The sequence below is a fragment of the Variovorax sp. Soil_C_17 genome (assembly GCF_057657265.1).
The window spans coordinates 219,750-275,199 of sequence record NZ_JBDGIT010000004.1 but is presented as its reverse complement, the minus strand read 5'-3'; the positions used below and the strand labels follow the sequence as shown (position 1 = coordinate 275,199).

The window sequence follows — 55,450 nt, the reverse complement described above, 5'->3', positions numbered from 1 at the left end:
TGCCCGAAGGCTTCGCCTACCGCTCTTACGGCTGGACCGGCGACCAGATGAACGACGGCCAACCGTGCCCGAGCAACCACGACGGCATGGCGGTGGTCGCCTCCTACGGCCGCGGCAGCAGTGTCGACGTGGTGCTGGTGCGCAACCACGAGCGCGGCCAGTCGGCAGCCCCGATCCGGGCGCCGGCCATGTACGACACTGCCGCCAGCAGCGTGAATGGCCGGTTTGCCGGCGGCGGAACCACCAACCTGCGCTTCAAGGGCCGCCAGTGGGTCGGCATGGAGGCAAGCTTGGGCGGCACCCTCACCAACTGCGCCGGCGGTCCGACGCCCTGGGGCACCTGGCTCACCTGCGAAGAGACCGGCAGCAACCTCGAGCCGCAAGGCGGCAAGAAGCACGGCTACGTGTTCGAGGTGCGGGTCAACGCAGCCGAGACCACGGGCAAGCCGATCGTCGCCATGGGCCGCTTCAGCCACGAGGCCGTCGCCGTCGATCCGAAGACGCGCTTCGCCTACCTCACCGAAGACAGCCGCAACAAGTCGGGCTTTTATCGTTTCATCCCCAACGATCCGAGCGGCCGCCCGGGCAGCTACGAAGCGGGCGGCAAGCTGCAGATGGCCAAGGTGGTCGGCCGGGCCAACGCCGACCTCAATGTCGCCTCGACCGGCGACACGCACAGGCTCGAATGGGTGGACATCGCCGATCCCGATGCGAACCCGGTCTCGACGGTGCTCCCGGGCTTTGCGGGCACCACAACGGTGGCCGGCCCGTTTGCGCAGGGCTGGGCGCAAGGCGGCCTGCGCATGGCACGCGGTGAAGGCATCTGGTATCACGACGGCAAGCTCTTCATCGTCGATACCGCCACCGGCGTCAATGCCGCGGGGGAGGGCGGCAACGGTGAAGGCGCGGTGTGGGAGTACGACCTCGCCACCGGCATACTCAAGGCGGTCTTCGTGTCGCTCCATGCGCTGGCCGCCAACAATCCGGACAACATCACGATCAGCCCGCGCGGCGGGGTGCTGCTTTGCGAGGACGGCGGCGGCGTCGACGACCAAGGTCAGGGCCGCATCGAGCGCATGGTTGGCCTGACCTCGGACGGCGGAAGCTTCGTGTTCGCGCGCCACAACGTGAATCTCGGCGCGGACCAGATCACTGCGGCCGGCAAGATGGTTGCGCCGGGCGACTACCGCAACAGCGAGTTCTGCGGCGCCTGCTTCGATCCGGCCGGCAAGGTGCTGTTCGTGAACGTGCAGCAACCCGGCATCACCTTCGCGATCTGGGGACCTTGGGCACGCGGGCCGCTTTGATGTCGCCAGGCGCAATGACGCCTGCGCCGGCCCTCACCGCTTCCGCCGCGCGATCTCCCCAGCCTGGGCCCCGATCAAGGCCGCGCGTTCCTGCATCTGCTTCACCACGCCAGGCACCCGCTCGTCCGGCAAGCGCTCGGTGATGGTGGCCATCGCCAGTCCGGCCACCGTGCGACCGTCCGGCAGGCGCACCGGCACCGCGATGGCGCGGGAACCCGGCACCACGCCCGCCGGCGCATACGCATAACCCAGCGCACGCGTGCCGGCAGCTCGCTCCAGCAGCTCCGCCGGATCGACGTGAAGCGCGTGCAGCCGCCGCGCATTGCGCCGAACGATCTCGGCAGCCTCCGCTTCCGGCAGCGACGCCAGCAGTACCAGGCCGCTGACGCCGACGCCCAGCGGCCGGCGCGCACCGATCTCGATCGACAGCACCTTCACCGGAAAGCTCCCGGGGCGCCGGTCGATGCAGACCGAGTCGGCACCATGGCGGATCGTGATGAAGGTGGTGTCGCCCAGGGACTCGGCGAGGTAGCGCAGGTGCGGCTCGGCGATGGCGCGGATCGGGAAGCGTGCCGAGCGCGCCAGCCCCAGCAGCGAGACATCCCCGCCAATGAGGTAGCGGCGCGTCGCCGGGTCCTGCTCGACCGCGCCTTCCTCGACCAGCACCCGCAGCAGGCGATGCACGGTCGGACGGTTGAGGCCCGTATGGCTCACCACGTCGGTCAGGCGAACGCCGCGCTCCTGACCGGTCGCGACCACGCGCAACACGGCCAGCGCCCGGCGCACGCTCTGCGCGCCGGCGGTGGCGGCCACGTCATCGGCTTGCGTCATCTCCATTCATCACCGACTTGGGCGTCTGCTGCATGCCGCGCAGAGTGACGATTTCGCCCAGCGTCGCATAGTTCGGCCCGCCGATGCGGCAGACCGGATCGAGCGCCTTCGTGTCGACCTTGCCGTCATGCACCAGGCCCTCGCGGAAGTGGAACATCATGACCTCGCCCACCATGAACTCCGCGCCGGTGTTGCCGAATTCGATCACGCGCTCGAGCCTGCACTCCATGCTGACCGGCGCGTCGGCGAGCCGGGGCACGCGCACGGTGTTGCAGGGCAGGGTGCGCAGGCCGAGCAGCTCGGTCTCGCTCACGTCGGGCGCATGCTCGGCGCTGCTCTCGTGGATCGCGACCATCTGTGAAGCGTCGCCGATGTTGACGACGAACTCCTTCAGCGCATGGATGTTGGCGCCGGTGTCCTTGCGCCGGCCCGCCTTGCGGCCCACGTTCACGCCCAGCAGCGGCGGCTTGTTCGACACGAAGGTGAAGCAGGAGAAGGGCGCCAGGTTGATCACGCCGCGCTCGGACAGCGAGGTGATCCAGGCGATGGGGCGTGGCACGACGATGCCGCTCATCAGTCGGTAGGTGGCTTCGGGCGACAGCGCGCCGGCTTCGATGAACATGGCGGGGCCTCTCGGGTTGGGACTGAGGCGATTGTCGGCAGTGGCGCGGATACGCGCTTCTGCGATCTTCACATAACGTCCACCATGTGGAACAAAGCGCAGCTATTGCATTGCAGCATCGTGCTTGCGCTTCCTACAGTAGAGGCAAGCCGAAACGGGGTCCTCACCCGCGATCCCACGGCGCTTTCGGAGACATCATCTTGAGACTAGCAACCGCTTTCCTCGCCGCCAGTGCCGCGCTGACCCTGCTGCCCGCCGTGGCCCAGAGCACCTGGCCCGACAAACCCGTCAAGCTCGTGCTGCCCTATCCGCCCGGCGGCAACGTCGATGGTGCCGCACGCATCATCAGCGAACAGCTGCAGGCCGTTCTCAAGCAGCCTTTCGTCGTCGAGAACCGCCCCGGCGCGGGCGGCATGATCGCCGGCGAGGCCGTCGCCAAGGCGCAGCCCGACGGCTACACCTTCTTCATGGGGGCGAACGGCCCCATCCTGTTCTCCCCGACGATCTTCAAGCGCAACGCCTACGACTGGAAGAAGGACTTCGCGCCGGTCAGCTCCGTGTCGTTCACGCCCCTGGTGCTGCAGGTGCATCCGTCCACGCCCTACAAGACCGTGGCCGAGCTGGTGGCCGCAGGCAAGAAGCCGGGCAATGCACTGACGATGGCTTCCCCCGGCGCCGGCACCACGAACCACCTGCTCAGCGAGTACCTGCAGCGCGAGAGCGGCGCGCGCTGGACCACGGTGCACTACAAGGGCAATGCCCCGGCCACGACCGACCTGCTGGGCGGCCAAGTGCAGTTCAACTTCGACCAGGTGTCGGTGGCCGGCCCCTTCATTCAGCAGGGCCGCACGCGCGCACTGGCTGTGAGTTCGCCCCAGCGCCTGCCGCAGCTGCCCGACGTGCCGACCTTGCAGGAAGCCGGCTTCAAGGACTTCAGCACCGAGACCTTCACGGGCATCCTGGCGCCGCGCGACACGCCGAAGGAGATCGTGGTTCGGCTGTCGGATGCGCTGCAGACGATCCTTGCGGACAAGGCAGTGCAAGCGCGCTTCCAGGCCCTGGGCTCCGAAGCCCGCGGCAGCACGCCGGATCAGTTCACGGCGTTCCTCGCCAAGGAGGACGCCCGGTGGATGCCCATCATCAAGCAAGCCAACATCACCGCGGAATGAGCAGCCACGCCCACTCGCCGCTCGGCCGCGCCGCGCCGGCCGCGCGCACCAGCATCTACGTCGAGGGCTTCTCCCACAGGAACCCCATCCCCGCGGCATGCCGCGTCGGGCCGCTGCTGGAGAGCGGCAGCATCCAGGGCAACGACCCGGCGACCGGCAAGCCCGCCGCGACCGTCGAGGAACAGTGCCGCTTCATGCTCGACAACGTGCGTCGCATCGTCGAGGCCGCGGGCGGCAGCACCGCGGACATCGTCAAGCTCACGGTCTGGATGAAGGATCGCAGCCAACGCCCCGCGCTCAACGTGCCCTGGCTCGAGATGTTTCCCGATTCCGCCTCGCGGCCGGCGCGCCACGCGATCGTCGCGCCGGAGCTCGACATGGGGAAGCTGATCGAGTGCAGCTTCACTGCCTGGATCGCCTGAACGTCCGACCGCCTAACAAGATATGCCCGACTACCTCCCTTTCGATCCGCATCCGCGCGCGCCGGTGCCCCTGCCGCCGCCGCTCGCCTGCGACAGCCAGTTCCATGTCTTCGGCGCGCGCGAGCGATACCCGGTGCGCCCCGGCGCGGCCTATGAAATGCCCACGGCCACATGGCAGGTCGCCCAGGCCCTGCATGCCACCTTGGGCATCGAGCGCGGCGTGATCGTCCAGGCCACCACCTACGGCGCCGACCACACGGTGGTGCTCGATGCGCTGGAAGGCCTGAACGGCCGTGGACCGCGCCGCTACCTGGCTTGCGCCAACGCCGCGGTGCTGGTCGAGCGCGACGACGCCTACCTGCAGAAGCTGCACGACGCCGGCGTGCGCGGCGCGCGCTTCACCCGCGGCGGCCTCGGCATCCGCCTGAGCGCGGACGAGCAGGCGCGCGCCTTCGCCCGGATCAAGGAGCTGGGCTGGTACGTCAAGGTGCAGCCCGAGGCGAACGGCATTGCGGAGCAGCTCGCCGCCTTCGAAGCCCTCGACGTGCCGGTGCTGCTGGACCACATGGGCCGCGCCGATCCTTCGCGGGGCGAGGCCGATCCCAGCCTCGCGCGCATGCTGGAGCTGTTCGAGCGTGGCAACTTCTGGGTGATGCTGTCCTTGTCCGAGAAGCTCTCGAAGACCGGTGCGCCCTGGAACGACGTGGTGCCGCTCGCGCAACGGCTGATCGAGGCCGCGCCCGAGCGCTGCGTATGGGGCAGCGACTGGCCGCATCCCGTGTCGGTCAAGCAGCCGCCGAACGAGGGAGAGCTGCTCGAACTGCTCTACCGCTTCGCGCCCGACCCCGCCACGCTGCACAAGATCCTCGTCGACAACCCCGCCCGCTTCTTCGGATTCCAGACCCCATGAAACTCATCAGCTATCTGCACGACGGCGCCCCGCACTGGGGCTGCGTCACCGGCGACGGCGTCGTCGACCTGGGCCGGCGCCTGCCCGGCATCGCCTCGGTGGCCGCACTGCTCGAAGGAGGCGAGGCGGCGATGGCGCAGGCGCGCGCTGCGGCCGAAGGCGCGGCGCCGGACCATGCGCTGGCCGATGTCGAGGTCGCGCTGCCCATCGCCCGGCCGCGCCGCATCTTCTGCATCGGCGTGAACTACGCCAACCGAAACGCCGAGTACAAGGACGGCAGCGAGCTGCCCAAATACCCCAGCCTCTTCATGCGCGTGTCCGAGTCCTTCGTCGGCCACGGGCAGCCGCTGCTGCAACCGCTCGAATCGAAGCAGCTCGACTACGAGGGCGAGATCGCCATCGTCATCGGCCGCCGCGCACGTCGCGTGTCGGGCGACGCGGCCCTGGCCTGCATCGCGGGCCTGACCTGCATGAACGAAGGAACGATCCGCGACTGGGTCCACCATGCCAAGTTCAACGTGACGCAGGGCAAGAACTTCAACGCCTCCGGCGCCATCGGCCCCTGGATCGCCACGGCCGACGAGTTCCCGCAGGGCTACGGCGGGCTGCGCGTGCAGACGCGCGTCAACGGCGAGACGCGGCAGGACGACACGACCGCGAGCCTGATGTTCGACTTCGCCTACCTGATCCGTTACCTGTCGACCTTCACCACCCTGCAGCCGGGCGACATCATCGCGACGGGCACGCCGACCGGCGCCGGCATCCGCTTCGAGCCGCCGCGCTTCCTGCAGCCGGGCGACGTCGTGGAAATCGAGGTCGAGGGCGTAGGCGTGCTGCGCAACGTGGTGCAGGCCGAGGAGGCCCTCTCATGACGCTGGCCGACGCAGCCCTCGCGCAGGCCGCGCAACGCCTGGAGGACGCAGAGCGCACCCGCGTGGCCTGCCGCCAGTTCTCGCTGGACCACCCCGACATGACGATCGCGGATGCCTATGCGATCCAGCACGCCTGGATGCAGCTGAAGATTCGCAACGGCCGCACGGTGAAGGGGCACAAGATCGGGCTCACCTCCAAGGCCATGCAGCGCGCCGTGAACATCGCAGAGCCCGACTACGGCACCTTGCTCGACGACATGTTCCATCGCGATGGCGCGGTCATTCCGTCCGAGCGCTTCCTGCAACTGAAGATCGAGGCCGAGCTTGCCTTCGTGCTCGCCAAGCCGCTGTCGGGCCCGGACTGCACGCTGTTCGACGTGCTCGACGCCACCGCGTACGTGACGCCGGCGCTGGAGATCCTCGACGCGCGCATCCAGCGCGTGGACCCGCAGACGAAGCGCACGCGCACCGTGCTCGACACCATTTCCGACAACGCCGCGAACGCAGCGCTGGTGCTCGGCGGACGCCCGTTCAAGCCGGCGATCGTCGACGCGGATATCCGGCGCATCGGCGCCATCGTGAGCCGCAACGGGGAGGTCGAGGAGACCGGCCTGGCGGCGGGCGTGCTCAATCATCCGGGCTACGGCGTGGCCTGGCTGGCCAACCGGCTGCACCGTTTCGGCATTTCGCTGGAGGCCGGACAGGTCGTGTTGGCCGGGTCTTTCATCCGGCCCATCGATGTGGCCAAGGGCGACACGGTGGTGGCCGACTACGGCGAGTTCGGCACCGTGTCCTGTCACTTCGGATGATGCCCGAAGCATGCGGTCAAAGGTCCGGACAAGCCGATGGCCGGTTTTGAGGCCGGCCGCCGGAACGTCCCCGCGGTCGCCTTGCGCACCTTGAGGCTGACCAGCGCTTCGGCCTGCTTCACCGCAGCCGCAATCTGGTCGACAACGGGAACCGGGATGCGATCTTTCACCTTGTCGGCCAGCCCCGCAAGCGGCGCCCCGGCGAGGATGACCACATCGGCCTCGTCCTCGGTGACCGCCTGGTTCGCCAAGTCGACCAGCAGCTGTTCCTTCTCGTCCTGCACATCGGACACGGAGTTGAACCGGCCGTCGAGCATGCGGATGCCGGCGAGCCGGCCGGTGAGGCCGTGCGACTCGACGCACTCCTGATACCAGGGCCCCAGCGCCTGGGCGAAGGTCACGATGGCGAAGCGCCTGCCGAGCATGCAGGCAGTGAGCATCGCGGCCTCCGCCATGCCGACCACCGGAATGTCGAACAGCTCGCGCGCGCCGAACAAGCCCGGGTCGCCGAAGGCCGCGATGATGGCCGCATCGAATGCTCCGTGCTGCTCGGCCAGCATCTCGAGTGCGACGGCACCGCCGATCTGGGCCTCGGCGCGGGTGGCGATGTAGGGGAAGCCGCGCGGTGCCGTCAATGCGACGAGTTCGGTGCCGGCTGCGGCGGCCGGACGGGCGGCGGCCATCAGGCGGTCGGTGATGCCTTGGCTGGTATTCGGGTTGAGGACGAGGATTCGCATGATTCAGTTCCCTGCGGTTGCGAGCGCGGCTTCGATGGCTGTCGCGGCTTCGAGGAGTTGACGATCGTTGCCGCGTGCCGCAATGACTTGCATGCCGACCGGCAGGGCGTCGCGTCCCCGGCCGCAAGGGACCGAGATCGCGGCCGCCATCGCATGGTTGACGAAAGGCGTGAAGACGGCATGGCCGCGCGGCTCGACCGCGACGCCGCCGATGCGATCGGGGCCGAGGCGGTCACTGGGCCAGGACACGCAAGGCGTGGTGGGGCAGATCAGCAGGTCGTGGCGAGTGAAGAACTCGCCGAGCGTGAGCGCGATCTGCAGCCCTGCTTCGCGCGCCCGCGCCACGTCCGCGCCGCTCCATTGAAGCCCGCGCTCGATCTGGCGCGCCACATCGGCGTCGAAGCGAGAGGGATCGCGCTTCCACGCTTCGCCGAACAGGTGGGCGAGGCCCACATGCTGCAGCGGCATCAGCGCGTTCTCGTCGGCGCCCGCGGGCCACACGGGGTCGTCGCGCAGGATCTTCATGCCGGCGCCTCGAAGCGTCTCGATGGCCTGCACCATGCAGGCCTCGACGTCGGCATCGACCGGCACCTCCAGGCCGAGGCGCGGGCTGAAGGCGATGCGCAATTCAGCGGCCCGGCGCAGCGGCCGCACGGGCAGGTCGATCGATTGCGGGTCGCGCGCGTCCGCACCGGCCATTGCCTCGAACATCAGCGCGGCATCGCGCACCGTGCGGGCGATCGGCGCCACCGTCTGCAGGCCAACGAAGGCATGCGGGAAGCCGATGGGATCGGGAATCGCGCCGAACGAGGGCTTGAAGCCCACCACACCGACATGGGCGGGCGGCCTCCGGCTGGAGCCGCCGCCGTCGGTGCCGAGCGCCAAGGGCGCCAGCCCCGCAGCCACTGCGACCGCGCAACCGCCGGACGAACCGCCGGGCGTCAGCGAGAGGTCCATCGGATGCCGCGTCAGGCCATAGACCTTGTTGGTCGTGAGCCCCTTGCAGGCGAACTCGGAGCTGTTGCCCATGCCGATCACCAGCGCGCCGGCGCGCCGCAGCCGTTCGACCGCGACCGCGTCCTGCGCCGCCACGAAGTCCTCGAACAAGAGCGAGCCCTGCGTCACGCGCTGGCCCTGCACCCAGATCACATCCTTCACGACCACCGGAACGCCGGCCAGCGGCGGCCGCTCGCCGCGCGCGATGCGCTGGCGCAGCGCGGCGACCTCGGCATTCAGGTTGGTTGGCAAGTCGCCCACCACGGCGTTGAGTGCCGGATTGCGTTCAGCGATGCGCTGCTGGAACGCAGCAACCAGTTCGCCCGGGTCGACCTCCCCCCGTCCGATGCGGGCCGCGATCTGCGATGCGTCGAGTTCAAGCACGTTTCGATTGCGCCAGCTTGCCCAGCGCGTCGGGAAGGTTGGCCACATAGTGCCCGCCGGCGGCCGGGTCCACAACCTTCGGACGCGCCATGTCCGGCTTGCCGCAGGGCAGAAAACGGCCATGCCCCCGCGGCGCACAGACCCTGTCGCCATCCCACACGCGTTCGCCTCGCACCAGCGTGGTCACCGGCCAACCCGTCACGCGCATGCCCTCGTACGGCGTGTAGTCCACGTCGTGATGCAGCCTGCGGTTCTCGATGATGACCTCCTTGTGCGGATCCCAGATCGCGATGTCGGCATCGGACCCGATCGCGATCGTGCCCTTGCGCGGATTCAGCCCATACAGCTTCGCAGGGTTGGTGGCCGTCAGCGCGACGAACTGGTTCAGCGTGATGCGCCCTGTGCGCACACCTTCCGAGAACAGCAGCGGCAGTCGCGTCTCGAGCCCCGGGATGCCGTTCGGAATGTAGGGGAACGGAACTTCCTTGCCACCCGGCTTCTTGCCCTGCGGATCGTCGAAGCGGAAGGGCGCATGGTCCGACGAGAAGATGGTGAACAGTCCGTCCGACAACCCGTCCCACACGACACGTTGGTTCGCTTTGTCGCGCGGCGGCGGGCTGCAGACGCACTTGGCGCCTTCGTAGCCCTCGTCCAGGCTCGAGGCCGTGAGGAACAGGTATTGCGGGCAGGTCTCGGCGTAGATGCGCAGCCCGTGCGCATGGGCCCAGCGGATCTGGTCGATGGCCTCGCGACCCGACACGTGCACGATGAGGATCGGCACGTCGACCAGTTCGGACAGCGCAATCGCGCGGTGCGTGGCCTCGCGCTCCACCACCATCGGCCGCGAATCGGCGTGGTACTTCGGCGCCGTTTGCCCGGCGGCTTCGAGCGCCTCGCTGAGCCAGGCGATGCAGTCGGCGTTCTCCGCATGGACCATGGCCAACGCCCCGTGCTGGCGCGCCACCGCCAGCAGCCGCAGGATCTGGCGGTCGTCCAGCTTCATGTCCTCGTAGGTCATGTAGATCTTGAAGGAGGTGTAGCCCTCGGCAATGAGCGCCGGAAGCTCTTCCTTCAGCACCGCCTCGGTCGGGTCGGTCACGATCATGTGGAAGGCGTAGTCGACCAGCGCCTTCTCGCCCGCGCGCCGGTGGTAGTCATCCACCGCCGCGCGCAATGACTGCCCCTTGATCTGCGCGGCGAACGGGATCACGGTGGTGGTGCCGCCGCAGGCCGCGGAGCGCGTGCCGGAGAGAAAGTCGTCGGCCATTTTCAGACCCTCATCCATCGGCTGGTCAAGGTGGCAGTGGGCGTCGACGCCGCCCGGCAGCACGAGCATGCCGCTGGCATCGATGTCATGGGTGCCGCGTGCCAGCCCCTGCCCGAGCGCGACCACCCGGCCATCGCGAATGCCGATGTCGGCGGCCATCGTGTCGCAGGCGGTGGCGATGAGTCCGTTGCGAACGACGGTATCGAATGGTTCCACGGAGCTTCCTTTTTCCTGGGCGGCACTCATCGGCCCGCGTCCTTGAGGTCGATGTGCGCGGTCTCGCGCGCGGCGAAGGCGGCCACCGCGATCAGGGCACACACGACGGCGAGATAGATGGCGACCGGTGTGGTCGAGCCGAAACTCGCGATCAGCCCGGTGGCGATCAGCGGGGCCAGGGCGCCGCCGAACACGCCGGCAAACTGGAAGCCGAGCGAGGCGCCGGTCACGCGCACCTTCGTGGCGAACAGCTCGGGCAGGAAGGAGGCGAGCGGAGAGAACATGAAAGACACCAGCACCATGCCGACGAAGGAAGCCAGCATGATGGCCGCGGGGCTGCCGGTCTGCACGAGCTGCATGAAGACGAAGGCCCAGAGCGCGCCGCCGATGCCGCCCATGATGAGCACCGGGCGCCGGCCGATGCGGTCCGACAGCCAGCCTGCCACCGGGATGAAGATCATCTGCGCGACGGCGCCGAGCAGCACCGCATTGAGCGCGATGCTCTTGGGCAGCCCGAGCTTGGTCGGCACGTAGTACAGCAAGAACAGCGTGAACACGTAGAAGGCGATGTCGCCGCCCAGGCGCGCGAAGAAGGCGATGGCCAGCTGCGGCCTGTAGTGGCGCAGCACCTCCATGATGGGCGCATGCTCTTCCTTGCCCTTGGCTTCCTTCTCGAACACCTTGGACTCCTGCACGTTCAGGCGGATATAGATCCCGACGCCGACCAGGAGGGCGCTCATCAGGAACGGCACGCGCCAGCCCCATGACAGGAAGGCCTCTTCGGACACCTGCCAGGTCACGAGCGCGAACGCCCCGTTGGCCAGCAGCAGGCCGATGGGCGCGGCGATCTGTACCACGGCGCCGAGCAGGCCGCGCCGCTTTCCTTCGGGGTCGAGCTCATTGACCATGATGGCCGCGCCGCCCCATTCGCCGCCGAGCGCGAGCCCTTGAATGATGCGCAGCACGACGAGCAGGATCGGCGCCATCACCCCAATCTGTGCGAAAGAGGGCAGGCAGCCGATCAGGAATGTGGCCAAGCCCATCATCAGCAAAGTGATGAACAGGATCGACTTGCGGCCCAGCTTGTCGCCGAAGTGGCCGAAGATCGCCGCGCCCAAGGGGCGCGCAGCGAAGGCCACGCCATAGCTCGCGAACGAGAGCAGGGTGGCGACCAGCGGTTCGCTCTGCGGGAAAAACAGCTTCGGAAAGACCAGCGCCGCGGCCGAGCCGTAGATGAAGTGGTCATAGAACTCCAGCGTGGTGCCGACAAGGCTGGCGGCGGCGACGCGCCGGGTCGACGAGCCGCCGGCGGCGCGGTCGGCGCTGGCGGGAAGGGGCAAGGTGGCGTGCATTCGGAAATCTCCAGTGATTGATCGGGCGCGGGTTGGAAGCACGGGCGAACAATAGGTCAATACCGATGTGCAATCAAGTAGTATTTTGTACGTCGGTTGGATTTGTTTTGTACTTAGGCAATCTTAGGGGTAAACACCGATGAGCGCGTTGCTCTCCGAGGGGTGCGCTGACGCCAGGAACAATTTCGGTGCGAGATTGGCCGCATAACCGCTATACAATTTGCCGGAACGCGAAATGCAAAAGAGGCAAGATATGACCAAGACCATCGCCGGCGCGAACGAAGAACCGGCAGGGGCTGCCTCGGTCGACGAGATCGGCGACAAGATCCTCGGCGCCATCTGGGAGCACCGGCTGCCGCCCGGCACCAAGCTGGTGGAAGAAAAGCTGGCCGGCGTGTTCGGGGTCAGTCGCACCAAGATCCGCCTCGCGCTCGCCAAGCTCTCGCACGACGGCATCCTGACGGTGGAACCGAACCGCGGCACCTTCGTCTCCAGCCCCAGCGTGGCCGAGGCGCGTCAGGTGTTCAACGCGCGGCGGGTGCTCGAGCCGGCCCTGATGCGCGAGCTCTGCGCCGTGCCGCTGCGGCGCGAACAGCTTGCGCGGCTGCGCAAGAACATCGCGCTCGAATCCGAGGCGCGCACGCGCAATGACCGCCGCGCCATCATCCGGCTGTCGGGCGAGTTCCACACGCTGATCGCCGAAGTCGCCCAGAACCCCTATCTCGGCAAGTACATGCGTGAGCTGTGCTCGCTGACCTGCCTCGTCATTGCGCTCTACGATGCGCCCGGCATGCCCGCATGCCCGCACCACGAGCACACCGCGATCGTCGATGCGCTCGAGGCGCGCGATGCCGACAAGGCCTGCGCGCTGATGATCGAGCACCTGACGCACGTCGAGAACACGCTGCGGCTGGAGATGCCTGCGGACGAGGACATCGACTTCGAGGCGGTGTTCTCCTGAAGCGAGGCGCCTGCCAGTCCATTGAATCATTGAAATGGGCGGACAGCACAGATCCGATTTCAGTGATTCAGTGGACTGGCCTTTGGGTTGCGGTGTCGCCGCGAAAAAATCCATGGCGGCCGCGACGCCGCTGGCGGCCAGTGGTACGCCCGCGAGCTTCAGGCCCATCTCGACCCCCGTCAGCGCGGCCATCAGCGTCAGGTCGTTGCAGTCGCCCAGGTGGCCGATGCGGAACATGCGACCCTTGAGCTTGCCGAGTCCCGCGCCGAGCGAGAGATCGAAGCGTTCGTGAATCAGCCGGCGCAGCGAATCGGCATCCACGCCTTGCGGCGTGATGACGCCGGTGAGCACCGGCGAGTGGACGCGTTCGTCCGCGCATTGCGTTGGCAGGCCCCAGGCATGTACCGCGGCGCGCACACCTCCGCCCCAGCGCTGGTGGCGTGCGAACACGACCGGCAGTCCCTGTTCGAGCACCATGTCGAGCGCCTCGCTGAGACCGTAGAGCAGGTTCGTGCTCGGCGTGTAGGGCCAGTAGCCGCCCCGGTTCATCTCGACGATTTCGTCCCAGGCCCAGAACGCCTTGGGCAGACGCGCCGACCTGCTGGCCTCGACGGCCTTGGGGGACAGGGCGTTGAAGCTGATGCCGGGCGGCAGCATCAAGCCCTTCTGCGAACCGCTGACCGTCACGTCGACGCCCCATTCGTCATGGCGGAAATCGGCGCTCGCGAGGCCCGAGATGGTGTCGACCATGAGCAGCGCGGGATGTCCGGCCGCATCGATGGCGCGGCGCACTGCGGCGATGTCGGAGGTGACGCCTGTGGACGTCTCGTTGTGCACCACGCACACGGCCTTGATCTTCTTCTCGGGGTCCTTGCGCAGACGCGCCTCGATCAGATCGACCTGCACGCCGTGGCGCCAGCTGCGCGGCAAACCTGTGTCATCGACCCCAGGCAGGCCGATGAACTCCGGCTCCAGGCCGAGGCGCTGCGCCATGCGCTGCCACAGCGTCGCGAAGTGGCCGGTTTCGTACATCAGTACCGCGTCGCCGGGGCTCATCACGTTGGCGAGCGCAGCCTCCCAGGCACCGGTGCCTGACGCCGGGTAGATGACCACCGGATGCTGCGTCTGGAACACCTTCTGCAGCCCGGCGATGACCTTCTTGCCGAGCGTCGCGAACTCGGGGCCGCGATGATCGATGGTCGGCAGGCTGATGGCGCGCAGGATGCGGTCCGGCACCGGGCTGGGGCCCGGGATCTGCAGGAAGTGGCGGCCGCTGGGATGGTTGTCGAGAGCGATCATGGGTCTCCTTCTTTCGCTGTTGCGCAATTTCTGGGGTCTACAACTGCACGGACGCCTGTCCGATGCCCGGGAACTCGGCCGTGACGAGGTCGCCCTCGGCCGCTTGAAGAATGCCCACCCAGGTGCCGGTGGTCACGACGGTGCCTGCCACCAGCGTCGCGCCTTGGCGCGTGGCATGACGCAGCCACGCCGGCAGCAGGAAGGCGGGGTCGCCGAGCGAATGGGTGCCGCGCCGCTCCACCGCCGCCTGCGCGCCGATCCGTACGCGGCAGCTTTGCGCCCGCCAGTCGCGCGCTTCGAACGCTCTCCAGTCGCCGAGCACAAGCGCGCCATGCGATTGCAGGTCGGCCAGCTTGCACAGCGCGGGTGCTTCCAGCGCCTCGCGCCAGCGCGAGTCGACGAGCTCGATCGAGACGGCCATCGCATCGATCAGGGTGCGGGCGCTGTCCGCGTCCAGCGTGGCGGCGAGCGCAGCGTCGACATCGCGCGCCAGCCGCAAGGCGACTTCGGCTTCGATGCCGCGCAGGTGAAAGGGCCAGGTTCCGCTTCGCGCCGGGCTGGTCCAGACGCCGACCGGCGGCAGCGGCGCATGCGTCAGCACCGCGTCGCGCGAGGCGCCGCCCGATTTCCAGTAGCGCGGCGGCGCGGCGCCGAACCAGCCGAGTTCGAGCGCGACGCGCTCCTGCACCGCGTAGGCATCGGCGGCGTCGGCGAGCGCCTCGGCCAGCGGCGCGGCGTCTGCCAGGGTGTTGTCGCGGCGCGCGCGGACCAGGTGGTCGGCCACGACCTCGATCTTCGAAACGGTCATTTCAATCCCGGTGGGTTCGGTTGAGGATGGTTCAGAACGACACTCCCAGCGGTGCGAGGCCATCGACCTCGACGCGCACGGCCGTGCCTTGCGATGCGAACAGCAGGCCGGTGCACGAGCCGCTCGTGAGGACCTGGCCCGCCTTGAGGCCGACGCCGCGTGCCGAGCAATGATTGGCCAGCCACACCAGCAGCGCACCTGCGTCGGGGCAGGGGTGCTCGCCCACGGTATGCGCGACGATCTGCTCGTCGAAGCGCAACACCGCCTCGGTGCGCTCCAGATCGAACCATCCCGGCTCGAAGGGCTGCCGCTGGCCCGTCACGAGCGCACCATGACTCAGGAGATCGGCCAGCTGCGCCTGGGCGCCGGCACCGAGCCAGTCGGCCAGCCGCGTCTCCACGACCTCGATCGCCGGCAGCACCGACTCGATGGCAAACCTCAGATCGCCGAGCGTGTAGGGCGCAGGACGCGGCGGCAGGTCGGCCCCGAGCTGGAAGGCGACTTCGACCTCGATGCCGCGCAACCGCCAGGCGGGACCTTGCAGCAGGGCGCCGTCGGGCAGCAGCCCTGCGGCCGGCAGCGGCGCGCAGGTCGGCTCCTGGCCCGGGCCGCGCGCGCCGACCTTCCAGCCGCCGACCGGACCGATGGCGACCAGCGTCGCATCCTGGATCGCGTAGGCCTCGCGCAGGCTCACCGGCTGCAGGAGCGTCGACGGGACGCGCCGGCCTTCGCGCCGCGCTCGGTTCAGCGCCCGCGCAGCGGTGTCCGGCGTGACGGTCGCCGTCGCGGTGGCCGCCGCCGTCGTCAAAGTTCGGGGAAGCGCTGCCACGGATGAGCTCGTTCGAAATCGCGGGCCAGGGCCAGCAAGGCGCCGTCGCCGCCTTCGCGCGCGACCAGTTGCAGGCCGACCGGCAAGCCTTCGGCGAAGCCGCAGGGCAACGCGATGGCCGGCAGGCCGATCGCGTTGGCGAAGCCCGCGAAGACGGCATGGCCCCGCGGGCCGACTTCGAGACCGTCGATCCGGGTCGGATGCGTTTCGCCGGCCGGCCATGGCAGTGCAGCGGCCGCCGGCGTCAGCAGGAAGTCGTAGCGCTCGAACAGGCTGGCGAGTTCGCCGCGCAGCCGCTCGGCCTCGAACAGCAGGTCGAACAGGTCGCGTGCCGACGCGGCGCGGCCGGCTTCGGCATTGGCCCGCATCACGGGGCCGAAGAGCGCGGGATCGAATGGGCCGCCCGACAGTTCCTGCGGATGTTCGACCAGCCACGCCAACCCCACTTGCGCCAGCAGCGCCCAGCGCTGGTTGACGGCCTCGGCGATGCCGAAGCGTTGCGCCGTCGTGACCTCGTGGCCGAGCGCGGCGAGGTCTTGCGCGGCGGCGTCGGTCAGCTTCGCGATCTGCGGGTCGACCGGGTGATCGCCGAAGCGAGGGACGTAGAGAACGCGCGCGGACGGCGATGCCTCCACCTGCATCCCGTCGCGTCCGATCACCTGCATGACCGCGACCACGTCGGACACGCAGCGCGCCATCGGCCCCGCGACCTCGAAGTCGAGAAAGATCGGCGGCAGCCCGCCGCCGCGGGGCACGCGGCCGCGCGAGGGCTTGAGGCCGACCAGGTTGGTATGCGAGGCCGGCCTGCGGATCGAGCCGCCGCCATCCGTGCCGAGCGCGATCGGGCATCCGCCCGCAGCCACCAGCGCGACCGCGCCGCCCGACGAGCCGCCGGGCGTCAGGGCCGGATTCCAGGGGTTGCGGGTCGGGCCGAAAACCGGGTTGTCGGTGTAGCCCTGCATCGTGAACTCGGGCACGTTGGTCTTGCCGAAGATCAGGGCGCCGGCCTCGCGCAATCTGGCCACCGGAAGCTCGTCGCGTTCGGCCACGAGGCCGTCGAGCGCGCGGCTGCCCCAGTGGGTGGGCAGCCCGCGCACCTGCAGGTTGTCCTTGATCGTCACGGGCACGCCGTCGAGCACGCCGAGCGCACGGCCGGCGCGCCAGCGTGCGCTGCTTTGCTCCGCAGCATGCGTCGCGCCCTCGGCGTCGAGCGTCACCAGTGCGTTCAACCGCGGGTTGACCTCTGCGCTGCGTGCCAGACAAGCCTCGAGCGCCTGAGTCGGTGTGAACGCTGCGTCGCGAAAGCCGGCCGCGAGCTGCGTCGCCGTGAGTTGCCAGAGTGGAACGCTGGGTTTCATCGGGTGCTCACATGTGGGCCGGCAGCCATGTCACGAGTTGCGGCACGGCCATCAGCAGCAGGGTGAACAGGATCATGATCAGCGCATACGGCAGGGCGCCGTAGATCGCGTCCTCGATGCCGCCCTTGTCCGGCCGGATGCCATGCACGACGAAGAGATTCATGCCTACCGGCGGCGTGATCAGCCCGAGCTCGCACATCAGCACGATGAAGATGCCGAACCAGATCGGGTCGACACCGAGCGCGACCGCGATGGGGTAGGTGATCGGGATCGTCGCGACCTGCATCGACAGCACGTCCATGAACATGCCCAGGATCAGATAGAACACGATCAGCGCAAGGATCAGGCCGGTGGCCGACAGGCCCAGGCCCGCGACCCACTTCGTCATCGACTCGGCGACGCCGGTGAGGCTGATCGTGAGGTTGAGAATGAAGGCCGCCGCGATGATCAGCAGGATCATCCCGCTCACCCGTGCGGTCGAGACGAAGCAGTTGCGCATCAGCTCCCAGCTGAGCTTTCCGGACTGCAGCACGAAGCCGAGCGCCGCAATGACACCGAGTGCCGCGCTTTCGGCGGCCGTGGCGATGCCGAAATAAAGACTGCCCATGACGATCCCGAACACCACCATCGGCGGGATCAGGTGCACCAGCGAGCGCAGTCGCTGGTCCATCGGCACTTTCGGCTCGCGCATCACCTTGCCGCTGGCCAGGCTCGAAACGGCGATCCAGAGCATGAAGCAGCCGGTCAGCAGCAGGCCCGGGATGATGCCGGCAATGAACAGCTTGCCGATCGAGTTGTTGGTCAGCGAGCCGTAGACGATCATGTTCACGCTCGGCGGGATCAGGATGCCGAGCGTGCCGCCGGCGGCCAGGGTGCCGAGCGAGGCGCGCATCGGGTAGCCGCGCTTCTGCAGCGAGGGCAGCGCCACCGTGCCGACAGTCGCTGCGGTGGCCACCGACGAGCCGGAGGTCGCCGCGAACAGCGCGCAGCTTCCGATGTTGGTGTGAAGCAGCCCGCCCGGCAGGCGCCCGAGCCAGGCCGACAGCGCGATGTACATGCGGTCTGCGATGCCTGAGCGCAGCAGCAGCTCGCCGAGCAGGACGAACAGCGGAATCGAGGTGAGCAGGGCTTCGTTCTGGACGCCCCACACCACCGGTGCGATCGAGTCCATGAACGGAATGCCGTACGCAGCGATGCCGCCGAGGATGCCGACCAGCGCCATCGACACGGCGATCGGCATGCCGAGCAGCATCATGGCAAGCATCGCGAAGAACGCGAGGCCGATGAGCATCATGTTCATGGCTTCGCTCCGTCCGCAGCCTGGCGCAACACCAGGTCGTCGAGCTCTTCCTTGAGCTCTTCCTTGGCGCTCTTCGGATGGAAGTCGGTGTTCAGCCTGGCGATGTCGCCGCTGAACAGCAGCCGGGTCGCGCGCAGCGCAAAGCCGCAGGCCACCAGCGCGAAGATCACGAGCCCCGCGTACCACACGCCCTGCGGAATGATCAGCGGCGTCGCCCATGGCGTCTGCGCCGTGCTGCGGTAGGCCATCGTGTCGCCGATCACCTTGAACGCAACCCACGCGATGAACACCGCGAATGCGGCGAGCGAGACGATCGCAATCCAGTTCAGAACCGCCTGGACGCGTGGCGAAAATTTCTCGTGGAAGACATCGACCCGGATGTGGTTGCGTCCCATCAGCGCGAGGCTGAAGGCGATGGTCGATCCCACCGCAAGCGCATAGCCCCCCAGCTCGTCGGCGCCCTGGAGCGAGAAGTTGAACAGCTTGCGCGCCGCGGTTTCGGTGGTAACGACTGCCGCGAGGCCCAGGAAGATCGCGCCGAACGCGGTGGCGAGCACCGTCTCGATGCGGGTCTTGAGATCGACCGGGCGCGTGGTATGGGCGGGCGCTGCCGCGCCGGGCGGCACGGCGATCGACGGCTCCTTGCCGGTCATGGCGGCGCCGCTCACTTCAGCCCCAGCACCGGCGCAACTGTCGCCTGCCATGTCTTCGAGCAGCCGGCATTGGACTTGTCGCACACCTCGGCCCACACCGGCAGCGAGACCTTGCTCACGGCGCTGCGCACCAGTTCGAGATCGGCGGGCGTCACCGGCACGTTGACCAGATTGAACTTCTTGCCCGTGGTGCACGGGTCCTTGCCGGTGTTGCAGTTCAGCGCGTCCTGAAACAGCTCTTCGGAGTACTTCCACACCTCGTCCGTCAGGCCATCGAAGGCCTTCTGCAGCTTGGCCTGCTGGTCCGGCTTCAGCGCGTTCCACGACTTCATCGTCATGCCATAACCGTTGAGCGCCATCTGGAAGCCGATCGGCAGCTGGTGCGTCGTCACCTCGGGCCAGCCGGCCGAGTTGGCCGAGCTCGGGCCGGTGATCGCGCAGTCGACGACGCCGAGCGACAGCGACTGGTGCGTGTCGGCGAACGAGACCGGCACCGGCGTCGCGCCCACCATCTCGATGAACTTGGCCAGGTTCTGGTCGTACACGCGCACCTTCATGCCCTTGATGTCTGCCAGCCTGGCGACCGGCTTCTTGCAGAACAGGATCTGCGGGCCGAACGGCCATACGCCCAGCAACTTGACACCGAACTGCTGCTGAAGCCGCGCGTCGACCGTGCCGAAGTACGCCTTGGCCACCTTGTGCCCGGTGGCGTAGTCGGGAGCGGCGCCCACGAGGTCGAGGCCGAGAATCGTCGGCTCGTCGCGCGAGTTCTGCGACACCCGCAGCGAGACGAGGTCGAAGAGGCCCGCCTTCATCACGCGCAGCTGCTCGGTGTCCTTGATGCCCAGCGTGTCGATCGGCTTGTAGTCGACATCGATCGGCAGGCCGGTGCGCGCCGCGAAGTTCTCGAAGAAGGGCTGCTCCTTGTTCTTCTGGATCAGCCCGGTCGCCAGGGGCTGGCCTATGGCTTTGAGCTTGATCTTGTCCTGGGCCTGCGCGGCGGGCAGCGCGAGGAGGGCAGCCGCGGCGGCGGCGATGGCGAGGGTTTTGGCACGGGGCTGCAGCGGCATGATTTCTCCTAGGGAGGGCAGGGGTTGGGCAGGGTGGCGATCCAATGGAAGAAGCGTCATTGAAGCGCGCCGCAGGGCGTGCATGCAGGCTTTTCCGCTCAGCGGGAAGGCCCGGAAAACTCTCTTTGAATCAAGCACTTGGCGCCATGCGCCCGTGGAAGAAGCGCGCTAGTCGAGGCGCCCGCCGTAGGCTGCAGTGATCTCGTCGGCCGCGGCGCGAACGACGGAGCCGATCTGCGCGAAGTCGGCGCTCTTGATGCGCTGCGTCGGCCCGACCAGCGAGATCGCCCCGAAGGGCTGCCCATGCTCGTCGCGGATCGCGGCGGCGATGCAGCGCAGGCCGACGGCGTTCTGTTCGTCGTCGACCGCATGGCCGGCGCGGCGCACCTCGCCGAGCGTCTCGTGCAGCCGCGACGCGCGCGCGATCGTGTTGGGCGTCAGCTTCGGCAGCCCGTAGGTGCGCAGGTACTGCAGCACGTCGTCCTCGGCCATCGCGGCGAGGATCGCCTGTCCCATCGCCGTGCCGTGCAGCGGCGCGCGAAAGCCCGGCTTGCCGATCGCGCGCATCAGCTCGCGGCTTTCGACCTGGGTCACGAACACGATGTCGCCCAGATCCGCAATGCCCAGGTTGATGCTCTCGCCGGTGCTGTCGCGCAGCCGCCGCATCACCGGCAGCGCGAGGTGTGCGATGCGGCGTCGCCGGGCGAACGCAGCGCCGACCGAGAAGCAGCGCACGCCCACGTACCAGAGGTTGGATTCGCGGTCGAACTGGACGAACTGGCGCTGCTCCAGCGTGGTGAGCAGGCGATGCGCCGTGGAAGACGACAGCCCACTGCGCGCCGCCAAGTCGACCAGGCGGTAGCCCTCGTCGTCGTCGGCCAGCAGCTCCAGCAGCTGCATCGCCCGCGTGAGCGACTGCACGGTGCTGTCGCTGTCGCGATCGATCCGCGTGATCTTGCCGGCGGACTTGGGTGCGCGGCGCGGAGAACTTTCAGTCATGGCGTGTCCCTTGCAATTTGCACGCCATCGTGGCTCCGGTGCGGCGCGCCTCAGGCGTCGATCGAGACCTTGGCGTCCTTGGCCACCTTGGCCCATTTGGCGAGTTCGGCGCGAGTGAAGTCGCTGTAGCGTTCGATCGAGCCGCCGCCGTCCTCGACGCCGAAGCCGTCGAACTTTTCCTGCACGTCGGCCATGGCGAGCACTGTGTTGACGTCCTGGTTGATCCTGCGCGCCAATGCCGCAGGCAGCTTGGCCGGGCCGGAGATGCCGTACCAGTTCATGGTCTCGAACTCCGGGAAGCCCTGCTCCTGCATGGTCGGCACGCCGGGATAGGCCTGCGAACGTTTGGCGCGCGTCTGTGCAAGCGCGACCACGCGGCCGTTCTTCACGTGGGGCGTGGCTGCCGTCATCGTCTCGAAGGTGTACTGGATCTGGCCGCCGATCAGGTCGGTGAGCAGCGGGCCGCTGCCCTTGTACGGCACGTGAAGCGCGTCGACGCCGGCCTGGAGCTTGAACTTCTCGATCGCAAAATGCTGGATCGTGCCGGGCCCGGCGGAACCGAAGCTGACTTTGCCCGGCTGCGCCTTGCACAGCGCGACCACTTCCTTCACCGACTTCACCGGATTCGCCGCGCTCATGATCAGCAGGTTGGGCGTGACGCCGAGCAGCACGATGGGCGCGAAGTCGCGCTCGGCGTGGTAGCGCAGATTGTTTCGCACGGCCGGGGCGAGGGCGTGGCTGTTGATGTTGGACAGCAGAAGCACACTGCCGTCGGCCGGCTGCTGCAGCATGTAGTCGGCAGCGAGAGTGCCCGAGACGCCGGCCTTGTTCTCGACGACCACCTGCTGGTTCCACAGCACGGTCAGCTTGTGGGCCACGACGCGCGCCAGCGCGTCGGCGCCGCCGCCGGGCGGAAACCCGACCACGAGGCGGATGGGCCCGCTCGGCAGGGCCTGTGCGAATGCGCTCGTTGCGCCGAGCGCGGCGGCGCTCAGCGAGCCGGCGGCCTGGAGGAAATGACGTCTTTGCATGTGCGGGAGCTCCGGGATTGTCGTGACAGGGGCGGAAGGATTCGGGTCAGTGGCGGCGCAGCAGCCCCTCGATGGCCGGCGGCAGGACACGATCGGTTTCTTCGCCGGCGGCGCGAAGCTGTCGCGCTCAGATATTGTCGACATCATCGTGGACAACATAAATGTCATCCATGGTGTTTACACTAATGTCGACAATTGTGGACTTCGACGAAGCTCGACCCCAAGGAATTCCATGCAAAAAGCCCTTCGCCTTGGCGTGCTCACGCCCTCGTCCAACACCGCTTTGGAGCCGCTCACCAGCGCGATGGCCGCCTCCGTGCCCGGCTGCAGCGCTCATTTCTCGCGCTTCCAGGTGACGGAGATCTCGCTGTCGGCGCAGGCGCTCGGCCAGTTCGACGACAGCAAGATCCTGGCGGCTGCCGAGCTGCTGGCGGACGCCAAAGTCGACGTGATCGGCTGGAGCGGCACCTCTTCGGGCTGGCTGGGCTTCGACGCGGACCGTCGCCTGGTCGAGCGCATCCGCGAGCGCACCGGCATCGCCGCTACCACCGCGGTGCTGGCGCTGAACGATCTGCTCGCGCTGCGCGGCGCGAAAAGGTTGGCGCTGGTGACGCCGTACACCGCGGACGTGCAGCGAAAAATTGTCGACAACTACCGCGACATCGGCATCGAGGTCGTGGCCGAACGCCACCTGGGTATCCACGTGAACCACGACTTCGCGTTGGTCGAACCGCAGCGCCTCCTGGCGCTGATGCGAGAGGTGGCAGCGGCACGGCCCGATGCGATCACCACGTTCTGCACCAACCTGCGCGCCGCACCGCTGGCCGGGGTCGTGGAGGCCGAACTCGGCATCCCGCTGCTCGACACCGTCAGTACCACCGTTTGGGGCCAGCTGCGCGCCGCCGGCGCCGATCCGGCGCAAGTCAGCGGCTGGGGCCAGTTGTTCGGCTGGCGATAATGAATGCCCAACCCCCTGGCGTCTGCCGGCACGCACGCGTGCGGCTGGCGTCCGAATCGCTCGCCACGCTCAATCCAGACATGCCGACAAAAAGCGCGCGCAAGCCCGCATCGCAAGCTCGACTCGAACGCGAAAACACGCAGGACGAGATCTACGAAAAGATCTATGTCGCGATCCTCGAACACCGTCTGCACCCTGGCACCAAGCTTGGCGAGGAGCGCCTCGCCGAGATCTTCGGGGCCAGCCGGGCACGCGTGCGCGAAGTGCTGGCGCGGCTGGCCCATGAGCAGATCGTCGAGCTCTTTCCGCAGCGCGGCGCCTACGTCGCCAAGCCTTCGATCGAGCAGGCCTTGGATGTCTTCGAGGCCCGTCGGCTGATCGAGCCGGCCGTCGTGCGCAGGTTGATCGATACCCTCACGCCGGAGAAGCTGGCACGCCTGCGTCAACACCAGGACCTGGAGCTCGATGCGCGACGGCGTGACGACAAACGCGCGGTGATCCGCCTGTCCGGCGAGTTCCACTCATTGGCAGCCGAACTCGCCGGCAACACCGCGTTGGCGCGCAACATGCGCGAGCTGTCGGTGCTGACCTGCCTGATGATCTTTCTCTACGACGCGCCGACGGCGACGAGTTGCCGCGCCGATGAGCATTCGCAGATCATCGAGGCCATTGCCAAGCGCGACTCGGCGCGCGCCCAGCGCTTGATGCTCGAGCACCTCGACCATATCGAGAGCAGCATGAAGCTCGACAACGCCACCGAAGAATCCGATCTGGAAGCGATCTTCAAAGGGTGACCGATTCGGGGGCGCCTGACGGCCCTGAGATTGCGCCCACCTCAGCCGCCGCCCGGATGTGCTCAAGCTGGTGGACTGGCTGCACGACAAATTGCGTGCCACCGAGCCATGAATGCACACGGCAGCGGTGTTGCGCATCTGCGGAAGACGTTCCGGCCATCTCGACGTTTCCGTTCATTCCAACGCGTCGTTGAAGTCCGGGAAGATCGCTTTGCGGATCACCGCATGCACGCCCCAGTTGCCGTCGACCACCTGCGTGATGCCGAAGTCCACCGCCACCGAAATCAGGGAGATGGCCTCGTCCTCGTCGAGCTGATGGGCCTGCATCAGGTAGCGGCGTGCCTTGCGAAGCGCATCGCGCATCGCCAGATCGAGCGAAGATCTTTCGTACACCTCGGTCTGCGCATTCGGCCCCAGCTCGGCCAGGTGGTTCGGAAAGCTCAGTCCTTGCAGCACCCACGCATCGTCCGTCTCCAGGAACGGGTAATTGAGGTCGGCAAGAAAGCTGTTGCCGAACGCCTGCCGCTTATGCAGCACCAATTCGAACGTGCCGGTCAACGAACATTCGATCGCGGTGCCGCACGCCTCGCCGTCGCCCTGCGATGCATGCGGGTCACCGACGGAGAACAGGGCGCCGTCCACTGAGACAGGCAGGAAAAGCTTCGTCCCCGGTCCAGCGCGCCAGTTGTCGAGATTGCCGCCGAAGTAGCTCGGTGGAATCGAATCCACCTCTCCGCTCTCCTTGGGTGCCACCGCAATCAGGCCGAAATGCGGTCGCACCGGCACGCGCGCCTTGTCGAGCACGCCGTAGCGCTTCTCAACGGTGGCAGGATCGACCGGCACGCCGGGATAGTCGATCGTGTCGTGGCGCACGCCGTCGGGATCAGTCTGCGGCGTCCAGCGGTAGTTGTAGACCGCGCGAGCGTACGGCGCCTCGTCATCCGCGTGGATCTCATAGACGGTGACGACCTCGCGGTTCTTCGGCTCCGTGATCAAGTCCCGGTAGTGAAAGCCCCACCACGCCGCCGCGTTGCTGCCGAAGCACCTGCCTCGGTGCCGCGGGCTGCAGCTCGGGCGCGGCTTGATGTCAAGGATGCGCACTTCCAGTACGTCGCCCGCTTCGGCACCGAGCACGTAGACCGGCCCGGTGCAGATGTGAACGCCAAAGCCCTCCCCAGCGCCGCGGCCGTAGATCGATGCGTCCATCGGCCCCGCGCCACGTCGCCCCACGGCCTTGCGGCCGGGCGTCCATCGGAATACGCTTTCAGCGCCCTGGTCGCCGTCGATCATGCGTTCACTGTCGTCGGAGGCGTGCTGCGTCAGCGTCTCGATGGTCACGACGTCACCGGAGCGCACCGAGACCACCGGCTTCAGCCGACGGCTGAGGAAACCCCAGTGCACCGTCTTTTCGGATACCGGCACGTAGTAGTAGTTCGGAGCCACAGGCTCCCCGCCCGACGGCGCGGCGGCAGCGGTGCGGGGCACCGCGCGCTTCGGCGCGAGCGCCAGCGCAAGTGCATAGCGCGCATGGTCGTCGAGCACGCCCTCGAACTGGCGGCGGCGTTGCGCGTCGGCGGGAGGCTGCGGCGGATACTGGCGCACGTTGCCCTTGACCACGACGCCCTTCATCGGCCTGCCTCGGTGAAGCTGCGACCCGGGGTCATCCGTGTCGGGCACGGGCGCGGCGCGATAGGCCTTCGGCGACATCCCGAACCTGGCCCTGAACGAGCGGCTGAAGTTCGCCGCGTCATTGAATCCCCAGCGGAAACACAGCTCGGCAATGCCGAAATGTATGAGCGCCCGGTTCGTCAGGTCGAGCCGGCATCGTTCGAGGCGGCGCGACTTCAGGTACTCGCCGAAGGTGGTGCCGCCCACCTGGAAGAGCTTCTGCAGGTACCGTGTCGACAGTTGCTCGACGCGGCCCACTTCGTCGATCGTCAGCTCGGCATCGCCCAGCCGCGCCTCGATCGTGCGGCACACGCGGCGAAGGTGACCGAGCTGCACCGAAGTCGCCTCCTCGTCTGGCGAGGAGGCTGCCCGCGACAGGCTCGTGACCAGCAACTCGGTCAGGGTCGCTTCAAGGGGCAGCAAGTCCGTTCCGTCGAACTGGTCGAGCACGTCCGCGATCGAGTGCACCAGATTCGCGCAGACGGTGCCCACACCGGTGCGCGGCGTGACCGTGTTGAGCTCCTGCCCACTGGTGCGCACCAGCCGCAGCAGGAAGCCCGCTGACTCGAGCTTGACGCCGAGCGCTCGGAAGCGGCTGTCCATCTCGATGCGCCATGGGCGCGCCGGGTCAAGCACGATCAGAACACCGGGTGCGATGGCAATTGAATCATCCCCTTCGCAGACTCGGCCCTGGCCTTCGAGCAGCGCGAACAACAGGACGGCGCCATCGGCACGGCGCGCATTGCCGGCTTGCGGCAACAACGCCTGTGGAGATGACGTGAGCTTGACGAAGACGGAGCCCAGGGACGAGCTGCGGGAAGACACGTAGCTATCGAGCGCCATCGTCGCGCCAGAGGCGGGCCATTCGGCTTCCATCATCATCTTGCCGAGCACCTCGGTCCACGCGGCGTGGCGCAACTCCTCCGGGAAGGCGTCGGTGGAAAAGCGGCGCAGGTCGTCGAGCACGGTCGTCATGAATGTCCACCATGCAAGTCGCGTGCAGGCGATTCCGGGGCGTGCGGTCCCGACAAGCAATCGTGCGTCAAGTGACAAGCCGGAAAGCGCAGACCCCTCCCACACTCGTGCCTGTCACAACTTCTCCCATTCACGCATGAGCACGCTTCAACACATCTGCGGTCCCGGCTGCACGCACGCAATGACGCCCGAAAAGGCCATCGACGTGCAGGAGGAATTCAAGGTCGCGCGCCGCTCGTTCCTGCGCGACGCGATGGCCGCAGGCGGCGCGGCCGTCTCGGCCGGTGCACTGACCGTCTCGATGGCCCCAAGCGCGTTCGCGCAGAGCGCGGCGAGGCCCGGCTCCGGGATGAGCAGTCACTACTACATCCCCGCCGGAGCAAACACCGTGCTGTGGGGCTACTTCAGCAAGTCCGCGAAACCGGTGGTCGAAGTCCAGTCGGGCGATTTCGTGACGATCGAGACGCTCACGCACCACGCGAACGACGACGCCGAACGCATGATCAAGGGTGACCGAGGCGCCGAGAGCGTATTTCACTGGGACGCGAAGCGAAAGGGTGTCAACCGTCGCGGAGCCGGCGCGATGGACGCGAAGGTGGGCGCAGGCGGCGGCCAGGGCGTGCACATCTGCACGGGCCCGGTTCGCATCGAGGGCGCTGAGCCCGGCGATATCCTCGAGGTGCGCATCGTCGACGTGGCGCCGCGCCCGAGCGGCAACCCGGCGTACAAGGGAAAGACTTTTGGCAGCAACGCCGCCGCAAGCTGGGGCTTCCACTATGGCGACACGCTCACGGAGCCGAAGAAGCGCGAGGTGGTGACGATCTACGAGGTCGACGCAACCGGCGAGCGCAACTGGGCGCGTGCGGTCTACAACTACCGCTGGACGCCGCAGACCGATCCGTTCGGCGTCGTCCACACGACGATCGACTACCCCGGCGTTCCAGTGGACCACCGCACGATCTCCAAGAACGAGAACGTGCTGAAAAACATCCGTGTGCCGGTGCGGCCGCACTTCGGCACGATGGGCGTCGCGCCCGCCGAGGCCGAGCTCGTTACCTCGATTCCGCCCAATCACACGGGTGGCAACATCGACAACTGGCGCATCGGCAAAGGCGCCACGGTGTACTACCCTGTTGCGGTGCCCGGCGCGATGTTCAGCGTGGGCGATCCGCATGCGTCGCAAGGCGACTCCGAACTCTGCGGCACGGCCATCGAGTGCTCCCTGACCGGGACCTTCCAGCTGATCCTGCACAAGCAAGCCGACCTGCCCGGCACACCGCTGGCCGATCTGCGCTACCCGCTGCTGGAAACGCAGGACGAGTGGCTGCTGCACGGCTTCAGCTATGCCAACTACCTGGCGGAGCTTGGTGCGGATGCACAGAACCTGATCTACAAGAAGTCCTCCGTCGACCTGGCGCTGCGCGATGCGTACCACAAGATGCGCCACTTCCTGATGACCACGCAGTCGCTCAGCGAAGATGAGGCGATCTCGCTGATGTCGATTGCGGTGGATTTCGGCATCACGCAAGTGGTCGACGGAAACTGGGGCGTGCACGCCACGGTCAGGAAGAGCATCTTCCCAGCGCGCGGCGGCTGATGCTCGGGCCGCCCGCGCCTGATCGGCGTGGGCTTCGTCCGGTCTTCCCCTTCGCTTGACGATCGAGGGCGCGGGGAGGTCGGATCTCGAGGACCCGTCTGAGCCGGCCGTCGACCAGCGGCGATTTGGGCAGTACCGGGGGCGCATGCGCAGTGGGCCAGCGGTCGAAGTCGGCCATCAACGGCTTCGACCGCATCTGGCGCACGCGCCAACGGATGGCGGCACGTGCCACAGCACGTGGCGCTTGAACGCACCATCAGCAGGGAGAGCAGTTCGGCCACGCGTTCGGCAACCAGTGCCGCTTCGACGACGTGTTTGCCACGCGCTCGGGTTCTGGTGCGCCGCTGATACTGCAAGATTTCATCGACGTTTCCCACGAGAGCCATCGGGCCCGAAAACGTTGCGGCCACGGAAGTTGAAGGCGGACAAACCTATCGTCACCGTCTCACTCAGGTTTGAAGCCGATTTCTTGCAGCATCTTTGCTTCGCGATCGAACTGCGCGCGCGCGTAGGCGGTGTAGGCTTCCCCCGTCAACAGGTTGGGCTGCATGTCAAGCGAATCCAACTGCTGCAGGTACGCCGGATCGCCCGCCCCCTTCTGGAAGGCTGCTTGCAGCCGCGCCGCAATCTTCGCGTCCAGATGCTTCGGCGCCACCAGGCCCAGGGTCGACTCAATGGCGAGGTCATAGCCCAGTTCCTTCAGCGTCGGCACGTCGGGGTAGCGCTTCAGACGCTGCGAGGTGAACGTTGCCAGCAGGCGTGCCTTGCCGCCCTGCACCTGCGGACCGAAGCCAGGATCGCCATACACGTCGAGATGGCCGCCGATCAGCGCCTGGAAGCTCTCGGCGCCGCCCTTGAATGGCACCATGTTGAACTTCACACCTGCCGCCTTCGCCAGCCGCTCGGCATAGATCCGGTTGGCGCTGATGGCACCGACGTTGCCCCAGCTCAGGACGCCCGGCCGCTTCCTGGCGTCGTCGATCAGTTCGCTCATCGACCTCCAGGGCGCATTCGCGGCCACCGTGATGCCGGTCACGAGGCCGGCCATGCCGATCACGTAGGTGAAGTCGCGCAGCGGGTCCCAGGTCACCCTCTGCACCAGCGGCGCGCGGATCACGGAGTTGTGCATCACAGCCAGCGTATAGCCATCGGATTCGTTCATCGTGGCGAGCTGCGCAATGCCGGTGACACCGCCCGCGCCGGGCTTGTGCATCAGCACAATGGGCTGGCCCAGGTCCTGTGAAGCGGCCTGGGCGAGGGCGCGGAACACCGGGTCGACGGAGCCACCGGGTGGGAAGGGCAGGATCAGCGTGATGGGCTTGCTGGGGAAGGCGTCCGCCGCGAAGAGGGGGCCGGCCACGGCTGTGGCGCCGAGTGCGAGCAGGTTGCCCAGGGCTTCGCGCCGGCGCGGGGGGAAGGTGAGGGTCATGGTCTGTCTCTTTGGGTCAAGGGGGCAGGGCAGCGGCAGCAGCGAAGCAAGCCGTTCCCCAGCGCGACGACGGGCTTGTGAACGCAGCTAGAACTGGTAGCTCGGGTCAATCCGGTCCAGCTTGCGAATCAGTGCGGGCCAAGCGATGTTGGGGCCCTGCCCCAGGGTGGCCGTCTGTCGCGCTTGCGCCAAGCCTTCCATGATGCGCGGATCAAAAAACACCAGCTCGCCGCCAGCCTGGGCGTCGATCTGAATGCGGCAGGTGTTCTCGAAGGTGTACATGGCCAGGAAGGCGTCGGGCACGGTTGTGCCCACGGTCAGGAGCCCATGATTGCGCAGCACCAGGTACTTGTTGTTGGCCAGGTCGGATTGCAAGCGAGCCTTTTCATCCTCGCGCACCGCGATGCCTTCGTAGGCGTGGTATCCCAGCGAGGCCAGCACAAAGGTGCTTTGCTGGCTGATGGGCTGCACGCCACATCTTTGCGCGCTCACTGCGACCCCGGCGCGGCTATGGGTGTGCAGCACGCAGCCCACGTCGAGCCGCGCGTCATGGATGGCGCTGTGGATCACGAAGCCCGCCGGATTGACGGGAAAAGGCGATTCGATCAGCTTGTTGCATTGCTGATCCACCTTGACCAGCGAGGACGCGGTGATCTCGTCGAACATCAGGCCATAGGGATTGATCAGAAACTGGTGTTCAGGGCCGGGAATGCGGGCGCTGATGTGCGTGAAGACCAGGTCACTCCAGCCGTACAGGGCGACCAGGCGATAACATGCCGCGAGATCGACGCGCAGCTGCCATTCTTCAGCGCTGACGACTTCCTTTAATGAAGCGATCTTCATGTGTGGACTCCTTTCCTTTCGAGATCCGATGTTCATGTGTGCATCCGAAGGCACCGCGCACACCGGGGCGCCAACGACTCGATCTTCGCGCTGGCCTTGATCTTTAAACTGTCAAGAATTCAACAAAGTCCCTTCGGCCAACCGTATTTCACTCAAGTCCATGAAGTCCACTGTCGAGTTGCTGCCCAGGTTGTCGGCAAACCCGTGGTTCGGCAGCTTGCCCCTGAGCGAGCGATTGGCTGTGTTGTCGGCCTGCGAGTGGTTGCGGCTGGGTCCGGGGGAGCTGCTCTTCCGGCAGGGAGACGAGGTCAAGCCGGGCGCCGGAGCTTTGTACTGCCTGGTGAAAGGCCGCTTGAAGGTTTCGAGCTTGCGCGAAGACGGCAAGGAAGCCATTCTGGCGGTGCTGGAGCCGGGTAGCTGGTTCGGCGAGATCGCGCTGATCGACCAACAGCCGCGGCCGCACGATGGCACGGCGCTGGGCTCCGCCGAGCTGCTGGCGCTGCCGCGGCCCGCTTTCGATGCGCTGATGAAGACGAATGCGTTCTCGGAGGCGATGTGCCGCATGCTGACCGCGCGCATGCGCTTGCTGTATGGCCTGGTGGAGGACGCGACACTGCGATCCACCCCGGCACGCGTGGCGCGCCGGCTCCTGCTGCTGGCGCGCAGTGACGCCAACCGCGCCCATGATGGCCGGGTCGTGTTGATGGTGTCGCAGGAGGCACTGGCCATGATGCTGGGCATCAGCCGCCAAACCTTGAGTAAGGAGCTCAAGGCTCTCGTCGGCCAGGGAGCCGTCCGCCTGGGCTATGGACGCATCGAGATCAGATCGTCGGCCCTGCTGGAGTCGCTGGGTTCGGTGGGGTAGCCAAAGTCGTCGGGGATGACAGCAGGCGGCCTGCCCCGATGCGGTCCTCGACTTGCGCCCTCAATCTGCACGCACCGTTCGAACCGCGGGGAACTGCAATCTGGTGAATTTCCGTCAATTGCCCGGGCTGACAGCCAGTAGCCAGTGCAGCAGATCTTGCCGCCTGGATTGCCGCTTCATCCACGAACAACTCTTTGCGTTCAGCCCTGTCCTTCCGCTTCGGGCTTGTCGCCGCTTTCCGGCGCCCGCGAAGGGTCATCCGGGGCCTTTCGCTCCGGCGATGCGGTGCCGGACTTGCCCTGCGATTTGTCCTGCATGCCGAGGTCGGAGGCCTCGCTCGTCGTGCCGGCGTGACGGCGCTGATCCTTCTCGCTGCCCTGCCGCTTGGGGTCTGGATGTGCCATGGTGCTCGTTCCCGATGGAAAGTGGTGAGATGAGTGGAGCCGCAAAGAGGGGAGGGCAAACCGCATGCCCGGTCTCGGGATTGGATGCGGTCCACGATCAGCGGCAGCTGTCCGCCCATCACCTCGGGCGGGGCGGTCGAGGTGCCCTCGTGACGCTCGCCGCTCAATCGGCTGCCTCTGCTAGCGCCCCTGTTGCTGCATGTTGACCTTGGAAATGAGGTCCTTCATGACGCTGTTCTCTTTGTCAAGAACCCCCTGGAACTCTCGCCCGTCGGTGAATTTGTAGCCAATGTTCTGCTTTTCCAATGCAGCAATCATGGCGGGGTCCTTGGCAGTGTCTGCGGCGATCCGACGCAACTTGGAAACGACGTCCGCAGGTGTCTTCTTCGACACTCCCAGGTAGCGCCAACTGACGACGGACAAGTCGATTCCCGACTCCTTGGCAGTAGGTGCATCCATCGCAGCCTTGCTTCGTTGGTCGGCCAGAACGAGGATGATGCGAAGCGTCCCAGCCTGAACATGCGAAATGACTTCCGGGGGAGTTGCCGTGACCGCCTCGATGTGGCCTCCCAGCAAGGACAGGATGGCTGGCGAAGCGCCCTGATACGGAATCGGCGCAAGCTTCGCCCCAGTCTTGTCGACGAGCGCCGCGGCAGCCAGATGACTGAGCGTTCCATTGCCGGTCGTGCCGATGCGCAGCCCATCGGGCGTGCTTTTCGCCGCAGCGAGAAACTCGCCAATTGTTTTCCAGGTCGCATCCGATCGAACGATGATCGAAACAGGATCGAAGTTCAGTTGTGCAATCGGCTCGATATCCAGGTACGAGAACTTTGCGAGACCGAGCAATGGTGTCGTCAGGACGTCGTTGGTGAAGAGACCCAGCTTGTGGCCGTCCGGTTTGGAGTTGATGATGTCGTTCGCGGCGATCGAACCTCCGGCGCCCGGCTTGTTGACGACGACAAGGGGTTGCGGCGAGTGGTTGCGACTCGCATCCGCGAAAGCTCTGCCAAGCGCATCGGTCGAGCCGCCCGCTGCGTAGGGAACGACGATCTCGATCGGACGACTCGGGAAGCTCTGGGCGACAGCGCTGCCCAAGGCGAAGGTGAGCTGCGCAGCAGCCAGGCCAACCAAGAGCGCCGGGTGACGCAGGTATTTTTTCATCAGCATATGTATCTCCTTTGAATGTTCAATGTTCTCGGCAGGGCTCATGCCATACCGCGAGTCCCATGCGGTGGGTATGTGTGTGTCTGGTTGGCCGAACTTCTCCGTTGCATTGCTGCCCGTCAGCGTTCATCGGGCAGCTCGGACCGCTGACCGGTTCGCGGTACGTCCGGCAGCATCTTTCCCGGGTTCATGATGCCGCGCGGGTCGAGCGCATCCTTCAGCGCGCGCATGAGCGCCACTCCTTCGGCGTGCTCGGCCGCGAGCTGATGGATGCGGTGCAGGCCAATGCCATGTTCGCCGGTGCAGGTGCCGCCATACCGAACAGCCCGCATCGACACCCGCTCGGCCAGGGCCTCGGCACGCGCGCGTTCGTCGGGGCTGGCGGGATCGAACACGATGCCAAGATGGAAATTGCCGTCGCCGGCGTGGCCGACCAAGGGTGCCGTCAGACCGCTGGCACGCACGTCCTCGCGGGTCTCCATCACGCAGGCGACGAAATTCGAAATCGGAACGCAGGCGTCCGTGCCGATCAGGGCGGAACCGGGCCTCAGCGCGATATTGGCGTGGTAGCACTCATGGCGCGCCTTCCAAAGTCGCGTGCGATCTTCCGGACGCTCGGCCCACGCGAAGCCGCTGCCGCCGGATTCCTCGGCGAGCGATTGCATCGTGGCGACCTGCTCGCGAACGGCCGCCGGCGATCCATGAAACTCGATGAACAGTGTCGGCAATGCCTCGAACTCGTCGAGCTTCGAGTAGCGCTTGCAGGCGTCCATCTGCACCTCGTCGAGCAGTTCGATTCGTGCCAGCGGCACGCCGAACTGAAGGGCGCCGATGACCACTGAGATGGCAGATTCCAGGTCCGGGAACTGGCACACGGCTGCCTGCACCATTTCCGGCAGGCCCCACAGGCGCAGCTGCACTTCGGTGATGAAGCCCAAGATGCCTTCGCTCCCGACGAACAGGCGTGTCAGGTCCAGACCGGCGGCGCTCTTGCGGGCGCGGGTACCGGTGCGCACGGTACGCCCGTCGGCCGTGACGACCGTCAGGCCCAGGACGGCGTCGCTCATCGTGCCGTAGCGCACCGCTGCGGTGCCCGATGCGCGTGTCGATGCCATGCCGCCGAGGGATGCATTCGCGCCGGGGTCGATCGGGAAGAACAGCCCCTGCCCGCGCACGTGCGCGTTGAGCTCTTCGCGCGTCACCCCTGCCTGCACCCGGCAGTCAAGCGCATCCGCGTCGACCTCGAGGATCGCATTCATTCTGGAAAGATCCACGCAGACTCCCCCATGCACGGCAGCAACGTGGCCCTCGAGCGAGGTACCGGTGCCGAACGGAATCACCGGTACCTGCGCATCGAAGCAGGCGCGCGCCACGAAAGCGACGTCTTCGTTGTTGAGCGCAAAGACCACCGCATCGGGCGGCGCAGAGTCTGGCACCCCTTCGCCGTGGCCATGCTGCTCGCGCACCGCGACGGTCGTGCTGAGGCGATCGCCAAACCGCTCGCGCAGCCGCGGCAGCAAGCTCAGCACATCGCGTGCGGTCTCCTCGCGTGACTTCAGGAAATTCATGTCGGAACTAGAGTGCGTCAACCATGCGCAGCAGCGCCACCATGCCGGGGTCGTCCATGCCGATCGTCTTGTCGGCGAACATGCGGGCGCGGCCGATGCGGTTGGGCTTGTCGCGGAAGGCGTCGAGCGCGCCGCGCGCCGCGTCGCTGGCCAGGCGGCGGGCTTCGGCGCCTTCGGGCGATGCGGCGAGCGCCGTCTGGATGGCATGCAGGCCGTCGAGCACCGTCTTGTCTCCCAGGTTTGCGCCACCGCGCGCCGAGAGCGTTGTCACCACGTCGGCCAGCAGCGCGGCGACCTGCGAACGGTCGAGCCATGTCACGCCGGCGCAGCGCTTGGCGCTGGTCATGAGGGCCACGGTCAGCAACGTGCCGAAGCTTGATCCCGACGCCCTGGCCGAGGCCTGCGCACAGCGTTTGAAGATGCCTTCGAGGGTGTCGGGCATCTCGGGCAGGGCCTCTTCGATCAGCGTGGCGCACTTGTCGAGCGTGGCGCCGAGGTCGGCGTCGCCAAGGCGGCCGTCGAGTTCGTTGAGCTCAGGCGCGGCGGCGTGCACGCCCGCGCACCAGCGGGGCAGCGCGGCCGAGAGGGTGGCAGCGTCCAGCATCAGCGCACGCTCCAGAAGGGACAGTCCGCCGGCGCCGCAAGCAGTGCCTCCAGTTCGGCGTCGAGCTTCATGACGCTGAGCGACACGCCGGCCATCTCCATCGAGGTGGCGTAGCGGCCGACCAGGGGGCGCACGATGGTCACACCCTGGGCCGCGAGGGCGGCCGCCACGCGGCGGAAAAGGATGTAGAGCTCTTCCACGGGTGTCGCCCCCAGGCTGTTGACCAGCACGGCAACACGATCGCCGCGCGCCGGCGCAAGTTCCGGCAGCAGGTGCGCAAGCATCTCGTCGGCCAGCGCGTCGGCCGATTTGAGAGCCCCGCGCCAGATGCCCGGCTCGCCATGGATGCCCATGCCGAATTCGACTTCGTCTTCCCCGATGGCAAAGGAAGCCTTGCCGGATTCCGGCACCACGCAGGGCGAGAGCGCCACTCCGATGGAACGGCACGCGTCGTTCGCCTTGCGTGCCAGCGCCGCCACCGCCTCCAGGTTCGCACCACCCGCTGCCTTGGCGCCCGCGACCTTGTAGACGAGCACGAGTCCGGCCACCCCGCGGCGCTTCTCGCGCTGTGCGGCGGGCGCACTCGCCACATCGTCGGCGACACGGACCGATGCGACCGACATGCCATCGAGTTCGAGCATCTCGGCAGCCATGTCGAAGTTCATGCGGTCGCCGCCGTAGTTGCCGTAGAGTTGCAGCACGCCGGCGCCGCCGTCAGCTGCGCGCATCGCCTCGATGCAGTCGTCCATGCGCGGGCCGGCGAAGACGTTGCCCACGGCGCAGCTGTCGAGCAGGCCGTCGCCGACGTAGCCGAGGAAGAGCGGCAGATGGCCCGAGCCGCCGCCGGTGACGATGCCCACTTTTCCGCGCACGGCGCCGCTGCTGCGCGCCACCACGCGGCCGCCTTCCCCGCGGCGCTGCAACTCGGGATGGGCCAGGCACAGGCCGTCGAGCATTTCGTCGACGTAGGCGTTCGGGTCGTTCAGGATCTTTTTCACGATGCTTTGTCCATTGCGTTGAGGTCGCGCGCAGGCCGGCGCCGGCTTGTGCTCGGCGCCCTTGCGCTTGGGCCGGATCAGTCGGCCTTCAGGCGGCCATCCTTGGTGGCCTGCGAGGCCAGTGCGTACTCGGCGTCGAGCAAGCGTGCGAATTCCTGGGGCGTGCTGGAGTAGGCGACGCTGCCGAGTTCGCGGGCGCTGTTCACCGTCTGCGGATCCTTCACGGCTTGCGCAAGCGCAGCGGCGAGCTTGTCCTGAACCGCCTTGGGCGTCCCGCTGGGCGCAAGCACCCCGACGTAGGTTGTGCCATCGATCTCGCCGAAGCCGAGCTCCGCGACGGTCTGGACGCCGGGCAGCGATGGATCTTGCGTCGGCCCCAGCACGGCGAGCGGCTGAAGCGCGCCGCCCTTGATGTGCTGCAGTGAACTGCTGACCTGGTCGAAGTGAACATCGACCTGTCCGCCGATCAGGTCGATCAGTGCAGGACCCGAGCCCTTGTAGCTAACGACCGTGAATTTGGTCTTGAGCAGAGTCTCGAGTTGCAGCAATGCGAGGTGGTTGGGCGTACCCGGCCCGGAATGCGCGGCGATCAGCTTGCCCTCGCCGGAACGCGCGTAGGCGGCGAGCTCCTTGAAGTTCTTGAACCTGGTTTCGTTCTTGCGCGCGAGCAACACCATCGAACCCTTGTTCACCAGGCCGAGCGGCGCAAAGTTCGACCGGCTGTAGCTCGTCTTGACCATTTCCGGAACCGTGACCACCACGCCGGCTCCGCAAAGCAGCAGGGTGTATCCGTCAGGGGCGGCGCGAGCGACCTGCATTGCGCCGATCGAGCCGCCCGCGCCCGCTCGGTTGTCGACGATCACCGACTGCCCCAGTACCTTGCCCAGCGCCACCGCCACTGTTCGCGCCACGATGTCGGTGTTACCGCCCGGCGCAAAGGGGACGACGATCGTCACCGGCTTGCTGGGAAACTCCTGGGCCCATGCGGGCGCTGACAATGCGCTGCCCGCAGCGGCAATGGTTCCGAGCTTCAGAAGCTCGCGACGTCGGATATTCATGATTCGTGTGTCTCCTCGGATGAAGCCAGCTGTCAAATGTCAAAGCGCAGCACGTCGTCGAGCGCGGCCTTGATCCTGGCCAGCTGGGCGTCGCTGGTGGGCGGCATGGGTGCCCGCGGCAGGCCGGCGTTGCAGCCTTGCAGCGTGATGGAGGTCTTCAGGTTCGCAGGAAGGTTGTCCGCGACGATCGCGTTCCAGAAGGCCAGCATGGACTTGTGCATTTCCAGCGCCTTCACGTGGTCGCCGGCCTGCACCGTGTTCCACAGGTTCACGCACACGCCCGGCAGTGCCGCCGGCGTTGCGGCGATCGTGCCGTGCGCGCCCAGGGCGAACGACGAATACAGCAACGCATCCACGGCCGAATAGACCTTGCAGCCCGCGGGCACGCCGAGCAGCAGATCGGCCATCAGCTTGAGATCGCCCTGGCTTTGCTTGATGCCCTGCACGCCGGGCAGATCCTGCATGAGGCGGATCATCTGCGCCGGGTTCAGGTAGTTCCACGGCACGACGTTGTAGATGATGACGGGGATGTCGACCGCCTCGGTCAGCGCCTTGAAGTGGCGGTAGGTGGCGTCTTCATCGGGCTTGAAGAGGTAGTGAACCGGGGTGACCTGCAGCGCCGCAATGGGAAGGTGCGAGATCGCCTTGGCACGGTTGATGGCATCGCGCGTGCTGTTCGAAATGATGCCGGCAACGATCGGCACGGCCCCCGCCACCTCGTCCGCGGTGATCTCCAGCAGGCGCTTGAATTCATCGATGGTCAGCGTGTGGCCCTCGCCGCTGCTGCCACCGGGGCAGACCCCATGCACCTTCTTGTCCAGGTTGAAGCGGATAACCCTGCGATAGGCCGCTTCGTCGATGTCGCCGTCGGCGGTGAAAGGAGTGACAAGGGGAGGTACGACGCCGGTCAGTTCAAGACTCATGAAAGTGCTCCGTTCTGCAGTTTGGGTGGGGAGAGGGCGCAACAAGATCGCGCCGTGGAGCACACTATATGCGTTCTGACATGTCAGCGCAATCTCAGTAACAATTTGGAATGGCCGGGTGTGGTTCTTCTAATCTGTCAGCTGCCGCGAGCCTTCGTCCTGGCGTAAAGTCGTGCCATCCGAGCGACCAATCAGCCGGGAAGGATCTGGATGAATGCGACAAAGAAAAAACCCGCGCCTGCGCCACCTGCCGTGTCGCAGCGAACTCTGGCCTACGAGAGTTTCCGGCGGCAGATCCTGAGCGCGAAGATTCGCCCGGGGCAGTTCGTGTCGCAGCGCGAACTCACCCGCCTGCTCGATCTGCCTCTGGGCGCCATCCGGGAAATGATTCCCCGTCTGGAGGCGGCCCGGTTGATCGTGACCGTGCCAAAGCGGGGCTTGCAGATCGCGCCGGTAGATCTGAAACTCATCCGCAATGCATTTCAGGTGCGCAGCATGGTGGAGCGGGAGGCAGTGCGCCACTTCCTGCGTTCGGCATCGGACGAAGAACTGGCGCGCATCGAAGAGAAACACCGTGCGATCCTCGAGCGCGCCAACTCGTCCCAACCCGACCCGACGCTGGACGCAGATGCGCAGACGGTGGATTGGGGCCTGCACGACACGATGGTGGACAGCATCGGCAACGAGATCCTGTCCGAGATCTACCGGGTGAACAGTTTGCATGTGAGGCTCATACGCCTCGACGCCGGCCTGGTTCGGCCGATGCGCATCGTTCCGGCGATGGAGGAACACTTGGCTTTCATCGCCGCGCTGAGGGCGCGCGATGAGGACAAGGCAATCGAATGCATCAGCGAGCACATCGAGCGCTCCAGGGCGCGTGTTCTTGATGCAATGCTCGGGTCGGATCAATCACGCTCGATGAAGACGAGTACCGCTTCCGCGTAGCGCGCCGGTGGTGGCGCAGCACAGCAATACCGCACGGACGGTGGCCGGGCCGCATGTCCTTGCATGTGTCGAGTTGCGGATGCTGCTATCCCCTGCCGTGCGACGACGGGCTGCTGGCGCCCTCGAGCCGCGCGATCTGAAAGACATTGTCTGGCGAGACCTGGACATAGTCATTCATTCCGCCAGCCCGCATGATCGGATAGGCTTCGGCTGTTTGATAAACGCCGTTCTTCAGAAGTCTCTTGTCGATGTACACGGCCACCACCTCGCCCAGCACGAGCCAGCCACCGATCTTTTCGCCTCCAGTGTTGCGGAACTGCACGATATCGATCACCTTGCATTCCATGGCCGCGCGGCTCTCACCTACCCGCGGGACATTGACCTTGCGACCTGGCAGGGCCGTGAGGCCGGCGAACGGAAACTCGTTCTCGCCGTGCGGAAGCGGGGCCGAGGTCTGGTTCATCTGATCGCCCAGCTCGCGGGTGACCAGGTTCCAGGTGAACTCGCGCGTTTCCGATGCGTTCTGAACGCTATCTTTCCAGGCGATCGAAGAAAATCCGATGATCGGCGGGTCGTAGTTGAACGCGTTGAAGAAACTGTAGGGCGCGAGATTGACTCGCCCCTGCGCATCGCGTGACGAGATCCAGCCGATGGGCCGCGGCGCGACCAGCGCATTGAGCGGGTTGTGGCTCAGCCCGTGGCCGTTGGCCGGCTCGTAGTAGTGAAAGTCTCGAACGATCATCGTATGGGTCCTTCCCTGCGCGGCCGCGCTATTGCGCCACCAGATTGAGGGTCTTGGCGATGTTGATGAACTTTTCGCTCTCTGCGCGCAAGAACGAAGCTGCCTTTTGCGGCGTCATCGAGTCCAGCCTGCGCAAGCCCTGCGCGGTCGCGAGCGCGAAGAACTCCGGACTGTCGTTCCACTCGTGGAAGGCCTTGCTCAGGCGCGCGACAACGGCGTCGGGTGTCCGCGCGGGCGCGAACAAGCCCGTCCAGATGCCGAACTCGAAGTTCTTGAATCGAGCGTTCTCGCTCAGCGTGGCGAGGTCCGGCAGGAGCGGATGTCGCTGGGCGCTCGCGATCGCGATGGCCTTGATCCGCCCGGTCTGAATCATTCCCAGGATCGGCCCCGCAAGAGGAACAAACGCGAGGTCCACCTCGCCGCCTCCCACGGCGGTGGCTAGGGGAGCGATGCCTTTGTACGGCACCTCTAGCAACTTGGCCCCGAGCCGCCCGTGGAATTCAGCGGCCGCGAGATGGGCGAGCGTGCCCTGGCCCCAGTGCCCAATGGAAAGCTCTTTCGCGCCAGGCTTCTGCATCTGCTCGACGAGCGCGTTGAGGGTGTCGAAAGGGCGGTCAGGATGGGCTACGAGGACCATGTCCGCGCTGCCGAACGAGCCGATGAGCTTGAAGCTGTCGAACGTGTACTTGGCGGAAGCGACCGTGAGCGGCGCCACCACGAAATCCGGACCCGCAGTGGCGAGCAGCGTGTACCCGTCGGGCGACGCGTTCAACACGTTCATTGCCGCGATGGAACCGTTCGCACCGGGCATGTTGTCGATCACGAGATTCTGTCCAAGGGCGCGCTGCAGCACCGGCGCGGATGGCCGCACCGAAGCGTCGACCCCGAACCCGGCCGGGTAAGCGACCTTGATCAGGATCGATTTGTTCGGATACGGCTGCGCGGCGGCAGTCGCGGCGCCGCAAAGCGCGACCACGACAAGAGCGGCATCAACGAGTCTGCGAGTCAGTGTCTTCATGTTCTGTCTCCGTGCGCCGGTCAAAGCCGGCAAAGTGCTGTGAACGAAAGAGTCATGTCGAGGGCGGTGCGCTGCTGCATATGGATGACCAACAGGGCAGGGGGCAGCACTCGCTAAGGTTTGCCTAACGTACGTTTAGTAAACGAAGGCTATGTTGTAGTCCGTGCATTGTCAACAAGGATTTCCCTCCACGGTTCGACTCGGCCCTGGGCTTGGCGCGAGGGCGGCTGCTGCACGGAATCGGGCGTGTTGTGCGCGGCTGGTCGGTGTTGAAGGGGGATCGACCTTGTCTACGCAACGGCGCTGGTGGCCGTGAGGTCTCGCCCCCGAAGGGTAGCTGCCCGCGCCGAATTCGTAGGCTCGATCTTGACCACGTCGGCGCCCAGTTCGGCCGCCGTCTCGGCAGCGAAAAGGCCGGCGATCAGCCGGCCCGTTTCAAGGCTCTCAGGCCGGACAACGGCCCGTGGGGCTCACGCTGGAACAATGCGCATCGGCAGCTTGTCGAGGGTGCGCATCTGGTTGATCGGGCGGTAGGTGGCGGGCGCGGTCAGCTCCATGCTGACGACGCGGCGGGCGAGGGCGCCGATCAGCGCCTCCGACTCCTGCCGGGCCAGCATCTGGCCGATGCAGGCGTGAATGCCGCTGCCCAGGGCCACGTGATTGCCGGCGAGGGCAGGGCGGTCCACGTCGAAGCGGTCTGCATCGGGGAACTGGCGCGGGTCGCGGTTGGCGGCGCCCATGAAGACGCCGATCTTGGTGTCCGCATCCAGCCGAACGCCCGACAACTCGGTTGCACCGCGCGTGGTGCGGTAGGTCACCTGGAACGGGGTCTCGTGGCGGATGCCTTCCTCGAAGGCCGCTTTCACCTTGGCCGGCTCGCTGCGCACGCGCTGCCACTGTGCGGGGTTCTTCGCCAGCTGGTGCAGCGTGAAGCCGATGCCGGCGATGGTCGAATCGGTGCCGCCGCCCACGAAGCTGCGCACCACGTTGGAGGCGATGCCCTCGTCGAGTTCGCCGGCATCCTCGGCGCGGAACAACAGTTCGGCGATCGAGTCGGGGATCACGCTCTGGCGCGACACACTTTCCTCGAACCACGCCAGGTAGGGCTGGGCGGCCTCCATCGCGCGCTCGTACAACGCGTTTCGGGGGCCACTCTGGTTGAAGCGCATCTCGCCGATGGCCAGCGTCTCGGTGCGTGGCAGACGCACGCCGACCGCCGCCGGGAAGGCTTCGAGGATGAAGCGCTCGGCGCAGTCTTCCACGCCATCGAACTCGCGCCGCTCCAGCAGCTGGTCCACGAGCACGTCGGCCTTGCGATCGAAGCCTTCCTTCCACTTGCGGATCACCAGTGGCGAGAGCAGCCGCGTCACCACCGTGCGGATCTTGGTGTGGTCCGGCGGGTCGGCCTCCAGCAGCCGGCTGGGGATGCGGAAATCGCCCGGTTTACGGATGTCCTGAATGCCGATGCCACCGGCATTGGTGAAGCGAGCGTGGTCGGACAGCACCGTCTTGGCTTCGGCATGGCGGCCCACGGCATAGACGCCGTGTGCCTTGATGAACGCAACCGGCCCGGCTTCGCGCAGCGCTTCATGGAACGGATAGGGATCGCGCAGCACCTCGATCGAATAGGGATCGATGTCCAGCACGGGCGCGTCACGAAGTGCGTTGGCTTCGGCGGCGTTAGTCATGCACAGGCTCCTTGCTTGGGGATGCGAGGAATTTAGGGTTTGGCCTTTCGAGCGTCTGTCCCCTTTCCGGGGACGCCCCTTGGCGGCATTCCAGCGAATGCGGCCATCCTGTCACTCGGCACGGGGACAGACGTCTTCCCTGCCCCTTGATTTACTTGCGCCACCGAATCCGATCCCACGACTCCAGGAGACATCATGCGCGCTTCCCTTATTGCCCTGCTGGCCGGCACCACCCTTGCGGTCGCCGTGCCGGCCCAGGCCCAGAAGAACTATGGTCCCGGCGCCAGCGACGCCGAGATCAAGCTGGGCCAGACGGTCGCCTACAGCGGCCCCGGCTCCGCCTATTCGATGGTGGGCCGCATGTCGGTGGCCTACTTCAAGATGCTCAACGAGACGAAGGGCGGCATCAACGGGCGCAAGATCAATCTGCTGTCGGTGGATGATGCCTACAGTCCGCCGAAGACGGTGGAAGTGACGCGCAAGCTGGTCGAATCCGACCAGGTGATGGCCATGGTGAACTCCATGGGCACCGCGGCACAGACCTCCGTGCAGAAGTACCTGAACGCCAAGAAGGTGCCGCAGCTGCTCTTCTACGCGTCCAGTCCCGGCCTGCACGATTCCAAGGCCACGCCATGGACGGTGCCGTTCTCCTTCGCCTACGACATCGAGGGATCCATCTACGGCAAGTACATGGTCGAGGCCCGGCCCGACGCGAAGATCGGCGTGCTGTACCAGAACGACGACGTGGGCAAGTCGTACATCCGCGGCTTCCGCAAGGCGCTGGGCGCGAAGCAGGCCAACATCGTCAAGGAGGTCAGCCAGGAGATGAGCGACCCGACCGTCGACTCGCAGATCCTGCAGCTGCAGGCCTCGGGCGCGGACACGCTGGTGGTGTTCACTTCCAACAAGGCACAGGCGCAGGCGATCAAGAAGGTCGCAGCCATCGGCTGGAAGCCCTTCTATATCGTGCCCTACGTGTCCAGCTCGATCACCGGCGTGCTGACGCCGGCCGGTCTGGACAACTCGGTGGGCCTGGTCTCCAGCTACTGGTTCAAGACGCCGTCGGACCCGACCTGGTCCGACGACAAGGCCATGCAGGACTACCTGGCCTTCTTCAAGAAGTACCTGCCCAACGACGATCCGGGTGACACCACTTCGGTCTACACCTACATGGGGGCGCAATTGACGGCGCTGGCGCTGGAGCGCTGCGGCGACAACCTGACGCGCGAGAACCTGCTCAAGCAGATCCAGGGCCTGAAGGACGTCGAACTGGGCATGCTGCTGCCCGGCATGAAGATCAACTTTCGCCAGGACGACTACTACCCGATACGCCAGGCGCGCCTCGCCAAGTTCGACGGCAAGTCGTGGAAGCCGATGACGGAACTCATCACGATCGATCGCTGATCCACGCTCCAGTCAAGAGGCCGCGTCAGCGGCCTCTTCGTCATTTCACAGGCCAGGGCTGCTCATGATCGACTTCGGAGCTCACGCCGCAGGAGTGGTCCACGCTGTTCGGCGACCCGCTGATGGCGGCAGCGCGTGCGGACTGACGCGCCGCCCGCATGGCGGGTGGGTCGCGCTCATGCAAGCGCCTGCGCTTCCCGAAAGCCCTCGAGCACCGCGTCGTCCACTTCGCGCGGCGCCACGCAGTCGCCGATGCGGCGCACCGGCAGCCCGCGCGCCTTCAGCTGGTGATAGAGCGCGTCATCGCTGGTGCGCAGCATGGACAGAACGACAGTGTCGGCCGCCACCGTCTCGGCCGGGCCGCCCAGCGTGCTGCGCAGGATGGCCTTGCCGGCTTCGATGCGCTCGACCGATGTGGAGGCGCGCAGCACGACGCCGGCTTGCACCACCCGCGGCATGAGCCATGGCCAGTCCAGCGTGGCTTCGAGCTTGCGGCCGAGCAAGCCATCGGCCGTGACGACGGTCACCTCGCGGCCCGCCGCGGCCAGGAGCCGTGCCAGGCCCAGCGGCAGGTAGTCGCCGTTGTCGTCGATGATCAACACGCGCCGGCCGCAAGCCGACAGGCCGTCGAGTGCTCTGAGCGCGTCGACCACGTGCGGCAACGCCGCCCCCGGGATGGCATCGCGGTCGGTGCGGAACATCGAGAAGCCGCTGGTCTGCCAGCTCGCGCCCGTCGCCACGATCACTTCGTCGGCGTCCGCCGCTGCCACCGCGTCAGCCGTGGCTTCCTTGTTCAGGACGACGTCGACGCCTCGCCGTCGAGCCGAGGCCTCCAGGTCGTCGACCAGGAAGTTCCACGAGGCATAGTCCGGAAGCAGGCCGGCCTTGCGGATCTGGCCGCCGAGCTGGCCGCTGCGTTCCCAGAGCGTGACCTTGTGCCCGCGCTGGGCCGCGGTGTCGGCAAACTTGAGCCCGCCGGGACCGCCGCCGATCACCAGCACCTTCTTCGCCGCCACGACAGGCCTCGTCACCACTGCGCCGAACTGCAGCTCGCGCCCCGCCGCCGGATTCACCGTGCAGCTCACGTTCTGCCCGAGCCTGCGCCAGCAACCCTGATTGGCACCGACGCAGCGGCGGGTCTCGTCGAGGCGGCCCTCCCGTGCCTTCCTCACCATCTCGGGATCGGCAATGTGCGCACGCACCAGGCCGACCATGTCCGACTGCCCGCACTGCACGATCTCCGCCGCCTTCTGCAGGTCGCGCACCGAACCCTGGATCAAGAGCGGGATGCGGCCGCCGAGCGCCTCGCGCACACGCGCCGCGTTGGCCGCGAGCGGTGCCGTCTCGCCGCTCGACTGCGGCGGCACCAGCTTGTGGTTCTGGTGGTAGTCCGTGTGCGACAGGCACACGTGGTCGAACAGCCGCGCCTGCTCCAGCAACTGGAGCACGCGGATGGTTTCGTGAGGCGTGGTGCCAACGTCCCCCAGGTACTCGTCCAGGCTGAGCTTGATGCCGACGACGAAGTCGCTGCCGCAGCGCTGTCGCACCGCCTTGCCGATCTCCAGCGCAAGGCGCGCGCGCCGGTCGGTGTCGCCGCCCCAGGCGTCGTTGCGCCGATTCCAGTAGGGCGACAGGAAGTTGCTCAGCAGGTAGCCGTGCGAGCCGTGGATCTCCACGCCATCGCCGCCGCCCGCCCGGACGTTGGCGCAGGTGGCGGCGAAGCCCTCGATCACCTCGCGGATGTCCTCCTCCTCCATCGGCTTGGGGCTGGCCCGATGCACCGGCGAAGGGATCTGCGAGGGCGCCATCACCGCGCCCCACAAGCCGATGTCGTCTGTGCGCCGCGTGCCGCTCGCGCCCATGTGCGTGATCTGCACGAACACCGGCACGCCCTGCTGCTTGCTCGGTGTCACGAACTTGTGGACCGCATCGGCCCAGGCCGGCTCCCACGGCGAGACGCCGGCGCGGGCGCTGGCCGGGTGCACGTGGAAGCCGTGCGTGACGATCAGCCCCACGCCGCCGCGTGCGCGCTCGGCCAGGTAGGCGCCGTACTCCGCCGGCGGCAGGCTCACCTGGTGCGCGGGCAGGTAGATCCGGTTGCGCGCCTGCAGGTGGCCAATGTCGATCGGGTTCCAGAGAACATCGAGCTGCTGCATCTGGCACGCCCGCCTCAGGAGAAGCACATGCCTCCGTTCACGTCCAGGACGGCGCCCGTGGTGAAGCTGGCGCCGCGCGAAGCGAGGAAGGCGGCCGGCCAGCCGATTTCGTCCGGCTGGCCGAGGCGCTTCATCGGGTACTGGTCCACGGTGAAGGGCTGGTTGGCGGAGACCAGCAGCGGCGTGAGGATCGGTCCCGGGGCGACGCCGTTGACGACCACGCCGGAAGCCGCGGCCTGGCGCGCGAAGTAGCGCACCAGCGCCGACAGGCCGCCCTTCGATGCCGCGTAGGCGGGCTCCACCGCGAGGGTCGAGCCGGCATTGCGCGCCGCCATCGAACTGGTGAGCACGATGCGGCCGCTGCCGCGCTTCATCATCGCGGGAAGCACGGCGCGCACGAGATTGAGCGGGCCCTTGACGTTGACGGCCATGGTGCGCTCGAAGAGCTGTTCCCACTCGTCGCCGCCGTCCAGCCAGTCGCCCTTGACGTAGTAGCCGCTGGTGTCGATCAGCGCGTCGATCTGGCCGATATCCTCGACCAGGGCGTTGACGTCCTCGCGCTTCGTGTTGTCCAGCGCGGCGGCGCGGGCTTTCAGCTCGCCGGCCAGCTCGGTCGGCGCCTTCAGGTCGGCAATGAAGAGCTCGGCACCCAGTGCGGCGCACACGCGCGCCGTGGCGCCACCGATGGCACCGCCGGCGCCGGTGATCAGGATGCGCTCGCCGCGCAGGTCGAACAGGTTTTTCATGGGGGGTTCCTTCGAGAGAGTCATTCGGGTGGGCCGTAGGCGCCGGCTTCCATCAGCGCGCGCGATCCCAGGTCGGCGCCGTTCCAGCGCGTGAAGAAGCCGGCGGAGCTGCCGCCGTCCACGGTCATGACCGAGCCGGTGACATAGCTGGCTGCATCCGACAGCAGAAAGAGGGTGGGGCCCGCCTGCTCCTGCGGCCGGCACAGGCGCCCGAGCGGGTTGCGGTCCACCATCGCGTACTGCAGATGGTCCGGCGGGATGTTGGCCTTCAACAGCGGTGTGTCGACCACGCCGGGCGCCACCGCGTTGACGCGCACGCCGAAGCGGCCCCATTCGATGGCCAGCGCGCGGGTCAGACCGATCACGCCGTGCTTGGAGGCGCTGTAGTGCGCGCGTCCCGCATGGCCGCCCAGGCCGTCGATCGAGGCGATCGTCACGATCGCGCCGCGCTTGCGCTCCACCATGCGCCTGCCCACCGGCTGCACCGAACGGAACATGCCGCTGAGGTTGACGTCCAGGCAGCGGGTCCAGATCTCGTCGGGCATCACGTGGGCGGCCGAGGGCGGCGAGATGCCCGCGCAGGCCACCATGCCGTCGATGGCGCCGAGCGTCTGTTCGACAAGGGCGACGGTCGCCTCGCACGCTGCGGGATCACGCACGTCCATCGTCTCGGCCGTTGCCTCGGCGCCCAGCTCGCGCAGCTCGATGGCAACCTGTTCGGCCCGTTCCGCGACTGCGTCGACGACTGCCACCTTCGCGCCGCCACGCGCCGCCTCGATGCCGATCGCGCGGCCGATGCCGCTGCCGCCCCCCGTGATGAAAATCACGCGGTTTTGCAGTCCATAGTCCATCACGCCACCTCCGCAAGTTGTTTGCGTTCGATCCGTGCGCGGCCCTGGGCCATGTGGCGCGCCGCGATGTAGCCGAAGGTCATGGCAGGGCCGATGCTGCTGCCTCCGCCGGGGTAGCGGCCGCGCATCATCGAGTTCATGTCCAGACCGGCGGCGTAGAGGCCGGGGATGGGCTGCCTTTGCGCGTTCAGCACCTGGGCGCGTCCGTTGGTGTCGAGCCCGCCCACCGTGCTCAGGTCGCCCGGATGAAGCGCGACCGCGTAGTACGGACCGATACCCACAGGGGCGACGGCGGGATTCGGCTGGTGCGTCTGGTCGCCGCGGAATCTGGAATGGGCGTCCGCCCCCTTGCCGAACTCCGGGTCTTCTCCGCGCCGCGCCGCTTCGTTGAAGCGCCGAACCGTCGCTTCCAGCTGGACAGCGTCGACGGCGATCTTGCTCGCCAGCTCGGCCAGCGTCGCCGCCTCCACCAGATAGCCGGCATCGACGAAGGGCTGCGGGTTGAAGGGCTGCGGCCGCGCCAAGCCCAGGCCGTAGCTGCGGACGAATTCGCGGTCGGCGATCAGGTGCACCTTGGTGAAGCCGCGCTCGTGCATGGTGCCCACGAAGGTCTGGTAGGACGTGCCCTCGTTGACGAAGCGACGGCCTTGCGGGTCCACCGCGATACAGCCCGGCATCGCGCGGTCGATGAAGATGTGCGGGTACTTGACGACGCTGCCGTCCGGCTTGCGCAGCAGCGACACCGGCGTCCAGATGCAGTCGCCCGCGTGCGCGGGGTCGTGCACCGCACCGGCTGCCAGGCCCAGGCGGATGCCGTCGCCGACATTGCCGTCCGGCTGCAGCGAGTGATGGTGCTCGGCGAACGGGATGTACCTGGCGCGCATCTTCTCGTTGGCGCCATAGCCGCCGGTGGCCAGCAGGACGCCTCGGCGCGCTTCGATCGCGATGCGATGAAAGTCGCGCTGCACCAGCACGCCGCGCACGGCGCCTTCTTCGACGATCAATTCCAGCGCGGGCGTGTTCTTCCACAGCGTGACACCGGCCCGGATCGCCGAGTGGAACAGCCGCGCCGCCAGCGCATTGCCGTTCACCAGCCGGGTCCCGCGGCCGTGGCGCACCTTGTCGACAACGAAGCGGCGCATCACCTTGGCGGTGTGCCTGAAGCCGGCCCAGGTCTTCAGCGCATGGCGCATCGGATGGATGTCGGCGCCTTCGACTTGCATGCTGCCGAACAGCATCAGCTGCGGCAGCGGCATGCGCAGCTCGGCCAGGCGTTCCCCCAGCAGGCGGCCATCGAACTCCGGCGTCAGCAGGGAGCGGCAGCGCGCGGCGCCGGGCAGATCGCTTTCGTAGTCGGGCAGCGGGAAGGGCTTGAAGCGCACGTCCGAATGGCGCTCCATGAACTCCAGCATGGCAGCGGCGTTGTCCAGATAGCTGGAGACCAGGTCTTCGTCGAAGGCCTCGCCCAGCACGGCACGCAGGTAGGTTTCGGCCGCGGCGCGGCTGTCGTCCAGGCCGATCTGCTTCATCACGTGGTTGCAGGGGACCCAGGGTGCCCCCCCGGAGTAGGCCGTGGTGCCGCCGAACAGCTGGGTCTTTTCCACCACCAGCACTTCGAGGCCAAGCTGGCGTGCGGTGATGGCGGCCGTGAGGCCGGCGGCGCCGCTGCCGATGACCACGACGTCGGTTTCGATCATGGGAATGCCTTTGAGGGTGAGTGCTGTGCCGAATGTGGCAGCGGCTCACCGGGGTGTCAGTCCCCGTGGCAAGGGACAACGCAGCGCAGTACCACCGGCAGGGGACAGACGCACCTGCTTCGGGCACGAATACTCCTCCCATGTCTTCCACCTCCCAAGCCCTGCTGCGGGTGAGCGACCTTTCAGTCCGCTTCGGCGGCATCGTCGCGCTCGACGGCATTTCGTTCGACGTGCGCCGCGGCGAGATCTGCGGCGTGATCGGACCCAACGGCGCCGGCAAGACGACGCTCTTCAACTGCCTGAGCCGTCTGTACACGCCCGCGACCGGCACCATCACCTTCGATGGCGCCGATCTGCTGGCGAAACCGCAGCATGCGATCGCCGCCGCCGGCATCGGCCGGACCTTCCAGAACGTGGCGCTGTTCCCGGCCATGACGGTGCGCGAGAACGTGATGGTCGGCCGTCATTGCCGCACCGGGACCGGCTACCTGGCCAACGCGTTCCGCCTGTCTGCGGTGCGGCGCGAGGAGGTCGAGGTGCGCGAATGCACCGACCGCCTGCTGACCTTGCTGAACCTCGACGACATGGCCGACACGCCGGTCAAGTACCTGTCCTTCGGCACCCGCAAGCGTGTCGAGATGGCGCGTGCGCTGGTGGCCGATCCGAAGCTGCTGCTGCTGGATGAGCCGGCCGCCGGTTTGAACCACGAGGAAGTCGACGGCCTGCGCCAGCTGATCTCGGACGTGCGCGATCGCTTCCAGGTCACCGTGCTGCTGGTGGAGCATCACCTCAACCTGGTGATGCGCGTGTCCGACCAGGTGGTGGCCATGAACTTCGGCCGCAAGATCGCCGACGGCCCGCCCGCGCAAGTGCAGGCGGACCCGGAGGTGGTGCGTGCCTATCTCGGAACGGAGACCGCCTGATGGCCGCCCTGCTGGAAGCGAACAACGTCGAGGCCTTCTACGGCCCCACCCGCGTGCTCAAGGGCATCAGCTTCGAGGTGGCCGAAGGCGGCATCACCACCATCCTCGGCGCGAACGGTGCGGGCAAGACCAGCACGCTGCGCGCGATCAGCGGCCTGGTGCGGCGCACCGGCGAGATCCGCTTCGCGGGCCAGCGCGTCGATGGCTACACCACCGAGAAGATCGCCGCGCTCGGCATCGCCCACGTGCCCGACGGCCGCGGCACGCTGGTCAACATGACGGTGGAGGAGAACCTGCGCGTCGGCGCGTACCTGCGCCGCAGCAAGAAGGAAGTGGAAGAGGGCATGGAGCGCATGTTCGGCTACTTCCCGCGACTGCGCGAGCGCCGCCAGCAGCAAGCCGGCACGCTCTCCGGCGGCGAGCAGCAGATGCTGGCCATCAGCCGGGCCCTGATGCAGCGGCCCAAACTGCTGCTGATGGACGAGCCCTCGTTCGGCCTGGCGCCGCTGATCATTCGCGAGATCTTCGACATCATGCGCGTCATCAACAAGCAGGAGGGCGTGAGCATTCTGCTGGTGGAGCAGAACGTCGCCCGCGCGCTCGATCTGGCCGACCACGCCTGGCTGCTGGAGACCGGAAGCACCGTGATGTCCGGCACTGCCAAGGAACTGCGCGACGACGAGCAGATCCGCCGCTCTTATCTAGGTTTCTGACAAGGACGCACGTCATGTACAGCCTGCTGCAACAGCTCGCCTCCGGCATCGCCATGGGCGGCATCTATGCCTGCCTGGGGTTGGCGCTGGTGATGATCTACCAGTCCACCCATCACATCAACTTCGCGCAGGGCGAGATGGCGATGTTCTCCACCTTCATCGCCTTCCTGCTGCTCAAGTGGGGGTTGCCTTACTGGGCTGCCGCGCTCGCGACGCTGGCCTTCGGCTTCGTGGCCGGCTTCGCCATCGAGCGTCTCGTGCTGCGGCCGCTGGGCGACGTGCCGGAGCTGTCGGTGATCGTGGTCTTCATCGGCCTGTTCGTCGGCATCAACTCGCTGGCCGGCTGGATCTTCGGTCACCAGCTGGAACCCTTCCCCAGTCCGTTCCCGGACAAGGTGCCGGGCGGCACCACGCTGATCTCCGGCCACGAGCTGGGGACCGTCGTCGTGGTCCTCCTGGTCATGGGGATTCTTTTCGCCTTCCTTCGCTTCACCAAGGTGGGCCTTGCGATGCGCGCCTCGGCAGAGAACCCGGTGTCCTCGCGCTTGGCCGGCATCCCGGTATCGCTGATGCTCTCGCTCGGCTGGGGCCTGTCGGCCCTCATCGGCGCAGTCGCGGGGCTGATGGTGGCGCCGGTGGTCTTCCTCGAGCCCAACATGATGGGCGGCGTGCTCATCTACGCCTTCGCCGCGGCACTGCTGGGCGGCATCGACAATCCCTGGGGCGCGGTGGCGGGCGGCCTGATCGTCGGCGTGATCGAGAACCTGGCGGGCACCTACGTGGTCGGCACCGAACTCAAGCTCTCGCTGGCCTTGGTGCTGATCGTCGGCGTGCTGCTGATCCGGCCCTCCGGCATCTTCGGTCGCAAACTGGTGGCGAGGGTCTGAGCATGTCGACACTGCCCGTTTCCTCCAGCCAGCCCTCCCGCTCGGCCGCGCCGCCCGCCATGGCGGCGGGATGGTCGTGGCGCCCGGTCGTCCTCGGCGCTCTGGTGCTTGCTGCCCTGGCCGTACCGTTCGTGCTGTCCGACTACCGAATCTTCCTCGCCACCATGACGCTGATCACGGCGATTGCGGTGCTCGGGCTGAACATGCTGGTCGGCTACAACGGCCAGCTCTCGCTGGGCCACGGCGCGCTCTACGCGCTGGGCGCCTATGTGACCGCGGTGCTGATGGAGCACGGCGGCTTCGCCTGGTGGGCCACGCTGCCGGTGTCGGCCGTCGTCTGCTTCGCCTTCGGCTTCCTGTTCGGCTGGCCGGCGCTGCGGCTCAAGGGCCACTACCTGGCGCTCGCTACCTTCGCGCTGGCGCTGGCCACGCCGCAGTTGCTCAAGCACAAGGCCCTGGAGCCATGGACCGGCGGCGTGCAGGGCATCACCCTGCTGAAGCCGGAGGCGCCCTTCGGGCTCGATCTGTCGGCCGACCAGTGGCTCTACCTGGTGGTGCTGGCCATGGCTGCCTTTCTGTTCGTGTGCGCCTGGAACATGTTGCGCGGCCGATTGGGCCGGGCCACCGTCGCCATCCGCGAGCAGCCGATCGCCGCTTCTGCCATGGGCATCAACGTGCCCTATGTCAAGGCCATGACCTTCGGCATCAGCGCGCTCTACACCGGCGTCGCCGGCTCGCTGGGCGCAATCGCGACGGCCTTCGTCGCGCCTGACAGCTTCGGGATGTTCGTCTCGGTCTTCTTCCTGGTCGGTGCCGTGGTCGGCGGTCTCGGCACGATCTCGGGCGCGCTGGTGGGCGCCGCCTTCATCCAGTTCATTCCCAACGTCGCCGACCAGATCTCGAAATCCGCGCCATCGGCCATCTTTGCCGGCTTCCTGATCCTGTGCATGTTCTTGATGCCGCAGGGTTTCGTCGGCCTGCTGCGCGATGGCCTGCGCCGCCTGCGCGTGCGGGCTCAACGTCCCCGGCGAGGGGACTGACGGCGGCTCGCGCCTCAACGAAAGTCAGCACCATGCCACGCGTCATCTATATCCATCCCAATGGCGAACGCGACGAAGTCGAGGTCGCCAACGGCCAGAGCCTGATGCTGGCCGCCACGGCCAACGACTTGAATGGCATCGTCGGCGATTGCGGCGGCGTGATGAGCTGCGCCACGTGCCACGTGATCGTGGACGACGCATTCACCGCGTTGTTGCCGCCGCCGGTCGATACCGAGCACCAGATGCTGGACTACACCGCCGCGCCGCGCGAAGCGGGCAGCCGGCTGTCCTGCCAGATCGTCATGACCGACGCGCTCGACGGGATCGCCGTGCGCATCGCCGATCCACAACTGTAAGAACCGAACCCAACCGGAGATTGCTCCCATGCAAACCACTGCCCCCCCTGTCGGCGCCAAGCCCAAGGCCGCACTGACCCCCAACCCCGGCCTCACGCCGATGATGCTGAACCACGCGGCCTGGGTGACGCCGGACGCCGCAGCCACCACCGATTTCTACACACGCATCATGGGGATGGAACTGGCCAGCACGGTGCTGGACGACAGCGTGCCTTCCACCGGCGACGCCATTCCCTACTTTCACATCTTCTTCCGCATGGGCGATGGCTCCACGCTGGCCTTCTTCGAGGCCCCCGGCGTGCCGCCGCCCTCCAAGTCGAGCCATCCCGCCTATGACATCTTCAACCACATCGCGTTGGAGGCGAAGGACCGCGCCGAGGTGCTGAAGTGGTACGAGTGGCTCAAGTCGCAAGGTGTCGACGTGATCGGGCCGACCGACCACAAGGGCCTGATCCTGTCGATCTACTTCCACGACCCCGCCGGCATCCGGCTGGAGATCACCACCCCGTTGGACAAGGAGTGGAACCGTCACACCGAGAAGGGCTACGCCGACCTGAAGCTGTGGGAAGACTGCAAGGAGAAGGCCAAGGCCGAAGGGCGCGACGTGCCGCAGGCGCTGCTCGAGCTCATCAAGGACGTGCGCAAGCGCTACGCCAAATGACCCCGATCGAGCTGCGCCCGCTGTTCACCATCAAGGCCGAGGTCGACGCGCCGCCTCAGCTGGTGGGTGCCGTGCCGCATGGCTACACGCGCCGCGTGATGTGTGTCGGCGGCGGCCACTTCGAGGGCGAGCGCCTCTGCGGCCGGGTGCTGCCGGGCGGGGCCGATGTGGTGCTGGAGCGGCCCGACGGCGGCCTGCACCTGGACGTACGCCTGGTGCTCGAAACCAGTAACGGCGAGTTGATCTACATGACCTACAACGGCCGCCGCAATGGGCCGACGCCGGAGATCATGAAGAAGATCGTCAACCGCGAGCCCATTGCGCGCGGTGCCGACTACTTCCGCGTCGCGGTGCAGTTCGAAACGGCCGCGCCAGGGCTCCAGTGGCTGAACGACAAGATCGCCATCGGCACCGGCACGCGCGAGGCCAATGGGCCCGTGTACGACATCTGGGAAGTGGCATGAAGCGCTTCGCCGGCCGTCCCGCCATCGTCACCGCTGCCGCCTCGGGCATCGGCCGCGCCATCGCACTGCGGCTGCATGAGGAGGGCGCCCAGGTGCTGGCGGTCGACATCGACGACGAGGGCCTGGCCGCGCTGCCGCGCTCGGAAACGCTGCGCACCTTCGTCGCCGACGTGACCGCCGAGGGGGCGCCGCAAGCGATCGTCGGCGAGTGCCTGCGCCACTTCGACGGCATTCGCGTGCTGGTCAACAACGCCGGGCTGGGCAACTGCCCGCCGTTCCACGAAACAACCGAGGCCGACTACCGGAAATACGCCGACATCAACCAGAAGGCGACCTTCATGATCACCCTGGCGGCCTTGCCGGCGCTGACACGGTCCAAGGGGGTGGTGCTGAACATTGCCTCCACCCTCGGACTGGTGGGATACCGTCGACAGGCCGTGTATTCGATGGCCAAGGCCGGCGTGATCGGCCTGACCCGCAACCTGGCCGCCGACTACGCCGACCAGGGCATCCGCGTCAACGCCATCGCGCCCGGCATCATCGCGACGCCGCAGACCGCGGGCCGATTGAACACGGCGCGCTTCCACGCCACGATCGTCGGCACCACGCCGATAGGCCGGCCCGGCAGGCCCGAAGAGATCGCCGGCGCTGCCGCCTTCCTGTGCAGCGACGACGCCGGCTTCGTCACCGGCCAGGTGCTGGCGGTGGATGGCGGCCAGACCTCCAGCGCCTACATCAGCGAGGCGCTGGTGCAGTGCTGGGTGGACGCACACCCGGACCGTTGAATTGCAGGAGACTTTCATGCGCATCGCACTCGTCACCGGCGCCGCGGGCGGGCTGGGACTGTCCAGCGCCCGCAAGCTGGCCGAAGACGGCCTGACCATTGCCGTGGCCGATCTTCACGCGGAGGCTGCCGAACGGGCCGCCGCGACGCTGCCCGGCAGCGGCCATATCGGCCTGGTCTGCGACGTGAGCGACGAAAGCAGCGTTCGCGCAGCCTTCGACACCACGGAGAAGAAGCTCGGTCGCATCAGCGTGCTGGCGTGCTTTGCCGGCATCCTCAGCACCCATCCGGTGCCGGGTCGGCTGCCGACCGTGGACATCACGCT

The 55,450-nt window shown here is 67.0% G+C and carries 54 protein-coding genes and 2 pseudogenes (2 of these 56 only partly in view); 23 read left to right on the top strand and 33 right to left on the bottom strand.

All coding sequences use genetic code 11. From position 1 onward, the window contains the following. Positions 1-1,307, top strand: the 3' portion of a protein-coding gene (locus AC3A6Y_RS21375) for a PhoX family protein (RefSeq protein WP_487870226.1). 193 nt of this gene lie to the left of the window's left edge; the window shows 1,307 of its 1,500 coding nt (coding positions 194-1,500); the start codon falls outside the window, past its left edge; the stop codon is at positions 1,305-1,307. A 33-nt stretch (positions 1,308-1,340) separates the two neighbouring features. Here AC3A6Y_RS21375 and AC3A6Y_RS21370 read toward each other — a convergent pair whose 3' ends face one another. Together AC3A6Y_RS21370 and AC3A6Y_RS21365 are read right to left on the bottom strand one after the other, a co-directional pair. Then, entirely contained in the window at positions 1,341-2,138 is a 798-nt protein-coding gene (locus AC3A6Y_RS21370; protein ID WP_487870225.1) for an IclR family transcriptional regulator, read from the bottom strand. Continuing rightward, positions 2,122-2,760, bottom strand: coding sequence for a flavin reductase family protein (locus AC3A6Y_RS21365; RefSeq protein ID WP_487870224.1), 639 nt, complete (start codon positions 2,758-2,760; stop codon positions 2,122-2,124). Before AC3A6Y_RS21365 ends, AC3A6Y_RS21370 begins: the two co-directional genes overlap by 17 nt. 200 nt (positions 2,761-2,960) lie before the next feature. Here AC3A6Y_RS21365 and AC3A6Y_RS21360 point away from each other — a divergent pair, with 200 nt between their 5' ends. From AC3A6Y_RS21360 to hpaH, 5 genes are read left to right on the top strand one after another with little or no spacing between them, the layout of a single operon-like run. After that, positions 2,961-3,929, top strand: coding sequence for a Bug family tripartite tricarboxylate transporter substrate binding protein (locus AC3A6Y_RS21360; protein ID WP_487870223.1), 969 nt, complete (start codon positions 2,961-2,963; stop codon positions 3,927-3,929). After that, positions 3,926-4,351 (top strand): RidA family protein, encoded by a 426-nt coding sequence (locus AC3A6Y_RS21355; RefSeq protein WP_487870222.1) that lies wholly within the window; start codon positions 3,926-3,928, stop codon positions 4,349-4,351. Before AC3A6Y_RS21360 ends, AC3A6Y_RS21355 begins: the two co-directional genes overlap by 4 nt. 22 nt (positions 4,352-4,373) lie before the next feature. Continuing rightward, positions 4,374-5,261, top strand: a complete 888-nt coding sequence (locus AC3A6Y_RS21350; RefSeq protein WP_487870221.1) for an amidohydrolase family protein — start codon at positions 4,374-4,376, stop codon at positions 5,259-5,261. Further along, complete coding sequence (locus AC3A6Y_RS21345; RefSeq protein ID WP_487870220.1) at positions 5,258-6,133, top strand: fumarylacetoacetate hydrolase family protein; 876 nt, start codon at positions 5,258-5,260, stop codon at positions 6,131-6,133. The genes AC3A6Y_RS21350 and AC3A6Y_RS21345 overlap by 4 nt, the downstream gene beginning before the upstream one ends. Next, positions 6,130-6,942 (top strand): 2-oxo-hept-4-ene-1,7-dioate hydratase, encoded by an 813-nt coding sequence (gene hpaH, locus AC3A6Y_RS21340; RefSeq protein WP_487870219.1) that lies wholly within the window; start codon positions 6,130-6,132, stop codon positions 6,940-6,942. Before AC3A6Y_RS21345 ends, hpaH begins: the two co-directional genes overlap by 4 nt. Here hpaH and AC3A6Y_RS21335 read toward each other — a convergent pair. The 4 genes from AC3A6Y_RS21335 to AC3A6Y_RS21320 are packed head-to-tail and all read right to left on the bottom strand — an operon-like array spanning position 6,930 to position 11,894. After that, positions 6,930-7,679, bottom strand: coding sequence for an aspartate/glutamate racemase family protein (locus AC3A6Y_RS21335; protein WP_487870218.1), 750 nt, complete (start codon positions 7,677-7,679; stop codon positions 6,930-6,932). The genes hpaH and AC3A6Y_RS21335 overlap by 13 nt on opposite strands. A 3-nt stretch (positions 7,680-7,682) precedes the next feature. Beyond that, the gene (locus tag AC3A6Y_RS21330) at positions 7,683-9,059 is read right to left on the bottom strand and encodes an amidase (RefSeq protein WP_487870217.1); all 1,377 of its coding nucleotides are present in this window, start codon (positions 9,057-9,059) and stop codon (positions 7,683-7,685) included. Further along, entirely contained in the window at positions 9,052-10,542 is a 1,491-nt protein-coding gene (gene hydA / locus AC3A6Y_RS21325; protein WP_487870216.1) for a dihydropyrimidinase, read from the bottom strand. The genes AC3A6Y_RS21330 and hydA overlap by 8 nt, the downstream gene beginning before the upstream one ends. Before the next feature lie 26 nt (positions 10,543-10,568). Further along, complete coding sequence (locus tag AC3A6Y_RS21320; RefSeq protein ID WP_487870215.1) at positions 10,569-11,894, bottom strand: MFS transporter; 1,326 nt, start codon at positions 11,892-11,894, stop codon at positions 10,569-10,571. Between the two features lie 235 nt (positions 11,895-12,129). Between AC3A6Y_RS21320 and AC3A6Y_RS21315 the strand changes: the two genes are divergently transcribed. Then, on the top strand, positions 12,130-12,855 hold the full coding sequence (locus AC3A6Y_RS21315) for a GntR family transcriptional regulator (protein ID WP_487870512.1): 726 nt from the start codon (positions 12,130-12,132) through the stop codon (positions 12,853-12,855). Positions 12,856-12,951: 96 nt separating this feature from the next. Here the strand turns inward: AC3A6Y_RS21315 and AC3A6Y_RS21310 are convergent. The 9 genes and pseudogenes from AC3A6Y_RS21310 to AC3A6Y_RS21270 form a co-directional block, all read right to left on the bottom strand. Further along, positions 12,952-14,154 (bottom strand): annotated as a pseudogene (locus AC3A6Y_RS21310) (pyridoxal-phosphate-dependent aminotransferase family protein); the annotation flags it as partial. 37 nt (positions 14,155-14,191) lie between these two features. Next, on the bottom strand, positions 14,192-14,962 hold the full coding sequence (locus tag AC3A6Y_RS21305) for a fumarylacetoacetate hydrolase family protein (RefSeq protein WP_487870214.1): 771 nt from the start codon (positions 14,960-14,962) through the stop codon (positions 14,192-14,194). Positions 14,963-14,993: 31 nt separating this feature from the next. Then, on the bottom strand, positions 14,994-15,791 hold the full coding sequence (locus tag AC3A6Y_RS21300; RefSeq protein WP_487870213.1) for a 2-keto-4-pentenoate hydratase: 798 nt from the start codon (positions 15,789-15,791) through the stop codon (positions 14,994-14,996). Beyond that, on the bottom strand, positions 15,767-17,149 hold the full coding sequence (locus tag AC3A6Y_RS21295) for an amidase (RefSeq protein ID WP_487870212.1): 1,383 nt from the start codon (positions 17,147-17,149) through the stop codon (positions 15,767-15,769). Before AC3A6Y_RS21295 ends, AC3A6Y_RS21300 begins: the two co-directional genes overlap by 25 nt. Before the next feature lie 7 nt (positions 17,150-17,156). Then, on the bottom strand, positions 17,157-18,449 hold the full coding sequence (locus AC3A6Y_RS21290) for a TRAP transporter large permease (RefSeq protein WP_487870211.1): 1,293 nt from the start codon (positions 18,447-18,449) through the stop codon (positions 17,157-17,159). Next, positions 18,446-19,117, bottom strand: coding sequence for a TRAP transporter small permease subunit (locus AC3A6Y_RS21285; protein WP_487870210.1), 672 nt, complete (start codon positions 19,115-19,117; stop codon positions 18,446-18,448). The genes AC3A6Y_RS21290 and AC3A6Y_RS21285 overlap by 4 nt, the downstream gene beginning before the upstream one ends. Then, positions 19,114-20,172: a TRAP transporter substrate-binding protein gene (locus AC3A6Y_RS21280; RefSeq protein ID WP_487870209.1), complete on the bottom strand. Its 1,059-nt coding sequence runs from the start codon at positions 20,170-20,172 to the stop codon at positions 19,114-19,116. Before AC3A6Y_RS21280 ends, AC3A6Y_RS21285 begins: the two co-directional genes overlap by 4 nt. Before the next feature lie 168 nt (positions 20,173-20,340). Next, a complete protein-coding gene (locus tag AC3A6Y_RS21275; RefSeq protein WP_487870208.1) occupies positions 20,341-21,171 on the bottom strand; it encodes an IclR family transcriptional regulator in 831 nt (276 codons plus the stop codon). A gap of 50 nt (positions 21,172-21,221) precedes the next feature. Then, on the bottom strand, positions 21,222-22,202 hold the full coding sequence (locus AC3A6Y_RS21270; protein ID WP_487870207.1) for a Bug family tripartite tricarboxylate transporter substrate binding protein: 981 nt from the start codon (positions 22,200-22,202) through the stop codon (positions 21,222-21,224). Between the two features lie 232 nt (positions 22,203-22,434). On the opposite strand from AC3A6Y_RS21270, the gene AC3A6Y_RS21265 reads away from it, so the two are divergent. Continuing rightward, on the top strand, positions 22,435-23,160 hold the full coding sequence (locus AC3A6Y_RS21265) for a maleate cis-trans isomerase family protein (protein ID WP_487870206.1): 726 nt from the start codon (positions 22,435-22,437) through the stop codon (positions 23,158-23,160). Next, entirely contained in the window at positions 23,085-23,954 is an 870-nt protein-coding gene (locus AC3A6Y_RS21260; protein ID WP_487870205.1) for a GntR family transcriptional regulator, read from the top strand. Before AC3A6Y_RS21265 ends, AC3A6Y_RS21260 begins: the two co-directional genes overlap by 76 nt. 174 nt (positions 23,955-24,128) lie before the next feature. On the opposite strand, the gene AC3A6Y_RS21255 is transcribed toward AC3A6Y_RS21260, so the two are convergent. Beyond that, positions 24,129-26,588, bottom strand: a complete 2,460-nt coding sequence (locus AC3A6Y_RS21255; protein WP_487870511.1) for an acetamidase/formamidase family protein — start codon at positions 26,586-26,588, stop codon at positions 24,129-24,131. 145 nt (positions 26,589-26,733) lie between these two features. Between AC3A6Y_RS21255 and AC3A6Y_RS21250 the strand changes: the two genes are divergently transcribed. Then, on the top strand, positions 26,734-28,194 hold the full coding sequence (locus AC3A6Y_RS21250; protein ID WP_487870204.1) for an acetamidase/formamidase family protein: 1,461 nt from the start codon (positions 26,734-26,736) through the stop codon (positions 28,192-28,194). 445 nt (positions 28,195-28,639) lie between these two features. Here the strand turns inward: AC3A6Y_RS21250 and AC3A6Y_RS21245 are convergent, their stop codons facing one another. Further along, positions 28,640-29,623 carry a Bug family tripartite tricarboxylate transporter substrate binding protein gene (locus tag AC3A6Y_RS21245; RefSeq protein WP_487870203.1) on the bottom strand — a complete coding sequence of 328 codons (984 nt, stop codon included), beginning with the start codon at positions 29,621-29,623 and terminating at the stop codon, positions 28,640-28,642. An 87-nt stretch (positions 29,624-29,710) separates the two neighbouring features. Further along, complete coding sequence (locus AC3A6Y_RS21240; protein ID WP_487870510.1) at positions 29,711-30,466, bottom strand: class II aldolase/adducin family protein; 756 nt, start codon at positions 30,464-30,466, stop codon at positions 29,711-29,713. 217 nt (positions 30,467-30,683) lie between these two features. Here AC3A6Y_RS21240 and AC3A6Y_RS21235 point away from each other — a divergent pair, with 217 nt between their 5' ends. Continuing rightward, the gene (locus AC3A6Y_RS21235) at positions 30,684-31,331 is read left to right on the top strand and encodes a Crp/Fnr family transcriptional regulator (protein ID WP_487870202.1); all 648 of its coding nucleotides are present in this window, start codon (positions 30,684-30,686) and stop codon (positions 31,329-31,331) included. 200 nt (positions 31,332-31,531) lie between these two features. Here the strand turns inward: AC3A6Y_RS21235 and AC3A6Y_RS21230 are convergent, their stop codons facing one another. The 7 genes from AC3A6Y_RS21230 to AC3A6Y_RS21200 all read right to left on the bottom strand — a co-directional run bounded on the left by AC3A6Y_RS21230 (position 31,532) and on the right by AC3A6Y_RS21200 (position 38,050). After that, entirely contained in the window at positions 31,532-31,735 is a 204-nt protein-coding gene (locus AC3A6Y_RS21230) for a hypothetical protein (RefSeq protein WP_487870201.1), read from the bottom strand. Between the two features lie 180 nt (positions 31,736-31,915). Further along, on the bottom strand, positions 31,916-32,902 hold the full coding sequence (locus AC3A6Y_RS21225; RefSeq protein WP_487870200.1) for a Bug family tripartite tricarboxylate transporter substrate binding protein: 987 nt from the start codon (positions 32,900-32,902) through the stop codon (positions 31,916-31,918). Positions 32,903-33,018: 116 nt separating this feature from the next. Further along, positions 33,019-34,467 (bottom strand): FAD-binding oxidoreductase, encoded by a 1,449-nt coding sequence (locus AC3A6Y_RS21220; RefSeq protein WP_487870199.1) that lies wholly within the window; start codon positions 34,465-34,467, stop codon positions 33,019-33,021. A 7-nt stretch (positions 34,468-34,474) separates the two neighbouring features. After that, a complete protein-coding gene (locus tag AC3A6Y_RS21215; protein ID WP_487870198.1) occupies positions 34,475-35,071 on the bottom strand; it encodes a DAK2 domain-containing protein in 597 nt (198 codons plus the stop codon). Further along, positions 35,071-36,069, bottom strand: coding sequence for a dihydroxyacetone kinase subunit DhaK (locus tag AC3A6Y_RS21210; RefSeq protein ID WP_487870197.1), 999 nt, complete (start codon positions 36,067-36,069; stop codon positions 35,071-35,073). The genes AC3A6Y_RS21215 and AC3A6Y_RS21210 overlap by 1 nt, the downstream gene beginning before the upstream one ends. A 77-nt stretch (positions 36,070-36,146) precedes the next feature. Beyond that, on the bottom strand, positions 36,147-37,127 hold the full coding sequence (locus tag AC3A6Y_RS21205; protein ID WP_487870196.1) for a Bug family tripartite tricarboxylate transporter substrate binding protein: 981 nt from the start codon (positions 37,125-37,127) through the stop codon (positions 36,147-36,149). Positions 37,128-37,159: 32 nt separating this feature from the next. Further along, positions 37,160-38,050 (bottom strand): dihydrodipicolinate synthase family protein, encoded by an 891-nt coding sequence (locus AC3A6Y_RS21200; protein WP_487870195.1) that lies wholly within the window; start codon positions 38,048-38,050, stop codon positions 37,160-37,162. A 210-nt stretch (positions 38,051-38,260) separates the two neighbouring features. On the opposite strand from AC3A6Y_RS21200, the gene AC3A6Y_RS21195 reads away from it, so the two are divergent. Continuing rightward, positions 38,261-38,995: a GntR family transcriptional regulator gene (locus AC3A6Y_RS21195; protein WP_487870194.1), complete on the top strand. Its 735-nt coding sequence runs from the start codon at positions 38,261-38,263 to the stop codon at positions 38,993-38,995. Positions 38,996-39,080: 85 nt separating this feature from the next. Here AC3A6Y_RS21195 and AC3A6Y_RS21190 read toward each other — a convergent pair whose 3' ends face one another. The 4 genes from AC3A6Y_RS21190 to AC3A6Y_RS21175 form a co-directional block, all read right to left on the bottom strand. Further along, on the bottom strand, positions 39,081-39,737 hold the full coding sequence (locus tag AC3A6Y_RS21190) for a flavin reductase family protein (RefSeq protein ID WP_487870193.1): 657 nt from the start codon (positions 39,735-39,737) through the stop codon (positions 39,081-39,083). Positions 39,738-39,765: 28 nt separating this feature from the next. Beyond that, entirely contained in the window at positions 39,766-40,755 is a 990-nt protein-coding gene (locus AC3A6Y_RS21185; RefSeq protein WP_487870192.1) for a tripartite tricarboxylate transporter substrate binding protein, read from the bottom strand. Between the two features lie 290 nt (positions 40,756-41,045). Then, positions 41,046-41,177 (bottom strand): hypothetical protein, encoded by a 132-nt coding sequence (locus AC3A6Y_RS21180; protein ID WP_487870509.1) that lies wholly within the window; start codon positions 41,175-41,177, stop codon positions 41,046-41,048. Positions 41,178-41,225: 48 nt separating this feature from the next. Then, positions 41,226-42,443 carry a cytochrome P450 gene (locus tag AC3A6Y_RS21175; protein ID WP_487870191.1) on the bottom strand — a complete coding sequence of 406 codons (1,218 nt, stop codon included), beginning with the start codon at positions 42,441-42,443 and terminating at the stop codon, positions 41,226-41,228. A gap of 195 nt (positions 42,444-42,638) precedes the next feature. Between AC3A6Y_RS21175 and AC3A6Y_RS21170 the strand changes: the two genes are divergently transcribed. Continuing rightward, positions 42,639-43,847: an ABC transporter substrate-binding protein gene (locus AC3A6Y_RS21170; protein ID WP_487870190.1), complete on the top strand. Its 1,209-nt coding sequence runs from the start codon at positions 42,639-42,641 to the stop codon at positions 43,845-43,847. 176 nt (positions 43,848-44,023) lie between these two features. Here the strand turns inward: AC3A6Y_RS21170 and AC3A6Y_RS21165 are convergent, their stop codons facing one another. From AC3A6Y_RS21165 to AC3A6Y_RS21150, 4 genes are read right to left on the bottom strand one after another with little or no spacing between them, the layout of a single operon-like run. Beyond that, positions 44,024-46,003, bottom strand: coding sequence for an oxidoreductase (locus tag AC3A6Y_RS21165; protein ID WP_487870189.1), 1,980 nt, complete (start codon positions 46,001-46,003; stop codon positions 44,024-44,026). Positions 46,004-46,017: 14 nt separating this feature from the next. After that, the gene (locus AC3A6Y_RS21160) at positions 46,018-46,749 is read right to left on the bottom strand and encodes an SDR family NAD(P)-dependent oxidoreductase (protein ID WP_487870188.1); all 732 of its coding nucleotides are present in this window, start codon (positions 46,747-46,749) and stop codon (positions 46,018-46,020) included. A gap of 20 nt (positions 46,750-46,769) precedes the next feature. After that, positions 46,770-47,600, bottom strand: a complete 831-nt coding sequence (locus AC3A6Y_RS21155) for an SDR family NAD(P)-dependent oxidoreductase (protein ID WP_487870187.1) — start codon at positions 47,598-47,600, stop codon at positions 46,770-46,772. Then, positions 47,600-49,297, bottom strand: a complete 1,698-nt coding sequence (locus AC3A6Y_RS21150; RefSeq protein ID WP_487870186.1) for an FAD-dependent oxidoreductase — start codon at positions 49,295-49,297, stop codon at positions 47,600-47,602. The genes AC3A6Y_RS21155 and AC3A6Y_RS21150 overlap by 1 nt, the downstream gene beginning before the upstream one ends. A gap of 32 nt (positions 49,298-49,329) precedes the next feature. Here AC3A6Y_RS21150 and AC3A6Y_RS21145 point away from each other — a divergent pair. The 10 genes and pseudogenes from AC3A6Y_RS21145 to AC3A6Y_RS21100 all read left to right on the top strand — a co-directional run. Further along, positions 49,330-49,993: pseudogene (locus AC3A6Y_RS21145) on the top strand (ABC transporter ATP-binding protein); the annotation flags it as partial. Between the two features lie 104 nt (positions 49,994-50,097). Further along, positions 50,098-50,220, top strand: coding sequence for an ABC transporter ATP-binding protein C-terminal domain-containing protein (locus tag AC3A6Y_RS21140; RefSeq protein ID WP_487870508.1), 123 nt, complete (start codon positions 50,098-50,100; stop codon positions 50,218-50,220). Next, positions 50,220-50,933, top strand: a complete 714-nt coding sequence (locus AC3A6Y_RS21135; RefSeq protein ID WP_487870185.1) for an ABC transporter ATP-binding protein — start codon at positions 50,220-50,222, stop codon at positions 50,931-50,933. The genes AC3A6Y_RS21140 and AC3A6Y_RS21135 overlap by 1 nt, the downstream gene beginning before the upstream one ends. Before the next feature lie 14 nt (positions 50,934-50,947). Continuing rightward, complete coding sequence (locus tag AC3A6Y_RS21130; RefSeq protein WP_487870184.1) at positions 50,948-51,820, top strand: branched-chain amino acid ABC transporter permease; 873 nt, start codon at positions 50,948-50,950, stop codon at positions 51,818-51,820. Between the two features lie 2 nt (positions 51,821-51,822). Beyond that, positions 51,823-52,860 (top strand): branched-chain amino acid ABC transporter permease, encoded by a 1,038-nt coding sequence (locus AC3A6Y_RS21125; protein ID WP_487870183.1) that lies wholly within the window; start codon positions 51,823-51,825, stop codon positions 52,858-52,860. A gap of 32 nt (positions 52,861-52,892) precedes the next feature. Beyond that, entirely contained in the window at positions 52,893-53,216 is a 324-nt protein-coding gene (locus tag AC3A6Y_RS21120; RefSeq protein ID WP_436309161.1) for a 2Fe-2S iron-sulfur cluster-binding protein, read from the top strand. Between the two features lie 28 nt (positions 53,217-53,244). After that, positions 53,245-53,877 carry a VOC family protein gene (locus AC3A6Y_RS21115; RefSeq protein WP_487870182.1) on the top strand — a complete coding sequence of 211 codons (633 nt, stop codon included), beginning with the start codon at positions 53,245-53,247 and terminating at the stop codon, positions 53,875-53,877. Beyond that, the gene (locus AC3A6Y_RS21110) at positions 53,874-54,341 is read left to right on the top strand and encodes a DUF3237 domain-containing protein (RefSeq protein ID WP_487870181.1); all 468 of its coding nucleotides are present in this window, start codon (positions 53,874-53,876) and stop codon (positions 54,339-54,341) included. Before AC3A6Y_RS21115 ends, AC3A6Y_RS21110 begins: the two co-directional genes overlap by 4 nt. After that, positions 54,338-55,126, top strand: coding sequence for an SDR family NAD(P)-dependent oxidoreductase (locus AC3A6Y_RS21105; protein ID WP_487870180.1), 789 nt, complete (start codon positions 54,338-54,340; stop codon positions 55,124-55,126). The genes AC3A6Y_RS21110 and AC3A6Y_RS21105 overlap by 4 nt, the downstream gene beginning before the upstream one ends. Before the next feature lie 16 nt (positions 55,127-55,142). Then, on the top strand, positions 55,143-55,450 hold the beginning of the coding sequence (locus tag AC3A6Y_RS21100; protein ID WP_487870179.1) for an SDR family NAD(P)-dependent oxidoreductase. It continues 457 nt past the right edge of the window; 308 of the gene's 765 nt are visible here — the first part of the coding sequence; the start codon lies at positions 55,143-55,145; its stop codon lies off the right edge, out of view.

Coding starts and splice junctions, on each gene's coding strand:
- AC3A6Y_RS21370 (WP_487870225.1), bottom strand. CDS start 2,138: ATGACGCAAGCCGATGACGTGGCCGCCACCGCCGGCGCGCAGAGCGTG.
- AC3A6Y_RS21365 (WP_487870224.1), bottom strand. CDS start 2,760: ATGTTCATCGAAGCCGGCGCGCTGTCGCCCGAAGCCACCTACCGACTG.
- AC3A6Y_RS21355 (WP_487870222.1), top strand. CDS start 3,926: ATGAGCAGCCACGCCCACTCGCCGCTCGGCCGCGCCGCGCCGGCCGCG.
- AC3A6Y_RS21350 (WP_487870221.1), top strand. CDS start 4,374: ATGCCCGACTACCTCCCTTTCGATCCGCATCCGCGCGCGCCGGTGCCC.
- AC3A6Y_RS21345 (WP_487870220.1), top strand. CDS start 5,258: ATGAAACTCATCAGCTATCTGCACGACGGCGCCCCGCACTGGGGCTGC.
- hpaH (WP_487870219.1), top strand. CDS start 6,130: ATGACGCTGGCCGACGCAGCCCTCGCGCAGGCCGCGCAACGCCTGGAG.
- AC3A6Y_RS21335 (WP_487870218.1), bottom strand. CDS start 7,679: ATGCGAATCCTCGTCCTCAACCCGAATACCAGCCAAGGCATCACCGAC.
- AC3A6Y_RS21320 (WP_487870215.1), bottom strand. CDS start 11,894: ATGCACGCCACCTTGCCCCTTCCCGCCAGCGCCGACCGCGCCGCCGGC.
- AC3A6Y_RS21315 (WP_487870512.1), top strand. CDS start 12,130: ATGCAAAAGAGGCAAGATATGACCAAGACCATCGCCGGCGCGAACGAA.
- AC3A6Y_RS21305 (WP_487870214.1), bottom strand. CDS start 14,962: ATGACCGTTTCGAAGATCGAGGTCGTGGCCGACCACCTGGTCCGCGCG.
- AC3A6Y_RS21295 (WP_487870212.1), bottom strand. CDS start 17,149: ATGAAACCCAGCGTTCCACTCTGGCAACTCACGGCGACGCAGCTCGCG.
- AC3A6Y_RS21290 (WP_487870211.1), bottom strand. CDS start 18,449: ATGAACATGATGCTCATCGGCCTCGCGTTCTTCGCGATGCTTGCCATG.
- AC3A6Y_RS21280 (WP_487870209.1), bottom strand. CDS start 20,172: ATGCCGCTGCAGCCCCGTGCCAAAACCCTCGCCATCGCCGCCGCCGCG.
- AC3A6Y_RS21275 (WP_487870208.1), bottom strand. CDS start 21,171: ATGACTGAAAGTTCTCCGCGCCGCGCACCCAAGTCCGCCGGCAAGATC.
- AC3A6Y_RS21270 (WP_487870207.1), bottom strand. CDS start 22,202: ATGCAAAGACGTCATTTCCTCCAGGCCGCCGGCTCGCTGAGCGCCGCC.
- AC3A6Y_RS21265 (WP_487870206.1), top strand. CDS start 22,435: ATGCAAAAAGCCCTTCGCCTTGGCGTGCTCACGCCCTCGTCCAACACC.
- AC3A6Y_RS21250 (WP_487870204.1), top strand. CDS start 26,734: ATGAGCACGCTTCAACACATCTGCGGTCCCGGCTGCACGCACGCAATG.
- AC3A6Y_RS21245 (WP_487870203.1), bottom strand. CDS start 29,623: ATGACCCTCACCTTCCCCCCGCGCCGGCGCGAAGCCCTGGGCAACCTG.
- AC3A6Y_RS21240 (WP_487870510.1), bottom strand. CDS start 30,466: ATGAAGATCGCTTCATTAAAGGAAGTCGTCAGCGCTGAAGAATGGCAG.
- AC3A6Y_RS21230 (WP_487870201.1), bottom strand. CDS start 31,735: ATGGCACATCCAGACCCCAAGCGGCAGGGCAGCGAGAAGGATCAGCGC.
- AC3A6Y_RS21225 (WP_487870200.1), bottom strand. CDS start 32,902: ATGCTGATGAAAAAATACCTGCGTCACCCGGCGCTCTTGGTTGGCCTG.
- AC3A6Y_RS21220 (WP_487870199.1), bottom strand. CDS start 34,467: ATGAATTTCCTGAAGTCACGCGAGGAGACCGCACGCGATGTGCTGAGC.
- AC3A6Y_RS21215 (WP_487870198.1), bottom strand. CDS start 35,071: ATGCTGGACGCTGCCACCCTCTCGGCCGCGCTGCCCCGCTGGTGCGCG.
- AC3A6Y_RS21205 (WP_487870196.1), bottom strand. CDS start 37,127: ATGAATATCCGACGTCGCGAGCTTCTGAAGCTCGGAACCATTGCCGCT.
- AC3A6Y_RS21200 (WP_487870195.1), bottom strand. CDS start 38,050: ATGAGTCTTGAACTGACCGGCGTCGTACCTCCCCTTGTCACTCCTTTC.
- AC3A6Y_RS21195 (WP_487870194.1), top strand. CDS start 38,261: ATGAATGCGACAAAGAAAAAACCCGCGCCTGCGCCACCTGCCGTGTCG.
- AC3A6Y_RS21190 (WP_487870193.1), bottom strand. CDS start 39,737: ATGATCGTTCGAGACTTTCACTACTACGAGCCGGCCAACGGCCACGGG.
- AC3A6Y_RS21185 (WP_487870192.1), bottom strand. CDS start 40,755: ATGAAGACACTGACTCGCAGACTCGTTGATGCCGCTCTTGTCGTGGTC.
- AC3A6Y_RS21175 (WP_487870191.1), bottom strand. CDS start 42,443: ATGACTAACGCCGCCGAAGCCAACGCACTTCGTGACGCGCCCGTGCTG.
- AC3A6Y_RS21170 (WP_487870190.1), top strand. CDS start 42,639: ATGCGCGCTTCCCTTATTGCCCTGCTGGCCGGCACCACCCTTGCGGTC.
- AC3A6Y_RS21165 (WP_487870189.1), bottom strand. CDS start 46,003: ATGCAGCAGCTCGATGTTCTCTGGAACCCGATCGACATTGGCCACCTG.
- AC3A6Y_RS21160 (WP_487870188.1), bottom strand. CDS start 46,749: ATGAAAAACCTGTTCGACCTGCGCGGCGAGCGCATCCTGATCACCGGC.
- AC3A6Y_RS21155 (WP_487870187.1), bottom strand. CDS start 47,600: ATGGACTATGGACTGCAAAACCGCGTGATTTTCATCACGGGGGGCGGC.
- AC3A6Y_RS21150 (WP_487870186.1), bottom strand. CDS start 49,297: ATGATCGAAACCGACGTCGTGGTCATCGGCAGCGGCGCCGCCGGCCTC.
- AC3A6Y_RS21140 (WP_487870508.1), top strand. CDS start 50,098: ATGCGCGTGTCCGACCAGGTGGTGGCCATGAACTTCGGCCGCAAGATC.
- AC3A6Y_RS21135 (WP_487870185.1), top strand. CDS start 50,220: ATGGCCGCCCTGCTGGAAGCGAACAACGTCGAGGCCTTCTACGGCCCC.
- AC3A6Y_RS21130 (WP_487870184.1), top strand. CDS start 50,948: ATGTACAGCCTGCTGCAACAGCTCGCCTCCGGCATCGCCATGGGCGGC.
- AC3A6Y_RS21125 (WP_487870183.1), top strand. CDS start 51,823: ATGTCGACACTGCCCGTTTCCTCCAGCCAGCCCTCCCGCTCGGCCGCG.
- AC3A6Y_RS21120 (WP_436309161.1), top strand. CDS start 52,893: ATGCCACGCGTCATCTATATCCATCCCAATGGCGAACGCGACGAAGTC.
- AC3A6Y_RS21115 (WP_487870182.1), top strand. CDS start 53,245: ATGCAAACCACTGCCCCCCCTGTCGGCGCCAAGCCCAAGGCCGCACTG.
- AC3A6Y_RS21110 (WP_487870181.1), top strand. CDS start 53,874: ATGACCCCGATCGAGCTGCGCCCGCTGTTCACCATCAAGGCCGAGGTC.
- AC3A6Y_RS21105 (WP_487870180.1), top strand. CDS start 54,338: ATGAAGCGCTTCGCCGGCCGTCCCGCCATCGTCACCGCTGCCGCCTCG.